This is a genomic window from Brucella pecoris, from assembly GCF_006376675.1.
In the GTDB taxonomy this organism is placed as follows: Bacteria; Pseudomonadota; Alphaproteobacteria; order Rhizobiales; family Rhizobiaceae; genus Brucella; species Brucella pecoris.
Window position 1 is genome coordinate 1 of sequence record NZ_VEWK01000001.1, and the last position, 57192, is coordinate 57192.

Genomic DNA, 57192 nt, shown 5'->3' on the forward strand with positions numbered 1-57192 from the left:
TGATAAAGCTATGATGAGCCGAAAATCCTCTCTTCTTAATTAAACCAGTTTTGTCTCAAAGGCCCTGATGTCGGACACCGTAATGAAGCCCCGCAGCGTTTTCACGATGTTGCCAAGCAGGAATGGGGAAACACGCCTGAAAGCGTTCGGGCCGAAGTGCATCGCAGCATTTCAGAGCTTGAGAACGGCCTGACCAAATACCGGCAGAGCCATGAGAAATATGAAGCCATTCGCGAATATGACGACATGGCTACGCAGTATGGCACAACGGTCAAGGATGCTCTGGCAAACTATACCGGTATCGAGCGCATGCTGCATCAGGACCCCTACGCGGCCCTTGAGCAGATCGTGGCGAATGTTGCAGCGCATAAGCGATGGACCAATCAGGACGGATCGCCGGTCACGTTCCGCGATCTGGCTGCGCATTACGTCAATATGCCTGCTGATCGTGTTGCATCCCGTCAGGATAGCGTCATTCGCCAGATGAGCGAGCAGATTGCGGCTTTGACCAACCGGTCAGCGGCTTTCGAGCAGTCGATGCAGGAAAACCGGCTGCGCGAAACACATGCGCTTATTCAGGAATTCGCCAAGGATCACCCCCGAGTGGGCGAACTGGCCGACGATATTGCGCTTCTCCTTGAGAGCAAGCGCGTTGCGACCCTGCATGAAGCTTACGAGCTCGCAGACCGCATGAACCCTTCTTCGACGCCTCTCACACAGGCAACGGAAACCCCAGCGGCTCAAACCCGCGCAGAACCAAGCCCAGCCAACCCGGCAGGGCAAAAATCCATATCAGGCGCACCAACGGCAGGCTCAGACCCTCGCACGGCAGGAAAGCCCTCAAACTCACCGCGTGAGGCGCTTCAAAAAGCGCTGCGCAAAGTCAAATAAAGGAAAAACCTACCATGGCTCCGGTTACACAAATCGACCATTACCGTCAGGTTCTTTCGATGGCTCTTGAGGACCGCTCGCAGGGCTATCAGGACCTCGTTTCGAACAGCAACGCATTCTTTGCCGTGCTCAAGCGCAAAGGCCTCTGGAAGCCGTATTCCGGCCCGCGCATCCGCGAACGCCTTCAAATCGATAAGATGGATGGCCAGTGGTACAACGGCTTTGATATCTTGGCGAACAAGCCCATTGAACTTTTCAATGATGCTTACTTCACGCCGAAGATGGCTGCTGTGCCGATCACCCTTTCCAGTGAGGAAATCCTGAATAACGAGGGTGAAAACCAGCTTCTCGATACGATGGAAAGCTATCTGGAGGTGGCTGAAGGCTCCATGACCGACATGATGGACGCCGCGCTGCATGGCGACGGCTCCGCGAATGGCGGCAAGGCGGTTACTGGCCTGAATGCGGCTATTCCGATCCTGCCGGATCAGGGCACGTATGGCGGTATCAACCGTGCAGAGGTCGCCAAGTGGCGTACCAGTGCGTTCGATGCCCAGACGGCATTCACTGATATCGGTACGCAAGTGGACAAGGATACCATTCGTCCTTTCCTCAATCGCATCATGACGCAGCGCTCTCGCGGCAAGCGCCATGCTGATCTGCTCCTCATGTCACCAGAGCATTACGAGGCATACGACGCCGCAACCACGGCTATCCAGCGTATTGCCAAGGAAGGCGGGCTTGCAAAGCTTGGCTTCTCGTCTCTGGAATATATCGGCGGCGGCAAGCGTGCTGAAATCGTCCTTGATGGTGGTATCGGCTCCAACATGCCAGCCAATACCACCTATGGACTTGATACCGATAGCATGCGCTTCCGGTACAACCCGAACCGCAACTTCGACAAGCTGTTTCCAGGTGACGGCCTTATGCCGATCAATCAGGACGCAATTGCGCAGTTCATCGGCTTCATGGGCGAGCTCACGAACAACAATCCGTTGTTCTCGTGGCGTCTGTTCGACAGCAACCCGGCAAACTAAGGGCGGTTCTCTCCGCCCTTTTTCTTTTCGAGAAAGGTCAAGGCAATGTCCTACCGGATTACTCCGACACTCGGCCCTGATGTCGAGCAGCATGCAACCAAATACTATTGGGATCTGAATTCGTCCGGAACGCCAAGCTATGCGCTTGGCACGAAGGTCGTGGGCTCCGATGGTCATGATTACATCCATGTAAAGGCGGGTGCTGACCTCGCTAAGGATGCCGAAGTGCAGATCAATGGAACAACCTTCGTCGCCACGGCTGGCGAGGGCGGTTTCACTGTTCCGGTCGCCGTCAAGAGCGGCGAAGCCTTCCACGCCAAGCGGTCGGCACTCTGATTACTGAGAGGGCGGGGAAACCCGCCCTTTTCATTTCCGATCTCTCAGACAGAAAGAACAGTCATGTCACTGAAAGAAACACCAGTTTTCAAGAGCATCGCGCAGCTTGATCCGGCAGCTTCAAAAAAGGCGGGCCGACCGATCTACAGCGATATCGAAGTTTGCGAGCTCCATTTCCCGGGCGACAAGCAGCACAAGCCGGTTTTCCCCGCGCACTCGTTCGCTGGATGGGGTGAAGATGAGTACGGCAATCAGCAGAAGCTCACCTATGCGCTGAAATACAATGACCAGTATCTGCGCTTCAAGGAAGGTCGCGCTCAGGTCGCTGACGGCACGCCACTTTCCGAACTGCCGTTCCTGACCGAAGCAAAGCGTATGGAACTGAAGGCGCTCAAAATCTACACCGCTGAACAGCTGGCGGGCCTTGATGGTCAGAACCTCAAGAACCTCGGCCACGGGGGCCGTGCTCTTAAGGATCAGGCTCAGGCGTTTATCGAAACAGCGACGAAAAGCGCCGGCTCGGTTGCTCTGGCTGAAGAAAACGCATTTCTCCGGCAGCAGATTGCCGAACTGAAGGCGGATCGCGCTGGAGTTGCAGCTGTAGAACCTGACGACACCACTGAACCCGAACAGGAAAAGCCAGCGCCCGACGACACAGAGGACGAAGAAGACATTTTCGACCTCATGCCGGATGAAGAACTGAAAGCCTACATTAAGGATAAGTCCGGCGAAGGTGTGCGCGGCACTCCGAAGCGCGAAACCCTGCTCGCCATGGCTCGCGAGCTCGATCTGGCCGACGAGGGTTAATCAATGACCGTCAAGGACGCGCTGACAAGCGCTGCATCCCGCATCATGGGTGTGCGCCCGACTGTCTTTTTTTCCTCAACCAAACCACTTGAGGGCGATCTGACAGAACTCGTTAATGCTGTGGCAAAGGATATTATTAAATCCCACGATTGGCGCGTCCTGACGAAACTATGCACGTTGACTGGTGACGGCACTAGTGAGGGCTATAGCCTTCCAACCGACTACGACAGAATGCAGAAAGGCTCTAGCCTGCGATCTGCAACCGCTCCCCTCTACGGTTATCAACCTTGTGTTGATCCCGATGAATGGCTGATGCTGCAAATGCCTTATGGCGTCTGTTCTCTTGGGCGCTGGATCACGTTCGGCGGACAGATCCATATCATGCCAAAGCCTTCCCTCGGGCAAGAGATTAAGTTTTTCTACCAAGGAAATCAGTTTGCAACTGATGAGAACGGCGTTCCAAAGGGAAGCTTTGAAAAGGATAACGATAGCTTCCTGCTGGATGAGGAACTGCTTACGCTCGGACTTGTTTGGCGCTATCGCCAGCAAAAGCGCATCGACTATACCGACGATCAGGCTTTGTTTGAAAAGCGCTTCAATGAACTCGCAGGCGAAGACAAGGGGGCGCGGGTTTTCGTAGAGGGCGGTTCGCGCAGGCGCGGTAATGCGTCATTGCCATATTGGGGTGAGCTCGGATGAGGTGGCCTCGTTCTCCGCGCAAGCCGCGCATGTCTCAGCCGAAGCGCTACACTTCCCCAATCGGCGGATGGGTGGCTAATAGAAACGTTGCCCAGGCTCAAGCACCGGGATTGCCGCAAGCTGCGGCTATTCTCGACAATTTCTTTCCCTATGCCAGCACCGTCATCATGCGGCGTGGGAGTGAATTGCATGCCACTCTTGGAGATGGATCGCAGTCCGTCCGGTCTCTTTTCAAATACGTGAGTGGAGGAAATCAGCGCCTATTTGGTGCAACAGACACTCAGGTTTTCGATATCACGCTTGTGCAAAGCCCTTACAGTTGGCGTATCGGCACCAGCACCGATGACGATATCAAAACCGATCAAAACGACCTTTTGGGAGAGCTTTCGACTAAAGGTCTGGATGTTCTAAACAATCAGAAGAATGGTGACTGGTCAGTCGTGCAGTTTGCTACCGCAGGCGGCGGCATATTCCTTCGCGGGGTAAATGGCGAAGATAAGCCATTCGTCTATGACGGGAATGCTTTTTCCTCCGATCCGGCGCTCACCATGCCAGCAACAGAAACCGTTGTGACACCTGAGGACATGTCTTTCGTCTGGGCTTACAAGAACCGCCTGTTCTTTGTTGAGGGCGATAGTCTGAATGCCTGGTATCTGCCGGTTGATCAAATCGGCGGTGAACTGAAGAAATTCCCGCTCGGTGGTATCTTCAACGAAGGCGGCTCGCTATTGTTTGGAGCCTTCTGGTCTCTTGACAGTGGCTCGTCTGGCGGACTTTCGGAACAATGCGTTTTTGTCAGCACAGAGGGCGAAGTTGCGGTCTTTCAAGGTGCTAACCCGAGCGATGCGAATGACTGGAGCAAGGTAGGCGTTTATCGGATCGGCAAGCCTCTGGGAAAGAATGCGTGTATCCGGGCGGGTGGTGACATCATTATCGCTACGACAACCGGCTTTGTGCCTTTGTCACAGGCTATTCAGCGTGACGTTGCCGCATTATCCCCTGCAACGGTCTCCTATCCAATTGAAGACGCATGGAATGAAGCATGTCTGCTTCGCGGTAATGCTGGATGGCATGCAATGCTCTGGGCTGAGCGCCAAATGGTAATTGTCACCCCGCCCCATTTGAACGGTTCATCCCCTGTCATGTTTGTTGCCAATGCATTGACGGGCAAGTGGTGCCGCTTCACCGGTTGGACTTCGAACTGCATGGAAGTGTTTCAAGGCCAGCTATATTTCGGCTCTTTGGAAGGTGAAGTCATCAAGGCGAATATTGGCGGGAGTGACAAGGGCAATACCTACACGGCGGCTTATCTGCCTCTTTTTGAGGACTATGGACAGCCTGCACTCATGAAGCTTGCAAAGCTTGTCCGGTTTACAATCCGGGCCTCCGCTCAACTCAACATGGAGGTTAAGCTGCACGCTGAATACGACAAGGAACTTCCACCTGCACCCAACTCTACTGCAGTCACATCTACTCAGGAATGGGGAACGGCCATCTGGGGTGCCAGCACATGGGGAGCGGCATCACAAGCCATCCTGAACAACGAATGGCAGGCGATAGGCGGCGGCGGATATGTCTTAGGACCATCTTGTCAGGTCACAAGCGGATATATCGTTCCGCTTGATGCTGAAATCATGAGCACCGATCTAACTTTCGAAATGACGGACGTGCCAGCATGATTGAAACTGCGCTTTTTGGCTGGCAGCCGGTACGCGGTTCACATTCAATAATTGGAGAATTTGTCTGCAAGATCGTTTTCGACGATCCCTATGCTCTCGATAAATACGCGGCCATGGGGTTCTTCGAAGACGGTGAGCTCATCGCGGGAGTTCTCTTTCACAACTGGCATCCGGAAAGCGGCGTCATGGAAATGACGGCGGGCTCAAGTTCGAAACGATGGCTTAACCGGCGCACACTTCAGCAGATCATGTCTCTCGTCTTTGACGGCTTTAAAAATCAGCTTGTCGTCATGCGGGTATCAGATCGCAATCAAAACATGATCCGTATCGCCAGAGCCTACGGATTTTCCGAGACCTTCATTCCCCGCCTTCGCGGTCGCGATGAGGGCGAGTTCATTTTCACTTTGACCGATGACGATTGGCGCAACGGTCGCTTTTTCAAAGCATCAATCGACAGGTAGATAAAATGGGCAAGAAACAGCCAGAGGCACCAGATCCGAAGGAAACAGCAAGCGCACAGGCAGCTGCCAACCGCTCGACTGCGATCACGCAGCAAGAGCTGAACATGGTGAACCAGAACAACCCATGGGGCAGCATCAGCTATGACCAGACCGGAACACGGAAGCATTTCGATGAAATGAGCGGCAAGTGGGTTGAAACTCCGACCTTTACCCAGACTACGACCCTCAGTCCTGAACAGCAGTCTATTTTCAATCAGACGCAGGCAGCGCAGGGAAATCTTGCTGGGATAGCCGTCGATCAGTCATCGAAAATCCGTGACCTGCTCAACAAGCCATTTGAGTTCAACAATCAGGATGCTGCCAATTGGGCCTATGACCTTGGGGCGCAGCGCCTTGATCCTCGTTTTGCACAGGACGAAGAAAAACTGCGCACTACGCTCAAAAACAAAGGCATTCAGGAAGGTTCTGACGCTTGGAACTCCGAAATGTCACGCATGACGCAGTCTAAGAACGATGCATACAACCAGCTTATGTTGAACGGGCGTCAGTCGGCTTTCAGCGAAGCATTAGCGCAGCGAAACCAGCCTCTAAACGAAATCATTGGACTGATGAGCGGTTCGCAAATCCAGAACCCTGCACAAATGTCAGGCGCAACACCACAATCAAGCGTCGGCGGCGTCGATTACACGGGTCTGGTCAACCAGAAGTATCAGGCCGACATGGCGAACTATCAATCGAAGATGGGTGGTTTGTTCGGGCTGGGTTCAGCCGCAATGGGAATGTTCAGCTTCTCTGACAAGCGTCTGAAAACCGATATCGAGCGTGTGGGTAAAACGGACGAAGGCACGCCAATTTATACCTATCGGTATAAGGACGGCGGCCCTACTCAGATGGGTGTCATGGCTCAGGACGTTGAGAAAAAGCAGCCAGAGGCGGTTGCTAAGCACCCGAGCGGCTTCCGCATGGTTGATTATGGAAAGGTGAGGTAATGATTTTTACCAATCCGCAGCCTTTCTCTCGACTGCGCGAGGCGCCACAGCCTCAACAGGTTATCGGCACCGTCGCCGCGCCAACTCAGCAGCCAATCCGTGACCCCATGCAAGGGTTTTCAATGATGGCAAACGAAGCAGTAAACAACACCACACAGGCCAGCAAGATCAAGCTCGCCAGCTTATTCGGTCTGGGTCCAAGGGGGCTATACTAATGGCTTTGCAGGATTTCTTTGTCTGGGGCGATGGCGGAACCAAAAAGACGCCTGAGCAGTTGGAACGCGAACGCAAGCTTGCACAGGCAATGATTGCATCCGGTGTTGATACATCGCCGGTGGGTCATTGGACACAAGGCGCTGCCCGTATGGCTAATGCACTTGTTGGCAATATTCGTAAGGGTCGAGCTGACGCATCTGAGAAAGCAGGAATAGAGGGCGCGGCAAAGAAATTTGCTAATCTCGACCTAGCAAGCTTGATGGGCGGTGCTGCATATCCTTCGGCTGTAGCAGCTGGATCATCGCCAACGAGCAGCAGCGCTACAGGTACCGCAGCATATTCTCCTAGCAACAACTCATACTCGCCCAATGGGAACGCTTTGCGCGACGGGATTATTGAGACTGCGCATGCGATTGGTGCCGATCCGGTGGATCTTGCAACGGCTATTTCTTATGAAACCGGTGGCACGTTTGATCCCCTTAAGAAGGGTCCGACAACACAGCATGGTCAGCACCGTGGATTGATCCAGTTTGGCGAACCGCAGGCGCAGAAATTCGGCGTTGACTGGAATAATCCGCTTGCTTCCCAGCTTGGCGCGAATGGTGCTGTGGCAAACTATTTCCGTGCATCCGGCTATAAGCCAGGTATGAGCGGCCTTGACCTTTATTCGACCATCAATGCGGGTTCCCCGGGCCGGTATTCTGCATCTGACGCAAACAATGGCGGCGCTCCCGGTGATGTGCGGGACAAATGGGAAAACCAGATGGCCGGGCATCGTCAGAAGGCGCTTGCTTTGCTCGGTGGCGGCACTGAAGCCATTGACCCGACCACGACAGCTGCAACACGCCCAAACACGCCACAGCAGGCCATTCAAGCGGTTTCTCCTAGCGTCGATCCTGACGGCCTGTTTGCTCCCGGTGCAGACGTGTCGCCCGCTGACCTTGCATTCGCACGTCAGGCGACCGGCCCAGAGGTTACGCCGTCTGCTGGTGCAACATTTGGCGGACCTGAACTGACCTATGATGGCAAAGGTATGCGTTATGTTGACGAAGGTGCGCAACGAGCCGGTAATCCGCCAATGCCTTACAATGGCGTAGGTGCGTCATTGAACAACACTTCGCCAGTGCAGAGTAACTTTAATGATCGGTGGAATGCGGGAGCGGTTGATCAGACGCCGACAGGAGCAATTGAAGCCATACAGGGCCAGCCGTCTGCGCAGCCATTGCAAAGCGGTCCGTCGCAAGAATTGCTGCGCCAGAATGATGCAATGTTCGGCGGTGCACTCGCACCAAATGGACAAGCCCCGCAACAGTCCGCGAATGTGTCGGGATACTTCCCTCCTGCGCCTCAGGCAAGCGTTCCCACGATGGGAAGTTTTGCTGCTACAGGAAATCAGCCTCAGCGAAGCGCCAACATGCAGCAACTTCTAGAGGCGGCTTCTGATCCTTGGCTCAACGACACGCAGCGCAGTGTGATCGGTATGGCAATCCGAAACCAGATGGACCAGAGCAAGGAAGCCAGAACAACGCAGGCGGCTCGGGATAACTGGCTCTTTCAGCAGCAGTACGAGGAACAGGCGCAGGCACGCGACCCGCTCCGACAAGCTCAAATTGCAAAGTTGAACCGTGAGACTGATAATCCTTCCGATAACTTCAAAGTCGTAGGCAACCAGCTTGTTCGGATCGGGAAGGACGGCGTTATCACTAATGCCACTCCTGCAGTAACCGCGACGGTTGGAAATGCGTCTGTAAATTTGGATAGCCTTCCACCAGTGTCGATGACTGAAACGGGTGTTCCCGATGCGAGCACCCAAGAAGCTTTCCTGAAACAGTTGCCATCGGCTCTTGCTGCTCAGGTGAAGGGTATTTCGGACGGGCGCATTGATATTGGTCGTGTCACATCACTGCGCGGTGGCGAACGTCAGGAGCTCGCTAAGCTTGTATCGCTCTATGATCCCACGTGGGACATGGCTCAGACTGGTGCGCGTGTTGCTACCAGAAAAGACTACGCCACCGGCGAGATGGCTAAAATGGCGTCTTCAACTAACCTCGCCATTCAACATATGGCGGGCATGGTTGAAGAACACGGGAAATTAAGCAACAGCAATTATCCGCTCTGGAATACCGTCAAGAATGCGGCTTCTACTCAGACCGGCGATGCAGCACAGCGCAGCTTTGAAACCTATCGTCTAGGCGTGGCTGACGAACTTGCAAAGGCTTTCAAAGGCGTTGGCGCCCTCAATCAGAAGGAAGTCGAAGAATGGCAGCATGCAATTAGCACATCCAGCTCGCCAGAACAGTTGAGAGGCGCGGTGGTTTCCGCCCTTCACATGCTAGCTGCACGTACAGATACTTACGATCAGCGGTATCGGAACGTGATGGGGCAGCAGGCTCCTATGTTCCTCACGCCAAGTTCTCTTTCTGCTCTGAAAAAGATGGGCATCGATCCTTCGGAGGTAGATCCTCGCTATAGTGCCGACACTTCCGATAAGGGAGCGACAAAGGGCTCCAACGGCGACGGTTCGATTGATGATTTGCTAAAAAAGTATGGTGGATGACATGGCATCAATTGATCAACTTGAGCGGGCATTGAGGAATGCTGATGCTGCTGGCGACACCAATGCAGCAAAGGCATTTGCCAATGAAATCCGCCGCATCAGATCGGAGCAAGCACCCACGAATGACGGGACAGTTGGCCCGACTTTGGCACGCGGTGGAACAGCATTGCCGGACCCTCGTAACGACGATGGTACCTATGGCAAACCTCCTGAAGGTATGGTTTTCAATCCAAAGACCGGCCAGATGGAAGACCTTGGCAGCCCCATCAATCTCAACATTCCCACCGGGCGCGCTGCTGCTATTGGTATAGGTGCTGGTCAAGGTGCTGGGTTCGGTTTGCTGGATGAGGCAACCGCAGCGCTGAGCGTGCCGTTTGGCGGTGATTACGACTATAATCTTGGCGTTATGCGAGAGGCTGAAAAGCGTGCGGCGTCTGATCATCCTGGCGCTTACTATAGTGGTATGATCGGCGGCGGCATTGGTACCGGTGTGGGGTTGGCTAAGGGCGGCGTATCTCTAACTGCCAACGCAATGAATGCGGGCAAGGGCCTAAACCGGGTTGCTGGAGCGTCCGCACTTGAAGGCGCTCTGCTCGGCGCTGCTCAGGGTTTCGGCAACGGAGAAGGTAATTTTGATGATCGAGCAGTGAGTGCTTTAAAGTCAGGAGGGTTAGGGTTAGCTTTAGGCGGAGCCGCACCATATGCAATCGCCGGTGTATCGGCAGCTTCTAAGCCAATCGTTGCTCCCCTGATGGCGCGTCTACGCCCTCAGAAGTATGCGGATGCGGCCTTGAATACCGCCCTTTCCCGCTCTGGAACGTCATCTGATCGGATTGCTAGGGCGTTGGATAGCGCTCGCGCTGACGGTCAGGACATGTTCAACGTGGCAGATGCCATGGGACATCAGGGGCGTAGAATGCTTTCGACCGTTGTGCGCACACCGAATGATGCGCGACAGGAAGTGTTCGAGCAGCTGGTTAGCCGCCAGACCGGTCAGGGTGACCGCTTGGTTAATGCGCTCTCGGAGGGCTTTGGAGCCGCAGACACGGCAGCTCAGCGCACAGCAGGCTTAACGGCGGCACGCGATACTCTTGCAGACGCTAATTATGCTGCTGCTCGGGCTAGCGCTGGTCCGGTAAATGTTTCGCCAGTTATCCAACATATTGATGACACCATTCGCCCGGGCGTTCAGCAGATTGTATCACCTGTTGATGATATCGCTGGCGACAGTATTGAGCGGGCGCTGACTGGATACCGCGCTCGCATGACAGACGACACGTCAAATCTGACGGACTTCAATCGAGTTCTTACACTCAAGAAGGACGTTAGTGATGCTGTTAAGGTCGCTGAGCGTGCAGGACAGGGAAATCGGGCTCGGGCATTGGGTCAGTTGAATAATCAACTCGATAGGGCGCTTGAACAAGCTTCCCCGGGATATCGGGCCGCAAATGACACGTTTAAAAGCCAGAGCAAAATTATTGATGCTGTCGAAACAGGCCAGAACGCTGCATCAGCTCGCATGCGGGCAATGGATAACATTGATACCTTTTCGGCAATGCATCCGGGAGAGCGTATAGCGTTCCGATCCGGTTATGCTGATCCTTGGATTGCACGTGTTGAAGCGGCTTCTTCATCCCCGACGACAAACAAAGCTCGAATGCTGATCACAGATAAAACGGCTAAGGAATTTCCAGCTTTCGCCGTTCCAAGTAAAGCCGATCAAATGGCTCGACGCATAGGCCGCGAACAAAAGATGTTTGCCACTGCAAACGAGGCTATGGGCGGATCGAAGACCGCTGACAATCTCGCTGATATGGCAGACATGGCGAATTTTGATCCGTCAATCTTTTCTGGCCTTATGCGTGGAAGCATTAAAGATACCGCTGTTGCGGCTTTCACGAAACTTCTCACAGAAGCCAAAGGAACTCCGAAGCCGGTAATTCAGAGATTGGCAAAAGTGCTTATGGAGACTGATCCCGTCGCTGCAAAAGCAGCTCTGGATGGTGCCGTAGCGCAAGGAAAAGCAACATCGGGACGCAGAGCCCTGATTAACGCCATTATCAACGCTGAAGGATCTATTGCTACACCGCGAGTGCTAGGACAGGAAAAGCGACCGCCGCTTGAACTGACGGTGCGGCCAAGCCATTAACGCTTGCCGCGCCAACTCTCCGGAATGCGGTTGCCGGTTTTATCAATGGCCCAGCCTGCTAACAGCGTACCGGTTCCGAGGCCCAGTGCTGCTGAATACCACTCGATCAGACCGTAATGCCAAAATCCGAACCAACCGACACAAACGACGATCCAGGCCAGCCACCAAGGAAAGCTGTCACGGTCTATCTTCGGTTCGTTCGGATCGTGGTCGATTTCGTGCATTTATGGACCGCAGGTTAAACTCAGGGTGACCGTTAGATTTTAGTGCAATACCCGCCAGTCATTGAAGGAGTATTACCGCCTGCATCTTCTCCGTCAACAAATCCGAAGGAATATGCAGCAAGAAATCGATTGTCTTTAACATTAAAGACGTAGTCCGTGAGCATAGAATTGCATCGTATCATTCCTCGCGGCCAAAGTTGCATTTCGTAATTACCATCTTGCACACAGGGGGCACCGTTCGAGCTTCCTGATGGCGTTACTGAAACCGATATCAGTTTATGGCCGTCCGCTTGAACGGCAGAGCGATCCGTCACCTTAAGTAAGAATTTGTCCCTTGGTACGAATTCAGTTGATCCCCATCGCTTCGCAGCTTCATCGAACCGTAAGCCGCCAGCAAACTCGGCGGCGCAGTAATAGCTCACAGACGTTGGCTCATCCGCCAAAGCCAAAGAAGCTAAAAAACAAAGAGATATTGTCGACAAAACACGCATGAAATCCCCCATTAGACAGGCTCAAACATGCCTCAACATTTCAGAAAAGGGAAGTCAGATGGATGCTTTGCACACTGATGATCGCTTCAATGCAGGTCGCGCATTCCGTAATGGAGCTCAGCATATATATCCGGGTTCTCACGAACTTCGATTAGAGGCGCTAATTCCGATGGAACGAAACCTTGCTCCAGAAGACTTTCTGGCACTTGCATCGTTTGAAAAAACTGGAGAACTGACGGCCCCGGTATCGGCTCGAACCCCGGCGCAAACCGAGGAGCTATTATGCGAAGTGGTCTTTGCGATTTGCCGTCAGATGCAACAATCCAGAGATCTGCTATCCATGCTCGGCCATCATATTCCAGCCAATCTACGAGCCGAAGCCCTTTGTCTGTTAGTACAGGGACATTCCCTTCAATCGTGATCAGCGTTGGCATTTATCCCTCCCTTTATCCCGAGGCCATCTGATCCGAGTCGCAATTTAAAGTCGAGATGCGCAAGCCGTCCAATTTGGGCGGCTTTTTTATTGGAGAAACGCATGCCATTCGATAGCAACGGCAAATACAGCCTGCCGCCGATTTACCAGGCGACTACAGGCGAAAAGGTGCTGGCCGAACAGCACAACATACCCTTCGAAGACGTTGCGCAGGCGCTTTCTCAGTGCTTGAAGCGTGATGGCTCGACACCTGCCATTCGTAACCTTTCAATGAGCGGCTTTCTCGTCACTGATCTGGGCGATGCGAAGAACCCCGGCGACGCTGTGAGCAAAAAGCTGCTCGATGCAGCCGTACCGATTGGTGAAGTGAAAACCTTCGCAGGCGATGCGCCACCACAAGGTTGGCTGCTCTGCTTCGGGCAATCAGTTTCACGAACCACCTATGCTGCACTGTTTGCAGCGATTGGCGTCAAATATGGTGCGGGCGATGGAGGTTCGACCTTTAGCCTACCAGATTTGCGCGGTCGTGTTCCGGTTGGTCGTGACGATATGGGCGGTCCAGCTGCGAACCGTATTACGCCCAGTGGTTCTGGGATTAACGGAAATGTTCTCGGATCAGCAGGGGGCGCACAAGGAATTGTGCTAACCGAGGCGCAAATTCCTGCGCATAGGCACGATGGCTCTGCCTTGGCGGCTGGACGCCACAAACACTCCCGGTTTTTTACAAAAGTTGGTGGCTCGAGCCTTGGCTTCGGTGTCGCCCATACCGGCAACAACGTGGATGGATATGTTGAGGGTGAAACGGGTGAAGCTCCTGACCATACGCACCCGATTCTCACCAACTACACAGGCGGTAGCGGAGCTCACCTGAATGTGCAGCCATCCATAATCATGAACTTTATCATCAGGACGGGCGTGTAATGGCTGATCTTCGTCTCAGAATTAATGAACTGCCGGAAGAACTCACCCCGGCTCCTATTGACAATATCGCAATTGATGGCCCATCGACGCGGCGCACATCTTTGCAAAATGCTGCAAACGCGGTACGCCCTTATTCGACTGAGGCACAGGCCCGCGAGGGCCTGAATAATGCATCTGCAATGACGCCTTTGAGCACTTCACAGGCCATCGAGACGCTTGGCGGGCAGCGCTTTGCAACCACTCAGCAGGGAAACAAGGCCGATACGGCAGTGCAGCCAACACGAGCAATTTCAGCCGGTGACGGTCTTACAGGCGGAGGCACGCTCGCGAACAATGTCACACTGGCTCTGAGTTCTACTTCGCTTGCTTCATTGGGACTGGCGAACACTGCAGTTCAACCCGCTAGGCAGATTATCGCCGGAACAGGGATCACGGGCGGAGGCACGCTCGCCGCTGATCGCACGCTTTCCCTTGATGCAATGACATTGGCAAGCCTAGGCAAAGCCGACAGTGCGGTACAGCCAGCACGTACAGTGTCAGCAGGTACGGGCTTATCGGGTGGTGGTGATTTATCCGCGAACCGATCTTTTGCGTTGAATGCTGCTTCAATTGCTTCTCTCGCGAAAGCTGACAGCGCCGTACAACCGACGCGCTCTGTCAACGCTGGCACTGGTCTTTCAGGCGGTGGCGATCTGTCGGCAAATCGCACGGTCTCTCTTTCAACTGCAACTCAAGCCTCATTGAGCAAAGCGGACACCGCAATTCAGGCACCGGGTGGATCATCCGGTCAGGTTCTTACAAAGAACAGCGCAACGGACGGTGATGTCGCTTGGCAAACGGTGGCAGGAGCGACAGCGGTATCATACGGGCCACAGTCCCTTACTGGTCCCCAGCAGGCTCAGGCCCGATCAAACATAAGCGCGTTTGGTATGGACGGCGGTACGCTTAACGGCGACGTTATTATTCGTAAGGATTTACCCGGAATACAGCTGTCGTCACCTTCTTACGCAAACGTCTATCGGCTATTCGCAAATGTATCTGACACGGTTGACGGCGGCGTACTTTTGAGACGCGTAGCTGGAAACGCGCCTATTGTTGACTTGGGATTGGGAGGCTTTGCCCTTGATGGTTACGGGCATATCCGTGCACGTGCAGGTTCCGTTGTCTACAGTGGCGCGGCTTTTCTCTCCAACGATGGCAACATAAACGGTAGCGTCTGGTCGCCTTGGGGGTCTTCGACTGCCTTTCAAGCTATATCTTTACGCATCGAAAGCAGAGCGCAAGCTTGGGCCATTCAAGAAGGAATAGCTCAAACTCAGACTTATCTCATGGGAACGACCTACCCTATTGGAACATATCTTTTCGGCATAAAATCAACAGCTGGAACAGTAAGCACATACGGTACGGTTGCAGGAACAGACGTTGATTTTTCAAACGCGGCTAGTGCCAAAGCTGGCGGTATCGGTGTTGGAACATGGATGGTTGTGGGGGCGGCAATGAGCGGCACTGTGGCCTCTTTGCTTAAAAGGGTTGGATAATGAAACTTCTTGATATTCAGAACGTGTCATGGGCTGATCGTGACAAGAAATTACTGCATGGCTCGGCAATCATAGAAGATATGTCGGAGACATGGCCTTTTGCTGTTTCAGACGGATACGATACGCCTTTAGGCCAAGAAATTTGGGACCGCGTTAATTCTGGCGAGTTTGGCCCAATTGGTGAGTTCATTGAACCTGTACGGGAACCCATGGTGACTGTTCTTCCCGCAGTAACCCTTTGGGAACGAATGACGGAAGCGGAAGCCGATCAGGTGGCAGAAGCAATGACTACGCAACCTTTTCGCACGCGAAAGATATTTGAAACGGCTGCAACATTTCGTTCAGATCACGAGCTTTGGCCGCTCCTGGAAGGCATGGCGAAGCAGCTATTCGGTGAAGCGAGAGCCGCCGAGCTTTTGGCTCCGTAAGCGAACACACCAACCTGACCAACAGCACCGCCCTTGAGGCGGTTTTTTTGTGTCCAGAGGAAGCACAATGAAAGCCAATTTCGCAAACTGTCTCGCCTTTACCCTCAAGTATGAGGGCGGATATTCCAGCAATCGAAAAGACCCGGGAAACTGGACTGGCGGCAAAGTCGGTGTAGGTACGCTAAAAGGTACGAAATACGGCATTGCAGCGCATTCGTATCCCAATCTTGATATCAAGAACCTTACGCTTGATGATGTGAAGCCGATCTACGAGAAAAACTACTGGCGACCGATCCAAGGCGACAGTTTGCCTCTCGGCGTCGATCTTGCCACGTTCGATAGCGGCGTCATGTCGGGGCCGGCGCGTGGCGCGAAATGGCTTCAGGCTGCACTCGGCGTCAAACAGGATGGTGTAGTCGGTGCGAACACCCTGGCGAAAGCTCGTGTGTCGGATGCCAGAGACATTGTGAAGAAGATTTGCGCCAAGCGCACCGGTTTTGTGCAGTCTCTCAAGACGTTCGTCACCTTCGGCAAAGGCTGGACATCGCGCATTGCGGCCTGTGAGGCTCAAGCGCTCAAAATGGTTGTTGCTACGGCATCAACAGCGGCAGCAGCGTCAACCGTCCTTAAATCCGAAGCAAAGGCAGCAGCAACCAAGGCAAAACAGCAGGCGACTGGCGCAGCAGCAACCGGCGCAAGCGGTACTGGCTCATATGCAGTTTCTGATCAGCTGGCACATTGGATCACAGCTGGCGTCGTTCTCGGTGCTGTTGCTCTGGTCGTTTATCTTGTCTGGCGCTCGCATGTGAACAAAACACGCGCTGACGCTTTCACCGCAGAGGCAGCAGCATGAGTAACGCAATCCTTGATACAATCCTATCCTCTGCCGTCCGTACTGGATCGGGCATTGTGAAAGATATCGTATCGGCTCAGCTCGGGCCGACGATTGGCGGCCTCGCTGGTACAGTCGTGGACACCATAGCTGAAAGCCTTGGCGTTGATCCTGTCGTCATTCCGACACTGCCAGCTGATCGGATCGACGCGGCTGTGATGGCCGCAGAAGATAATCCAGAAATTCTTCGTCTTTATGTCGAGCAGCAGCGCCTAACCAACGAGCTTTTCAAAGCTGAGATGGACAAGTCAGAAGCTCTTTGGACATGGGCATGGCGCCCGGCATGGATGTGGTTTCTCATGCTGGCTTGGTTTTATGCCTTGCTGGCTGCTCCCATCGTCAGCGGAATGACCGGCGTTGCCTTCTCGATCCCTGATCTTAGCGTGCTTGTCAGCCTAACGATCACATTTCTAGCGCTCTACATGGGCGGTCATACAGTGAAAGACATCTGGGGGAAGAAGTGACCGAACTTAAACAGGTTAACGGGGTGCGCCAGGTAGCAGGCGTTTGGCGGGAGTTCGGCTCTCTCATAAACACAACGCTCATCATTTTCGGCGCTCTAGCGATGATATGGAAAGGCGGTGGATATGCGGAAAAAATACAGACCGATATTCGCGCAAATGCTGCCGAAATAAGCCGCGTCGAGCGCGATCAGACAGCAAGATGGACTTCGCACGACGAGCTGCACAAAAACCGTCTTGCCGATGTGAAAGCGAATGACGCCAGATATGACGAACGCCTTAAAAGCGTAGAAAGCGATGTCCGCAAGTTGGCAGCGTCTAACGACAATCTGTCATATCGGATCGCCACAAACGAACAAGCGACACTCAACGCCAGTCAAGCGATCAAAGAATTTCAAGGAACTCTCGTTCAACTCGGCGGTGACATGCGTGTCGTGAAAGAGATTTTGCAGCGCATCGAAGCGGGGCAGAAGCGGGTTCCATAATTATTTCTCATTGCTCGTACTGAAGACAAATCAGAAAAATCAATGGAGGACAAATGACTGTGGAGATGTCAGCATCAATCTGGCATCTCCATTGCACACTCTGAGTGAGTTCAGTTTGGCTTGATAGCGTACATAAGCTCATTGTGAATGGAGATGATTTCTTTGGCTACATCATACATTTCTTCATCGCTCATGGTATTAAGTGTCGCTTGAAGTGTGCCTTGCCCTTCAAATTCTTCGGGCGCTGAGTTAACGCGAGTAAGCAGTTCCCTGTATCGCCTTCCTAATTCAGGATCTGTGAATTGCTCGGGGTCAACTGTAATCATGGACAAAAACGCTGTGAAAAGCCTTCTGTTCAGGCTTTCAGGCGATGCCAAGCAGTAGATCGCACTATTGAATTTTTCACGGTGATAGCTGTCAATCGACATTTTTGATGACCTACATGTTTAAACTATCTTTGCTTCCGCCACTCTGAGAAAGAAAATTGTGCAGCCTCTCCCGGTGTTGCGCTCTCGATGATTATCGAACGGACCTCCGCGCCAAGTCGAAGCCCGACATTGTTGGAGCTGAAGGCATCCATTAACACTTCGGGCTCCATCCAAAGTTGTCCACGACCAGTGTCGTTGTATTTATATTCGGCCTGACCCGCTTCTGAGCCGTCGATAATAATAACACATGTACCGCTTTTCATCCCGCACTCCCCATGTTGCACCAATGCTGGCAGGACACGACCGAGTCGTCAACCAGCCGCTATTCTTCACAAAGAAACAGGTGTCACGACCGGCTCAAACTATAGTGACACTATGGTGACACCGATAAGCCTGATTGATGATTGATGGCGCTAAGTGCTTGATTTTATGGTGCCGCTTAGCAGACTCGAACTGCTGACCCCATCATTACGAATGATGTGCTCTACCAACTGAGCTAAAGCGGCCCGGAACATTGCGTTCCAATTTCCCGAAGGAAGCCAACCATTTCCGGCTGGACGGTGCGCTGATAACCAAAAGCATGGAGGAAAGCAAGGCCCAAATCAAACAATATGTATGTTTGTTCAAAAGGTTTCACGCCAAGCTTGTCGCGAGAGCCTGACAGTGCGGAAGTGAGTCGGTTTTACGAGATGGAAGTTATGGTAATCTCGTTGGGCATATGAGCGCCGACACCGCGCCAGCCGTCGAAGCCGGCGCGGTGTCGTGGAAATCAGAGAATCAGGCGCCCGCGCAAAGGTGCTGGCGAGCCTCCTTGTATTCACGCTCGAGTCGGTCGATCAGTTGTCCGGCAGGAGCCACCTCGCGGATAGCGCCGATGCCCTGACCGCAGCCCCATATATCCTTCCAGGCCTTGGCGCCGTCCTGCTGCGCCTTGTCGAAGTCCATCTTGGAAGGATCAGCCTCCGGCAGGTTGTCCGGGTCGAGGCCCGAATTAGCGATGGACGGCTTCAGGTAGTTGCCTCCAATGCCCGTGAAATAGTTGGAGTAGACGATGTCGGATGAATTCGAGTCGACGATCATCTGTTTATAGGCATCTGTCGCACGTGCTTCTGTCGTGGCGATGAAGGGCGAGCCGATATAGGCAAGATCGGCGCCCATGGCCTGCGCCGCAAGGATGGAGCCACCGTTGGCGATGGCGCCGGAAAGCAGCAGGGGACCATCGAACCAGGAGCGGATTTCTTGTACGAGCGCGAAAGGCGATAGCGCGCCCGCATGGCCGCCCGCACCGGCAGCAACTGCGATGAGGCCGTCCGCACCCTTGCGGATTGCTGAATTGGCGTGGCGGTTGTTGATGACGTCGTGAAGGACGATGCCGCCATAGGAATGGATCGCGGCATTCACCTCCGGCACGGCGCCGAGCGAGGAGATGACGATCGGCACCTTGTACTTCACACAAAGGCCGAGATCGTGCTCAAGCCGCTTGTTGGAACGGTGCACGATCTGGTTGACCGCGAATGGCGCGGATGGCCGATCGGGATTGGCCTTGTCGTAAGCGGAAAGGCCTTCCGTAATCTCTGCCAGCCATTCATCAAGCTGCGCTTCGGGGCGGGCATTGAGTGCAGGAAAAGAACCGACGACACCTGCCTTGCACTGCGCCATCACCAGAGCCGGATGGGAAATGATGAATAGGGGAGCACCAACCACCGGGATGCGCAGTCTGCTTTTCAGAATATCCGGCAAGGCCATCTTCAACCGTCCTCCTTGATTGACGTTTGCGTAAACGTAATATTTCTAGCAGCTCTTTGTCCAACGGCAATATCAAAAGCGCGCGAGCCAGCCTGTCGATAGGGTCTGCCCCGCTGTCGTTGAAAACCTTGACACGGCGTCTCGAAAGCCAGCTGATTTGCATGTTTTGGAAGCATAGGCGCGCTGCTTCTGCCGAAAATGCCCATTGGGAGGGAATCGCCAGCACACTTCAGGATGTCTTGCTCACCCGCAATGGGTGCAGTTTGACCCTGTAAGGCTATACGGATGGGGGAAAACCGCATTCAGAGTTAATATTAGGTGTCTCCGACATGCTTATCAGCTAGTCAAAGCGGGTGATGAACAGGTAAATGCCTTGATTCAGACGTTAATTTCGCTGAGGCTTATGAAATCGTCTGTATCGGGGACCGCTTGCTCCTGTTGGGGGCATGACGAAATGGCGGGAAGAACGAACAAGGGAAGAGCAGCCTTTGGAAAGTATTGAGCGCGCGATCAGGAATGCATTTGCCAAGGCGGATGCGCATAATCCGGCGACCCGCCAGCGAATTTATGAATCTGCCTGGGGTGCGCATGAGCGCGCTCTTGCGACGAACACCGCGCTCAGCGATGCGCAAAAGGAAGAGCGTCGTCAGAAACTGAAGGATGCAATCTCTCGTATTGAACAGGAATTCAAGACAGGCAGCAGCACGGAAGATCGTCGCGAGCCGTCGCTCGGCGCTTCGTTCAGAGAAGACCCGGTTCTTGGCGGCAGGGCGGAAGAAGTATCGCCCGCACTCGATACCGGCGATGTCCGTTCTACCTCGCGGCAGAAGAAGCGCAGCAATGCCGATCTCGGCTACGAGGGCGGCGTCTCGCGCAAGGACCGCAGACAAAAGAAACGCCATTCGCCTTTCTACAGTTATGGCATTCCGGCGCTTGTGCTCGCGGTTGCCGTTTTCATCGGCTATTCGCTCTATAACAGCTTTATTGATCTGAGCCGTGGACCGGCGAACAACCCACTGCATAGCGATGGCAGTCTTGCGCCTTTGAAAGAAGGTGAGGAGCCTGGCGGGCTCAAATGGATCACGATCTTCCAGCCGTCCGAGGCAACGCGCATGTCTGTGAAAGGACGTGCGACAGTCGATATCAGGCAGGAAGGCACGCGCAGTTTCGCGCGCATTCAGTCTTCAGGGGCTGAGGATACGGTTACATTCGATGTCGGTGAAGGCATATTGAATCAGTTGGAAGGCAAGAAGGCGACCTTCGACATCGTGGCACGCGCCGACGATGGCAAGACGACCCAGATGTCAGTCAATTGTGATTTCGGCAGTCTTGGCGACTGCGGACGCAGGCGCTATGACGTGCGCGATTCCATTAGCGACTTCCTTTTTGACATGACTGTTCCGTCCGGTCAGAAGGCGGGTCGCGCGGGCACAATCACCGTCAACTCTGATCTCAGCGGTTCCGGCAAGCCGGTCAACATCTATGAGATCCGCGTTTCGACGGCGGCTGATTAAAGCGCATCCCGAAAAGTGTGAAACGCCTACGCAGGGAAATCAGTTCACTGGACTGATTTCTGATCCTGCTTCGATCAGATAAGATGCGCGTAAAAACAAAAGCTTAGAGCGCCTTTCGATCTGCTTCAATCAGATCGGCGCTCTCGTCAGGTCAGCAGCTTTTCCAACGTTTCAAGCCGATCCGCTTCGCGGGGCGGTTTGTCCCACCGAAGCCGCGAGAAACGCGGAAAGCGCATGGCGACACCTGATTTGTGGCGCGTGGACCGGTTGAGGCCTTCGAAAGCGACTTCTACCACAAGCCCATGATCGGGTTCGGCGCGGACAGACCGGACCGGCCCGAAGCGCTCGGTGGTATTTTCGCGCACAAACTTGTCCAGCAATTTCAGTTCTTCGTCCGTAAAGCCGAAATAGGCTTTGCCAACCGGAACGAGCACCGGCTCATCCTCCGGTCCCGTCCAGACGGCAAAGGTGAAGTCGGAATAATAGCTGGAGCGCTTGCCGTGCCCGCGCTGGGCATAGACGATCACAGCATCGACGGTGAAGGGATCGCGCTTCCACTTGAACCATGGCCCCTTGGGGCGGCCGGGCAGGTAGGCGCTGTCGTGGCGTTTCAGCATCACGCCTTCGATGACGGGATGGGGTGGATTGGAGCGAAACTCCGCCAGTTCCTGAAAGTCGCCAAAGGGCAGGACGGGTGAGAGATCAAAGCGGCGCGGATCGAGCCTACCGACGAAATCTTGCAGACGGGCGCGGCGTTCGGAAAAAGGCCGGGCGCGCAAATCGGCGCCGGTCTGCTGGTTCCCTTCCTGCAACAGATCATAGGCCCGCACGAAAGCCGGATAGTCGCGCAACTGCTTTACGCTGACGGTCTTGCGGTTCAGCCTTTGCTGGAGATCGGAAAAAGTGGCTGTTTCTATGCCAGTTTCGCCGTGATGACCGACGAGCAGTTCGCCGTCGATTGCGCCTTCGAAATCCATAGCTTCCAGAATATCCGGAAATGCACCGGAAATATCGTCACCGGTGCGTGAATAGAGGCGGCGCACGCCACCTTCCGAAACCGCCTGCACGCGAATGCCGTCCCATTTCCACTCTGCACTGTAGGCAGACGCATCGAGCGAGGAGAGGTCAGCTTCATCGAGGGCTGTTGCCAGCATGACCGGGCGGAAGGGTGCGGCTGCGGTGGCGGCAGGCTTTTCACCACGGCCTTCCAGCCAGGCGAAAAGCGCCTCATAGGGGGATAACTGGCCGTGCCAGAGTTCCTCGATTTCTATGATGTCGACGCCACCAAAATCAGCAAGTGCCTGTTTGGCCAGACGGGCTGAGACGCCTACGCGTAAACCACCGGTGACGAGCTTCAACAGTGCATAACGTTCAGAAATACCGAGCAGATCGAGCCATCCTGCCACGAGCATGGGGCCTTCGCGGCGTGAAGCATTTTGCAATTCGTGCACGACGATACCAAGCGGCAGATTTGCCCCCGGGGCGGTTTCGCTCGGGCCGGGCCAGATGAGCGAAATCGTTTCGGCAAGATCACCGACATAGTCGTAGGAATAGGCAAAGAGTGTCGGATCGGTCCGCTCGGCAATGAGCGCCCGCAGCATGGCCGGTTTCACACTTTGCAGTTCCAGATCGCGTGTGATTGCCGCGAGTGCCAGCCCACGGTCGGGATCTGGCGTGGTGCGGAAATAGTCGACAAGCAGCCGAAGCTTGCCGTTGCGCTGCGGTGTCAGAACCAGCCGGTCAAGAAGTTCGGCGAAAGCACGCATCAATCACCCTCATCTTCGTAGCCGACGAGATGGAGCGGCTTTGCCGATATGTTCTGCAGCTCGCACCAGCGAACGAGCGCTTCTTCGCGCCCATGGGTGACCCACACTTCGGCGGGTGCGATTTCCGTTATTGTCGCCGTCAGTTCATCCCAATCGCAATGGTCGGAAATAATGAGCGGCAGCTCCACGCCCTGTTGTTTGGCGCGCTGGCGGATGCGCATCCAGCCGGAGGCGAAAGCCGAAATGGGGTCGGGGAAACGCCGTGCCCAACGGTCGGAAAAAGCCGATGGCGGGCCGACGATGATCTTGCCTGCAAAATCTGGCTGTGCTTCGTCACGTTCCAGAGTGGCTGGTTCAAGGGGGCCGAGATCGATCCCTTGCGACTGGTAATAACCGCAGATCTTTTCCAGCGCACCATGAATGTAGATCGGTTCTGAATAGCCTGCATTGCGTATGAGTTTGATGACCCGCTGTGCCTTGCCCAGTGAATAGGCACCGACAAGGTGCGCGCGTTCAGGAAATTGCCGGATTGATTTGAGAAGCGTCGCGATCTCGTGTGACGCATCCGGGTGACGAAATACCGGCAGTGCAAAAGTTGCTTCGGTGATGAAGACATCACAGGCGACAGGTTCAAAAGGCGCGCAGGTCGGATCGGTCATGCGCTTGTAATCACCGGAAGCGACAATGCGGGTTCCGTCCTTCTCCACTGCGATCTGGGCAGAGCCGAGCACGTGGCCTGCGCCATGAAAACTCACCCGGACACCGTTGATCGTAAGGGTTTCACCGAGACTTATCGGTTGGGTCGTTTCCGCGAAATTTACACCGTAGCGCAACGCCATGATGTCGAGCGTTTCGGGCGTTGCCAGTACATGGGTGTGGCCCGAGCGGGCATGATCGGAGTGTCCATGGGTGATGAGCGCGCGTTCCACCGGGCGCACGGGGTCGATGTAGAAATCGCCGGGTGGGCAATAAAGACCTTTGGGAGAGGAACAGAGAAGCTGGTTGAAACGCATGGTTTCAAGATAGGTCATGAAGTTTGCGCCGAAAAGGGAGGGAGCCCCTTGCTACTGACAAAATGAGAACAAAAGTGAACAAATGCCTTGGCGACCCGCTTTGCTGCGATTAGATTGACGGCGTGACACTGAACCTGAAGCCCGCCGCCGCATCTGCCGCTTTCCCCTTGCCGGACCGTTTTCTCGAATGGTTTGCGGCCAAGGGCTGGTCGCCTCGCGCGCATCAGCTTGAGCTTCTGGCGCGTGCCGAACAAGGGCAATCCACGCTTCTGATTGCGCCGACCGGGGCTGGCAAGACGCTGGCCGGGTTTTTGCCAGCGCTGGTCGATCTGGAAAAGCGGCAAAGCAAAGCAATTCCAGGAAAAGTGGGAACCGATTTTCCGTCCGGAATTGCGTCAAAATCCAAAAGAGGTGTTCACACGCTTTATATCTCGCCGTTGAAGGCTCTGGCCGTCGATATTCATCGCAATCTGACGGTGCCGGTCGAGGAAATGGGTCTCGTCATCTCAATCGAGACCCGGACCGGCGATACGCCTGCGCACAAACGCCAGCGGCAGAAGCTGGCGCCGCCGGATATTCTGCTGACCACGCCAGAGCAGCTTGCGCTGTTGATCGCTTCCAAAGGCGCGGAACAGTTCTTCAAGGGTTTGCGCTACGTGGTGCTGGACGAATTGCACTCGCTGGTGATTTCCAAGCGCGGGCACCTCCTCGCGCTGGGGCTGGCGCGGCTGCGCCGCCTGCAACCGCAATTACAGACCATCGGCCTTTCCGCCACGGTGGCGGAGCCCGATGAACTGCGCCGCTGGTTGGTGGAACAGGACGGCACCGGGCCCATGGCCGGCCTTGTGACGGTCGATGGCGGTGCCAAGCCGGAAATCACCATTCTCGATTCCGATGAGCGGGTGCCATGGTCTGGCCATTCCTCGCGCTATGCGATTCCCGATATCTATGAGGCGATCCGCCAGCACCGCACGACGCTTCTGTTCGTCAATACGCGCAGTCAGGCGGAAATGCTGTTTCAGGAGCTCTGGCGGGTCAATGAAGACACGCTGCCGATTGCTCTGCATCATGGTTCGCTCGACGCAAGCCAGCGTCGCAAGGTAGAGCAAGCCATGGCTGCCAACACTTTACGGGCTGTGGTCGCGACCTCGACACTCGATCTCGGGATCGACTGGGGCGATGTCGATCTGGTCATTCACGTCGGCGCACCGAAGGGGGCGAGCCGCCTTGCGCAGCGCATCGGCCGCGCCAATCACCGCATGGACGAGCCAAGCCGGGCCATTCTCGTGCCCGCCAATCGCTTCGAGGTGATGGAGTGCCGTGCCGCACTCGACGCCAATTATCTGGGCGCGCAGGATACGCCACCCCTGATCGACGGGGCGCTGGATGTGCTGGCGCAACACGTGCTTGGCATGGCCTGTGCCGAGCCTTTCAACGCCGATCAGCTTTATCATGAGGTGCAGAGTGCTGCACCTTATTCGAACCTTCCGCGAGATACATTCGACCGCATTCTGGATTTCGTGGCGACCGGTGGCTACGCGCTCAAGACCTATGAGCGGTTTGCGAAAATTCGCAAGACCGTAGACGGCACGTGGCGGGTGTCCAATCCACGCATCGCGCAGCAATATCGGCTCAACATCGGCACGATTGTCGAGGCACCGGAATTAAACGTCCGGCTGACACGCGGCGGTAAGAAGGCCAGCGCTTATGGCGGACGTGTTCTTGGTCGCATCGAGGAATATTTCCTTGAGACGCTAACGGCTGGCGACACGTTCCTGTTTGCCGGAAAGGTACTGCGGTTCGAAGGCATTCGTGAGAACGAATGCATTGCCTCCAACGCCGCCGGGCAGGATGCCAAGATTCCTGTCTATGCAGGCGGCAAGTTTCCACTTTCCACCTATCTCGCCGCGCAGGTGCGGGCCATGCTCGCTGACCGCACACGCTGGCAGTTTTTGCCTGAACAGGTGCGGGAATGGCTGGAAGTGCAGCAGTGGAAATCCGTGCTGCCTGCAACGGACGAGCTGTTGATCGAAACCTTCCCGCGCGGCAATCGCTTCTACATGGTCGCCTATCCGTTTGAAGGCAGGCTGGCGCACCAGACGCTCGGCATGTTGCTGACACGTCGGCTGGAACGCATGGGCGCGCATCCGCTTGGCTTTGTCGCTACCGATTATTCGCTGGGTCTCTGGGGTCTCAAAGATATGGGCGCGCTGATCGGCACCGGAAAGCTCAGCCTCACACGGCTGTTCGACGAGGATATGCTGGGGGACGATCTCGAAGCCTGGCTTGATGAAAGCTACCTTTTGAAACGCACTTTCCGCAATTGCGCCGTGATTTCAGGGCTTATCGAGCGCCGTCATCCGGGACAGGAGAAAACAGGCCGTCAGGTTACGGTTTCCACCGATCTGATCTATGACGTGCTGCGGACCCACGAGCCGGACCACATATTGCTGCAGGCGACGCGCGCGGATGCCGCGACCGGGCTTCTGGACATCAAGCGCCTTGGCGACATGCTGGCGCGCGTGAAAGGTCATCTGCTGCACAAGCCCCTGGACAGAATTTCGCCGCTGGCGCTGCCTGTGATGCTCGAAATCGGACGTGAGCGTGTGGCAGGTGAGGGCGATGAAATGCTGCTTGAAGAGGCCGCAGACGACCTGATCAGAGAGGCGATGCAATGAAGACTGCAGTGTGGGGAAATGGAGAGGCTTACAGTCTGGCCCATGCACAAGTGCGTGGTGTCGCGGCTGTGTGCGATCCATCCGGCGCGCTGTTCCTGCCCGACCTGCATATGCTTATCGTTTCCGACCTGCATCTGGAAAAAGGCTCATCCTTTGCCCGACGTGGCCAGCTCATCCCGCCCTATGACACCGCAGCGACGCTCGACATGCTGGCGCTGGCAATCGCGCGCTATCAGCCGCGAACGGTCATCAGCCTCGGTGACAGTTTTCACGATGCGACGGCTAGCGAGCGCCTGCCGTCGCTTTATGCCATCCGTCTGAAATCGCTGATGGAGCATCGCGACTGGTTCTGGATCACCGGCAATCATGATCCGAATCGCCCGGCCGATCTGCCGGGCGATTGCGTGGAGGAACTGGCGGTCGGGCCGCTTGTTTTCAGGCATGAACCATCGCGCAAGGCCGGGCAGGGCGAGATTGCAGGCCACCTTCACCCGGCGGCCCGCATCGTGCGGCGTGGACGGTCGGTGCGTCGCCCTTGTTTTGTAAGCGACGGGGAAAGGCTCATCATGCCGGCTTTTGGAGCCTATACGGGTGCGCTGAATATTCTGGATCGCGCTTTTCGGGGCCTGTTCGCCGACGAGACCCTGCGCGCCTATATGCTCGGTCAGGGCAAGGTTTACCCGATTGCGCGCGGTGCACTTTATGGGGGTTAGAGCGGTTCCGGTTAAACGGAATCAGTAGAACCGGAACCGCTCTAACTGTCTGTTTTGGCGCGCATCTTATCCGAAAACCGTTTTACACTTTTCGGGATGCGCTCTAATCCCTCCGGAACAGAATGCGCCCGAACCAGCCGGTGAAAACGGCAAGGAAAACGGCAAACAGGCCATAAAGGAAGCTGTTCTGATGGGCGGCGTTGTAGATGCTCTGTTCAAAACCTGCCTTGACGATTTCCAGACTGGCATTGGCTTCACGCAGAAAAACACCGTTGCGAAACAGAAGCGCCCTGGCCTTGTGGCGTCCGACCGGAACATTGGCGGGCAGGTTCAATGTGGCGCGAAACAGGGTGCGGGAAATGAACTCCACGCCACCGATGCGCTGTGTATAGAGGCCCTGCCGGATTTTCATCTCGCGCAGTTCGTTGCCGAATGTCGGGATATTGCCTGACAGGCTGCCCGCATCTTCCGGGACGAGATAGAAGTTGCGCACGCCAACCGAAAGCTGCCGATAGATTTTCTCTTCGGTAATGTCCTGCAGATTGCGGGTGGAGGCCAGCGAATAGGAGAGTGGCACGCCAATAAAGGTTTGCGAATCCGCATTGACCCAGACACCGAGATAACGGTCCTTCTTGCGCACCACGAGGTCGCGCGAAGGGCCTTGCAGCACGACGATGATGTCGTAACGGCCCTGCCGCTGGATCATCGGGTCAGCATTGTCGAGCGCGCCAAATATGGTGAGATCGGTGCCGCCAAAATTCGATGTGATGGCGATGGTTTCGGTTGAGAGCCCGATTTCGATGGTTTCATCGGCGGGGTTCTGCAATTGCGGAACCGTGTTGCCGTTACCGCTGGAATCGACCTGCGCCGTGGCAGTTCCCGCCAACAGGAGCATGAACAATGCGGAGAACAGCGTAAGGCTCCGCATGTCAGATATCCGCAATCGAGATGGAAAACAGATTGTCGGGTCGTACAAACAGGCCAAAGGCGAGGCGCAGGCCAACGGCAAGCACCAGAAGCGCCAGCAGAAGGCGCAATTGTTCGCCGCGCAGCTTTTGTCCTGCGCGTGCGCCATATTGTGCGCCGATAACGCCGCCAACCATCAGTAGGAAAGCAAGCACGATGTCGATGGACTGGTTGGTCGTTGCCTGCAGGACGGTTGTGAATGCAGTGACAAAGGTGATCTGAAACAACGAGGTTCCCACGACCACATTGGTTGGAACATGAAGCAGATAGATGAGGGCCGGCACCATGATGAAGCCGCCGCCGACACCCATCACGGAGGAGAGAAGGCCGATGAAGAAGCCGATGCCGAGAACCGGAATGATGCTGACATAGATGGTGGATGCCCGGAACCGCATCTTGAATGGCAGACGATGTATCCACGTATGCTGGCCGGAGCGCCGCACGGCACCAGCCTGTCCCTTTTTTACGCGGCGCAATGCACGCACGCTTTCCACCAGCATCAATCCGCCGACAGTGCCGAGAAAAAAGACGTAGAGGATGGAAACGATCAGGTCCAACTGGCCGAGATCGCGCAGCCACGAGAATACGAAGATACCGACGAGGGAGCCCAATATGCCGCCCGCCACGAGAAACAGGCCCAGCTTGATATCGAGTGTTCGACGTTTGAAATGCGCCAGCGCCCCCGAAACCGACGAAGCGATAACCTGATTGGCGCCAGTGGCGACCGCGATTGCAGGTGGAATGTTATAAAAGATCAGAAGCGGCGTGATGAGAAAACCACCGCCAACGCCGAACAATCCGGACAGAAAACCCACGGCAGCGCCCATGCCGAGGAGAACCAGCATGTTCACCGATAATTCCGCAATGGGAAGGTAAATACCCAATTCCGAACCCGGCTTTCACGAACGCATGACATACACTTGCTTGCGGTTGCGCTTCTCCGCAAGATGTCTCACCCTACAAAAACATCTCCGGCAAAATTATGAAACGGTTCTGAGCGCGGAAATGCATGAAAACAAGTAGTTAGGCTTAACTCGAACTTTGAGTTTCAACCGGACCACTTCTCACAATGTCTTGCTCTGTCGCCGTCGCGGAGTCAAACGCCGATTGCCGATAAAGTCATATCGCGGAACTCTATTTGAGGAAAAATGCAGGGTGTTGTTTAAGAACAACAAAAAGAGCCGTGAAGAGTGTTGAAAGCAGTCGCTGCCTGTATAATCCTACAGAATATATAGGAAATACATGAGCGCAACTTGGCTGCGATGCACTGTTAATCAATCGGTCGCGTTTTGGCGGTTGCTGATGACGATATTGATATCTTCTTTCGGCGTAATGACGGAATGTCCCGACGATGGGTAGAACTGCGCACGAATTGAGATGTTGTCGGACATTTTACTGTCGGTCAGGCTGCCGTTTTTGATGACATAAAAATAGGGATTGGTCAGGTTCACACTGAAGTTTCCGGCAAAGCGGCTGCTGGATTTGAAGCCGAAGCAGTTCATGCTTTCGGCATAGTAATTGCCATTCATCACATTCCATTCCTCCATGGGGCTGGAACGCATCAAGCAGGTCTTCTTGCCATCGGGGGTGGTGAAGTTCGCGTTGAACGACACAGCAATGAATATATTCTTCAGCTCGAAACTGCCGGATAGAACCTTGAAAATGGATTTGTAGGGATGAATATCCTCCGCGGGGACAAGCTGCTTGTCGCCGGAGGAAATCTCAAAATCGATAGCATCCCCCTGGAAACCCTTGATATCCTTATCCAGCGCGAGGGGAATTTTCGCGATGATACCGTTTTCCATGTCGTTGTTTACGTGCAAGAGCATCGTTCATCCCCTCGTTGATAGGGCATAGATAATAAGGCTCAACGAGTCGATTCAACCTGTTACTTCTTTCAGACCTTTATGTTCGAAAAGCAAAAAGGGTGGCGTAGGCCACCCTTTTGGAAGTCTTTTAGTTTCAGTATTTTACTTGTTCTTCTCAAGCAGAAGCTGAACCAGTTTCTGGTCAACCTCGCCGGTAGGCGTCTGGCCATTTGCCTTCTGGAATGCAGCAATTGCGGTGCGGGTCTTGCCGCCCATCAGACCATCGGCTGAGCCAACGTCATAGCCGTTTTTCTGAAGAATGAGCTGGATGTTGCGAACCGCCTTCTTCATATCCACCGAGCCGGTGGTAAGCGGTTTGCTCTCGGCCCATGCATCCGGGACGTCAATGGAATTGGTCGCCTGATCGAGCGGTTTGGCCTTCCAGAGCTTGACCGTGTCCTGGGCGTGTTCGAGCTGTTCCGGCTTCAGGGCCTTGGCAATCTGGTCACGCTTGTCGGCGGCATCCTTGTCGCCAGCATTGGCGGCGAGCGAGAACCACTTGTAGCTCTCTTCCAGATTGGCTGGCATTCCCAGTCCCTTGGCAGCAAGGATGCCGAGGTTGAACTGGCTGTCCTTCACACCGAGTTCTGCAGCGTCGGTGAACCAGCGCACTGCGGAAGTATTGTCTGGGTTGCCATTGGCACCGGTTGCGAAAAGGACGGCAAGATTATGCATCGCGCTTGCGTTGCCCTGCTGCGCCGAGAGCTGATACCAGGTCTTGGCCTTGTCGAGGTCGCGGGGCATGCCAAGGCCCTTCTCATTGAAGTTGCCGAGGCGATATTGCGCCGGTGCGAAGCCCTGACTTGCGGAAATCTCGTACCATTTTGCCGCCTTGGCAAAGTCGGCGGCAACGCCGCGGCCTTCCATGTAGCGGTTACCGACTTCGAAGAGCGCCCGAGCGTCACCCTTGGCCGCAGCTTCGCGAAGTGCTGCCGGTCCAGCTTCTTCCGGTACAGGCGGAATAGCCGCCTGAGGCCGTGCAGCAGGTTCAGTCGATGCCGCCGTTTCAACGGATTTCACCGGACTGGCGACTGTTGCGGCAGGCTGTTCAACCTGTGTCGGGACTTCCACCGCTGCCTGTTGCTCATCTGCTGGTGCCGGGGTTTCTTCCTGCGCAACTTTCTCTGAGTGCGGCTCCGTAACCGGAGGCACTGTTGCGGGGGCGGATTGCTCGAGCGCAGGTGTCGTGTCTGATGCGATCTTCGCGGCGATTTCGTCGGCTGGTGTAGCCGGGTTATCGGTGACGGTTGTGTCGATTTGTGGTGGGACTGTATCGACTGCCGTGTCCACCGGTTCGTCGCGGTTGAGGAAGGCAGAGCCGATCTGCAGACCGGCCATAGCGATCATCACGGCGCCGATTGCCATCAGAATGGGTTTGCGCTGGCGCTGGATCATGTCGCCGACCGACGACTTCTTCTTGCCGGAGCGCTTGGTTGCGCCCTTCTGAAGCTGTTCGGCTTCGGCGGCGGCAAGCTGGGCGGCCCGCCGTGCCGCCGTTATGAAGTCCACCTTGCCGTTGGCGGCAAGTGCCGCATCGGCAGCATCTTCGCGCTGGCGGCGTTCTTCGCGCACCCGCTTCATGATCGAATTAAGATCTGGCATGCCTTCGCCTTTAGGGCGAGGAGATGGAGTTCTTTCAAGCTCAGGTTCTTCGCGCGTGATCGGCTCGATGGCAGCAAGATCGTTTTCGAAGGCTGGCGCGTCGAGTGTCGCATCAAATACGCTTGCTTCGAGCGTTTCGTCGTTCTTTCCAGCGGACGTATCGGCCCGACGACCGCGTATTGCCTTGGCAAAACCACCGAAAATCGATGACTTTCCAGCCATGTCGCCCGCCTGCATATTGACAGGACCGGCTTCGCTCTGAACGGTCGCGAATGCCGCTTCCGCAGCCGCCGCAGCCGGTGAACGCGGTGCCGATGGGCGCGGTGATCCAGCGTTGGGGCTGGTGAAGACCGGATTTTCGGTTTCCGGTGTGTCTGATTTACCCGCCACGTCCTGCTCAAGCCTGGCCAGACGGTCGACGATCTTGACGAGTGTGTCATGCACGGTCTCGAATGTCTTGCCGTTGCGCTCGTCGGAATTACGCGCAAGGGCTTCGAGCGATTTCATGTCGTCGGCGAGTTGCCGGGCGATCACGCTGTCACCATGCGAACCGTGCTGCAGAACCCGCGCGACCGCACTTTCGGCGGCTTCACGCGCAGCATCCAGCACAGTTTCGCGATTGGAGGCGATGGAACGTTCGATGGAATCGAGACGCGGCTTCAGCTCTGCGATTTCGGCGACGGGCTGCGCCAGATGATGCGCGATATTTGCAATCTGATCTTCAAGGCTGCGGATAGCCTTCATGTCCAGTCCCGGACCTTCATAGGTCGGCGCCTGAAGGAGACCCAGTGAAATCTGCTGTGAAAGATCGTCGAGGCGGCCTTCCAGCGTGTGGATCGCGCTGTTGTCGACATGCTGCGTGGCATATTGCGTGTCGAGACGCTCAGTCAGTTCCGCGAAGCGGCGGTCGATCTTGTCCAGAACGGCAGGATGCGGCTCTTCGGCTCTGCGCTCGGCGGCTTCGAGTTTTTCGCCGATGGCTTCAAGGCGTGCCTCAACAGCCTGATAGTCGGACTGGCTGAGATTCTCCATGACCTTGCCAACCTGATTGGCAAGCAGGTTGATCTGGTGTGCGAGCTGGTCGATGACGCCATCCGGTAGTGCCGAGCCGGTTGAAAGTCCGTCGATACGCGAGGAAAGTTCACCGAGCTTGCGATAGAGCGTGTCGGAATTCTGCTGTGTCGCCGAAGCGGCAAGCTGTTCTGCAAGTTCCGCCAGCCGGTTTTCAATGCGCTCGAGACGGCGCACGCCATCCTGATCCGGGCGCTGGGCGCGGCTTGTGGCGATGATGGCTCGACTGATTTCGTCCAGCCGTTCGTCTATTTGTTGCAGGCGGCTCTGTTCCAGCGACGATGCATGTTGCGGGCTGAGCGATTCCTCGATGGAGTTTGCAAGCTGGCCGATGCGGTCTTCGATCGCACTCAAGCGGTTCGACTGCGGCAAGGTGCCGATAGCGTCACGCACCTGCTCAAGCCGCGAGCCGATTGCATTCAATGCCGGATCGACGGTGTTGTGGCGCTGCTCGAACGCCTCGAAACGGGCGTCGAATCGGTCCCAGCGATTATTGAGGCGATGCAGCGTTTCTTCGCGGGCAAGGCTCTGGACCGTACGGTTGAGCTCTTCGAGCTGGCGGCGGAGGGCTTGAGCATTGGCCTCGCTGCTGCGGTCTGCGAGAAGGCGAACACTGTCGCTGATGCGTTCGAAGTCATCGCTCATCCGCTGCGAAAAGCCTTCTTCGCTCGCTGCGCGCTGAAGGCGGGTCATCTCGCGGCTGGCATGGCTGACCTCGGCGCTGGATGCATAATGTTGCTGCGGTTCTTCGTGGCTCGCGCGCATCCGACGCAGATTTTCGGCAATTTCGGCAAGGCCAGTCACAGTCTCGTCCGGATGGCGAACTGGCTGACGTTCCGAGCGCAGAATGTTGCGTACGTCTGGGGTGTCATCCTGTTCCAGATCCATCAGGCGCTTTTCGAGGCTTGCCAAAATCCGATTAAGTTCTTCCATGGCGGGCGAAGGCGCTCGGCGCTCGCGACGGGCATTCAATTCGTCAATAATGGATCGTGAACCTGACGCCAGATCTGGGTTTGCCATGAGAAATTCACTTTTTCCAATGATAGAGACCGCCGAGAGCAAATTTCACCAGCGCAACAAGCGAGAATTTGCTCTGCTTACATTTGTACAAACGTGGTAAATAACTCGTTAATTTATGTGACTAAGTGAGTGCTTTAGTGGGCGCGGAAAGCATCCCACGGTTGAACGGGCTGAATTCGGCGTATCAAAGCAGCCCGACATGGAAAGCGGATCTATCGAGCATGGAAGACGAGTGAATTGCGGCGGCGAGTGTAAATCGAAGCTGCGGCACTGACAGCAATGTCAATGTGAGCTGTCATCAACAGTGGTTCCATCGCGCAATCGTGCGGTGACCGGGCGTTTCCGGGGGCGGAAACAGGTAGAACATGAGTAAACAGACAAAGGCGCACAAGCTGGCTGCAGATGTAGCGGTTGCGGATCTGCTAACCGGCGCAAGCGGGCATGTGCAAAAGGAAAATCCGTCAGGTGGTCAACTATACCGGATTGGTGATTTGGCCGAGGAATTCGACCTGACGTTGCGGGCCTTGCGTTTCTACGAAGGCAAGGGATTGCTTAATCCGCGCCGTGCAGGCGTGACGCGGCTTTACGATTACAACGACCACACACGATTGCGTCTCATCCTGTTTGGACGTCGCATTGGCTTCACGCTGAGCGAGATGGGGCAGCTTATCAGCGTGTGGGAAAACGGTGCGGGCGACTCCGCCGAGATTGGGAAGCTGCGCAAGCGCTTCAAGGAAAAACTGGTCGAGCTTGAGAAGAAAAAGGACGAGGTTGACCGGTCCGTCGACGAGCTTCGGGCCATTCTGGCGCGGATGGGAAAAGCGCCACGCTGATTGCGGGCAATATGGCACAATTAAATGTGGCTGCCTTTGTCTGGATGATGGGACAGACAAGGGCAGCCTATTTATTCGTAATAAAAAATATAGTTAAAAATCAACGCATTCTAGAATGCAATCCAGACCTTGACGCCATACGGGGGAATGACGGAATGGCCTACCCTGTATCGGTATTATACAAGCCGTTTTTGCATTCTTCGTTTTACTCTGCAGGCTGTGCTTTGGTCTAATTCCCCAACACAGATATTGCTTGCAGAGCGAGAACGGGTTGCGCCTGGCAATATGAAAAAGTGTTAAAACCTTCTGTTCATTGAAAACAAGGTCATCTTACCTAAACTTAGATCGATCTTAAAATAGCAACTTGCTGGGTAAAATTCGTCAATCGTTATCGACTAATTTAGCTGTTTCTGAAAATTGAAATGTAATTTCCTGATAACTGATTTATCCGAAAGGCAATCTCCCGAAGTCCTGGTCCTAGGAGTTCTGAAAAATATGTATTAACTCGTGCCTCGCTGATTGCACTCCGGGGTGTCCTGGAACGATCCAGTTACTGTTCACAATTATTGCCGCCATCTTTTTAATTTGGGTATATTTGGGCATCTCCGAATGCGTGACCTCGGTCAATACAGGTCAAAGCAAGCTCTGTCTGCAAGGGGCGGAATGTTTCAGCCTGTCGCACGAAGTGTGCTGTCTGGCGGGAACTTCGACGCGGTAGTCAGGTTATCCCAGCCTTGCGACTTAACGCGAAAGTGAGGCTGAAAATGAAAAAAGCTCTTGTTCTGACCGCAGCGGCGTTTCTCGCCAGCTCCGGTTTTGCGCTCGCGCAGGATCGAGTGCTTATCGAAGTGCCTCAGGCAGCGCGCGACTATGTCATAGCAAATCCATCGGATCCTGTCGTTGTTGAGGGGGAAATCAGTGACGGTTACGTCCTTCCCGATGCGGTGGCGGTTCATCCGATCCCGGAAAATCCGGATTTCGGTTATATCTATGTCAATGGCGAGCCGGTGATTGTTTCCATGCAGAACCGTCAGGTCGTCTATTACGTCGATGAGCCGAATGCCGGCCCGCTCGTGCCGAGGGAAATCGTGACCTATATCGAAACCAACCCGGTTGACCCGGTCATGATTGAAGGAGATCTGGCGGAAGGTTCGGTCATCCCGGAAGATGTGCCGCTTGTGGCCGTTCCCGACCAGCCAACTTACTCCTACGTCTATGTGGAAGATCGCCCGGCTTTGATCGATACGCAGACCCGCCGTGTCGTTTGGGTCAAGTAAGCACGATAGAGGGGATCAAATAGGGCAGAGAAAGGCGGCAGAGTTGCCGCCTTTCTCACGTGTTACATGTGGTGCATCTGGGATGCCGGGCCGACATAGTCGGCATGGTCGTCACCGTTCAGATTACTTTGCCAATCGACGATAACCTTTTCGCCGGGCCGTACATTTGGATGATAGGGCGGATAGAGTTCGAAGCTCTGACCGTCGGCCAGGGTAATTACGTGGCTCGCCTGATCGTAAGACTTCAGTGTACCCATGGTGAAATCTTCCGCATGGGCGGCAAACGAAAACAGCGAAACACCTGCCGCAATGGCAGCCATAAGGTGGTACCGCATTTCAATCTTCTCCCGAATGGCGCAAACTGGATTGCGCTCCTCCGAAGGATCGTCAACTCGCATATTCATTCAACTATGCCGGGCCGATCCCATCTATTGAAGTAGCAATTAATTTGTCGGGTTCCATGGCAAAGCCGATCAACAGAATTCACGCCCGATCACAGCTCTGCGACTGGGATTCAAGGGCGAAAATCTCCATCTCTTCGTTACAGTAAAGCTGGAATTGAGGGCTCATGCTGACGAAATTGCCCAATAATTTTCGGTAAGCTTTGCTTTTATGCACCGTTGTTTCAACCATTCAAAAAGTTCTATGGTGAAATCGAATTGACGCTGAAAAATAAAATTGGTCTGCTACCCTTGTAGGCAGTGACATAAGGGTATATCTATTACAAATCGATTTTGTCATCGAACGACAAGGCGCGTATTGCGTCCTGACTTTTCTTTCAATTTCGTAAAATACGCAGCGAAATTTATTTCGTTATTCTTCAACCATGCGAATTGAAAGGAATTCTCTATGGCAAACGGAACAGTAAAATTCTTTAACGGCGGCAAAGGCTTCGGATTTATTCAGCCTGATGATGGTTCGCCAGATGTGTTTGTTCACATCTCTGCTGTTGAGCGTGCAGGTATGCATACGCTCAATGAAGGTCAGAAGGTGAGCTTCGAGCTGGTGGCTGATCGCCGTTCCGGCAAGAAGGCCGCTGATAATCTTCAGGCGCTGTAACTCGGCGTAAAGACATTGTCTCCGATCTTTGACCACGGATGTACTGGCATTGATTGTTGAGGCGATTGAAAGGTCGGGTTTCTCCCGGCCTTTTTTATTTTGGAGTGCATCCTGAAAGGTGTGAAACGGCTTTTCACCGGGAGTAGGTAGAATGCTCGAAGAAAAATCGGCGGGACTGACCAAGGATACGCTCTTCAAGAAACCGCTTTCGCGCATGGAGGCAAAGAGCGCCGTAACCGACCAGACGGCTAGAGCCATCCTTCAGCACGAAAAAGCTGTGGTGGATGCCAAGACCGAACGGTTGAAAGCTGCGCGCCTTGAGCGCGACAGGCGTGATCCGTAGCATACTCGGGCGCGACAGGCGCGATCCATAGAATGATCGTGCGTTCGTGCAAAATGAATGAATGGAGACCGGTCGCAGCGGCGCGATGAAACGATGGCGTTTTGTCGGTTAGTTCGCTGGACCATGAAAGGAGTTAATTTGCAAGTCGTTGTACGAGATAATAACGTCGATCAGGCGCTGCGTGTGCTCAAGAAGAAGATGCAGCGCGAGGGAATTCTGCGTGAATTGAAAGAACGCCGGGCTTATGAAAAGCCTTCGGAAAAGCGTGCGCGGGAGAAGGGCGAAGCCATTCGCCGTGCGCGCAAGGATGCGAAAAAGAGGGCTCAGCGCGAAGGCCTTCTGCCAAAGCCGAAGAAGAAGGTTGCTCCCACACGGTCGAGAACCCCGGTCGCTCCTGCAGCGACGACCTCTTCTGCTGCCTAGTGGATTGAATTTGACGTTTGATACCCGTCTGACATAGATCTCGTTTCAAACGTCAAGTTCGAAAAATCTACTAGAAATATAAATTTGCTAGTGGTCTTTTCGATTCCGACATTGGCGCGGCATCCATATCCGATGGATGCAAATGTCGGAATCGGGCCACTAGCCGGTTTTCCGAAAACTTCTAATCTGACACTTCAAGACAGGCCGCCGGAACGAAAGCGTTCCGGCGGTTTTTTGCTGGCACGGGCAGTCGTGACTAGCGCGCATCCCGAAAAGTGTGAAACAGTTTTCGGATCAGATGCGCGTCAAAACAAACAGTTGAGACGCGCCGATCTGATTCAATCTGATCGAGACACGCTCTAAAGCGCGTCGCGCTTTATCATATTCAAACGACACGCTTTAAGCTTTTGTTTTTACGTATGTCTTTATCCCAAAACCGGTTCCCACTTTGGGGAGGCATGCTTTAGCCGCGTCATACTCTGGGTCTGTTTCGCGCATGTTTCCTTATGCTCCAGATCTGGTCGATTGATGTAATTGCTGCCTTGGTTTGTCTTTTTTCAGCTTCTATCCATTGTTTTTATTATGTTTTTTCAATCACCTTCGGAAAGGTAAGGCCATTTCGCTTTGTTTGATTTGTCTCTTTTAAAGGGAAGATACAAAAAAAAGCCCGCTAAGCGGGCTTCGTAAGTTTCGGAATTGATTTTCTCACCGTCCCAAAGCGAAGGCTCCTCGCTTTTCAAGATCGGACAAATTGTAATAACTAGCCACGAATTTATTATCGTCGAAAAGTGGCGAGATGCCGATATCTGCCAATCGCTTCTTCATCCCAACTCGGTTCACACCGACCTTCTGACAGAAATCTACAAGAGAAATGAACTTGGATTTGAATTCTTGAAGCGAGTCTTCGTTAATCAATCGAGCCATTTTTGATGACCGCTTGTAATCCTTCTCCTTGATATAACCTCGCCTGAGAAGCTGCGATAGCGTGACATCCGATGTACCGAGTAAGTCGAGAGCCTGCTCGAAAGTTACGAAATTTTCTTGCATGTCAGACAGGCTCTGGAGTCGAACACGTTGAACTTCGAGCTTACTCACCCGTAGCCTTGTAAGCAGGCCGCCTTGGCCAGTAACGACACGAGCGTCTACAGAACCCTCGATAATCAGTTGGAGAATGTTTTCAAAAGCCATCGTAAAAGCGTGGGCGAGTTCCATTAGCGAACCCCACTCGTCTTCGTCATGTTCGACCGATTCCGCGTTTGCGAGCAACGCGGATTGAAAGCTGTCCAATTCCGCTTGAGGAATACGCAAATATCCCCTTTCGTTCTCTCGTTCTTCAACCTGGCCTACAAACCCGACTTTCACCAGCGTCCGGAACTGTTCTTCATCCACGCCGAGAATTTCTGCGGCAGCCGTAGATGTAAGGGTTTCGCGAGCGGCTTCTAAAATTGGACGGGCCCTCTCAGCATCAAAATAGATAGCCGAGTCATGCTGGTTGATGCGGTCGGTTAGTCCATGCGAGACAAGCAGGGTCTTAATGCGCTTTTTATGAATACCGAAGTCTGTGTGAGCAGAGTTCACGCAATAGACATAGCGGTGATCGACGGGATTGATAAAGGTCATGCCTGGACCAAATGGCATGTTCTTTTCGGCAATGTCTTGGAACAACGACACGAGAGGCGTGTATGCTGGCTTCAGCTTGTTGCGGCGAAGCCAATCGACAAGCTGACCGAAGAACTGCTCGACGAAACGAACCATCGGCCTTTTCTGCTCGATGGTTTCAATAATAATGCGCTCCAGTTCAGCCTGCCCTTCGCAGATAAGCCTAAATCCCCATTCACGCTGGTCCGTCGCCTCGTCCTGAAAGTGGGTGAGCTTATGAATCGCAATGAACTTTCCCATATAACCAGAAAGCTCAGCAACGATATGTGCGTCCAATGTGTCGACCAAATCGTCGGCTTCGGCGCGTTTGAAAATGCGGTCACGCAGAAACCTGTCCAGCATTGGAGCCGAGCTCCGCACATCATCGTGCGCCTGATCGCGGATTGTCTGGACATTTTGCTCGACGAACGTAGCAAAGTCGTCGCGCTGGTCAAAAGAGGTTACAAAGTGCTCGACCAACTTACGCCCATGCTTTGGACATCCTTCGATACCCCGACAGCTCCACCACGAGCGTGCATAAGGTCGCGAGATTGCCCGACCGATGCCTGTTTCCATGTCATTGAGAACGCAATGCGGACAGTAGCGAAGCATCTTTCCCGGACGCATTTCTTTATTGAAAATAGCGTGGCCAAGCTTCCAGTTGGAACCCGGATGTTGATGGACGATGCTTGCATTCGCTAAGCGTTCAATGGAAATCCCTGAAAGCTCCGAGATTTCCGCAAGCGCGTCATGATCTCCACGAACAATAGCTTCTCGGCTCGTGTGTGTGAAACCGAGCAATGATTGCAAGGAATCATAGCTATTCGCGCGCGCCAGGCGCGACACGAGGCTGATCGGACTTTCGTCTTCATGGAAGGGCAGGGTAACCGGCAATGTCATTTCTTGGTCCTTCCTTTTTTCTTGGGCTCGTTAGACGCAGACAGATCGGCGAGCACATGTTCAGGCGAGATTTCTGACCAACGTGCGGCTGAGAAGATATTGTGTTCGGGTAGGCAACCGCTCGATTCTTGATAGACGAATGCGAATGCACGATTTTCGAGCACCGTCCTGTCGTTTTTAACGGTCAGGATGCAAGCGGCACGGATAGTTTCAACAATCTTGCCTAGCCCGCCTTGAGCCGAGTGACACAGTCGTCCCACAAAGTCTGCTTCTCGCAGTTCATCCGCGATCTTCAGGCCACACATCTGTTCGGCAATTTTTGTCATGGCATCGTTGATGAATTGCTGATCATCAGTAGGGCTCTGCTCAACATAGCGGATGACCTTGCTACGGTTCGCGAGCTGGAGATCATTTGTCAGCAATTTGGCAAGATCCGGCACACCCGAAAAGATCGTATGCAAAGGCCAGTCAGGAATCTGCATAAGGCTCTTCAGCCCGTCCTGGACTTCGGTAATCACCTTCTGACTATCGTGACGAATGAGGTGTTGAGCCTCATCGACGTGCAGATAGAGAATACCTCTCGCTTTCAACTGAGTTTTCACAGCCGAAAACAGCTGGGTCTCAGTCTGCTTGGAGTTTGCTGGAAGCCCCATCGCAGACAACAGCGTGATCGCAAACCCCTTCATGGTTGATGAGCTTGATGCCTCGATACTGAGAAAAGGCGTGATGGTTTCGCCAAACTCATTTTCTCGCGGCTGAAACTCTGCGATGCGACCACAGTGGTGTTTCAATGAATGGGATTTGCCGCTCCCGGATTCACCAATTACAAATAATGCAGTCTGCCGAGAACCGCCGCCACCGTTCAGGTGATCATCAACGTTATCAACCATTCCTTGCAGCATATTGTGCAATTTTCTGTCGCGCGGACTTTCGAGATATGTGCTGTAGATATGTCTTTTGAGTTCTTTCAATTCGTCAGTGTTCATTGGTCCCGCCCTTCTTAAAATTCGTCGTAATAGCCGCTCCTTGAAACAGGAGGTTCTGTTTGAAGGTCGGTATCTGTATTGTTCGCCCTGGTTTCCAGCCGCTCGCTTTTCGCAGCCCGTTTTGCAGCTGCGATCTCCTTCTTCTGGACCGTTTGGTACTCGACAAAGGCCGATTCATCGGAGAGCTTCAGATCCCCTGGAAGAGAAGCGAGCGCTTCTAGTCCCTGCATCTGGTCATCCGGCTTTGCGATCCAACTGCCACACAATTCGGCTTCGAGCCTTGCCAGTGCATTGCTATCTAATGACCGCGCACCCAGCTTTGCCCTGATCATCGCGGCGTCACCGGAGGTCCGCAATTTATTGATCGCCCGGTACATAGCGGCGAGACCAGACTCGCTTTCCTTGGCATTAGCCAGACGAAGCTGCTGCCGTGCTACGATCCATTCCTCAAGCGAAACGTTATCGTCCAGTCCGATTTGGTTTTCGACTGAGAACCAGCCCTTATCCTTGCCTGCATAGACGGCAATGGAACGCAGATTCGCTGGATCGCACTTGATCTCAAAATCCGTCTGACCATGTTTCAGGCGAAGGCGCGTTAGCTCATCGTTCGAATAAGGAATGCCCATGAAAGACACGCCATAGGACGAAATCCGTCGCGAAACCTTCTCCCCAAAGATGTGAAGCATTTCTTCTTCGTCAGGCGCGACGTCGATTGGATATCGGGATGTCGCCTTCACCCAAGCATTGTGTGGTGTACCATCCGCGAGCCCTGCATGCTTCTTGTTGTGATAGATATCGCAGATCGCGTAGAGGAAGAACTTGATCAGCTCATCACTCTGCAGGCTTAGGCGTTCCTCCGGATTGTAGTCTCCTTTCTCGTGAATAGAACCGAAGGTTCGGCCATCAAAATGGTGGGCCACCATCGGACCAATGGTCTTGAAAAGCCGTTCGATAAATGGTCTGGCTTGTGGTTCACCCGCTGGTGGTCGGGTAAACGCAATGCGCGCATTCCTCAAAACTTCCTGCGTCCGCTGGCTGACGAACTCCTTGCCGTTATCGCAATAGATCTGGCGAGGACGAAGGCGTCCAATCCAGGGCGTTTCGCAACCCAACGCAGTGGAAATATGCGTTTTGTCGGACATGATCATTCTGATTGCTTCGACGGCATTGGCCGCATTCGGATTGGTGCTCGCCTTAAAAGCCAACACATAGCGAGTGGACACGTCGATGGCGGCAACGAACCAAATGCGAGTGCTTCCGATCTGATTACGATAGCTTTCTGGTAACAGGGACCACATCCCCGTTTCTACGAACAAGGACATCAATTCCACATTCCAGAAATCCATCTCGATCCGGTCACCCGGCACCTCGAAGTGGAAGCTCCGCTTTACGGAAGAAAGTCGTCTCTTGGCGTACGCCTCCCCATGTCGTCCAGCGACCTTCGCGTACTCATCAAAACCATCAATGATGCTCTCGAATTTTGTGCGCGAAACTTTTTTGATCTGAGAATCCGGTGATGAGTTCATCTCAAAAAGCTTGGCCAGATAATCCTGATAAACCTGTGCCTTCGATTTCTTCCTGTTATCCATGTACCGAAGAGCTTCGCTATGAGCGAATGCAATCGATTCCGGATCAGCGGAACGATAATAGATTCCAGGACCATGGTGACGTTGAACTAATCCGAGGACGTCGCCTCCGCATCCGTGGTACTTGGTGTAATCTCTCCAGAAAGTCTTGACCGATGGGGCGCGATAGAACGTGAGTTCCATCGGCCTGTCTGCGCGACTGGCGCTTGGGAGAAGGTTTGACTGGATCTCGGCGTGCCAAGTATTCAGAAGACGCTGGAGCTTCTCATTATTCCAACGTTTCCGCCCATATTCCGGGAATTCCGCGTCATAACGGTTGATCAGCTTTTCACGAACGAGAGCCAGCTTCTGAACCTTCTCAGGGAAATCAGAGAACTTTTTATCGCCGAAGATAATGCGTAGCTTCTGTTGCTCTGGTTCCTGATATCCATACCGAACCGAGGCGCGACCAGCAGAAATTTCATTATAGAGCTCCTGATGGCCGACAACGACTTCGTGGCTGTCGTCTTCCCTCTTGATGTGCCATCCCTCGTCGCCTCTGCAGACTGGAATCCAATGGGCGTTCTTATAGCTAAGCCTGTCGACCTTGCGCATGTTCACCAAAGAGCGCTGAAATGTGGCTGGCTGTGCAAAATAGCTGTTCATGTTAACCTCCTTTTTGAACGTAGCTGTATTGGTCGTCGTCTAGCGAACCACAGTCATCCAACTGAGTTCGTTGATCTGTCCCGGATTCACGGGCCTGATAATTTCGTGGTCGATAAGCGACCAAGCCGCAGTCCAGCGGCTTGAACGGCTCGTGCAGTTCTTGAACAATTGCCCAAACCGGAAGTGGCCCGGCCAATCCTTGATCGCTTTGACCAGCGCCAGATACTCGCTCTCATTGTAATGAGAACGGGCGCGTAGGATGTTCATGGCGTTCAAAAATGCATCGATGTTAGCCTCGACTTCGGTGAGAAGGCTTAGCTTGATGTCGGGGTGTAGAGCTTCAATCTCACCCAGTGTCCCGACGCATTCCATGCCTGCCTGTTGAATGCGGTCCAGCACATCTTGCATGGCCGCCTTTTTCTTGAACGGCTTAACTGCAATGGCCAGTTGCACTCCGCTTTTCAGCACCACGTAATAGTCAAAGATATGCTTTCGTCGGACGCCAAAAGCGTCGACGTAGCCCATTACCGGGTACTGTGAATGAAGTTCCTGAACGTCTCGTCGCGCCTGAATTAATGTCGAAACCCGGTGCTCAAGTTCACTTTCATGGAAGACAACTGTAACTTCATGAACGGTGGAACCACGAGCGGTTTTGGCATTCTTCTGCTGAGGTTCACGTGTTGCAAATCCAGGGCAGGGTTCTTTCCAAAACTTGATGGAAGAGCCGCCACTTTCGGATGAGGTTGCCTTATATTTCCAAGCCCCCGACCTTGGTCAGGCCGTGACAATCTTGGTCAATGAGCTGCTGCAGATCACGTGAAGCATCAGCTTCGGCGATGAAACCGAGACCAGCACGTTGAAGACTGACATTTCGAGATACTTGACGAGAAAAATTCATAGCTGTCCCCTGAAAGCTTCTGGTGGCCAGGATGGCCGAAAGTCTGTCAAATGGGGAACACAAGGATAAGCCGATGCAATTGCGCAACGGGTATTAAACCGACGCCAATACTAGGCCTTGCTTGTGCTCCACTGGGTAGTCGGTTTGCGTATCATGGTGATATTATCCTTTTGCTTGAGCGTTTAAGCTCAGGGCGCTGCATATGGCAGCATTTCAATTTGATTGCAATATCTAAATTTGAGTTAACCATATAATAATTTTATCGGCTCTATTGGGATGAGTATCAGACTTTTCGTTGTGAGGTGCACCTTAACGGTTCGGTATCAGCGATGGGAAACAACTTTTCCAATGGAGGTTATATGGCTGGTCGGATCATGGAAGCGGATGTATTCGGTACGCTGGTGCACGCTACCGCATACAACGGAGGACCTGCTCATTGTCCGTATTGCGGCATTCGCCTTGTTCATATGCCCCCTTATCAAAGGCACAATGCTGCGGTTGGCGCTTTCTACCGGCGTCGGGCGGGAGTTTCGCATGGCGTTTGCAAATACAATGAGAGCCAGCGAGTTAACCGCATCGTTCGATTTTCCACTGAATTCTCCAACCAGCAACCTATCGCGTTGGGTAATGACGGAAAGGCTAAATTTCTTCTGCAGGTAATCGGAGGAATCCTGCGATTAGAGAAATCTGGCTTACTCCCAGAAGCTGTACGTGACGCTGAAGGAAACGTAGTGATCAGTCCACAGAGAGTGAGATCGCAGTCGTTACGCACAGCGAAAGCCATTCTGGGGCTAGTTAGCAGAATTGAGAATACTGCGGAGCTTAGCGAATTGATCAATTTGGACCATAAAGGAAGGACAATTCCGTGGCGAGATTTCTATTTTCCATCTGACAGAAATCTGCGGCTTTATCGTCAGGCAAATAGAGGAATTGAATTTCCAATTGCGATGGAGATAACCGTCAAAAAAGTTTTTCCAAAGGAAAAAAAAGCGAACTATCTTATTAATTGTCATGGAGAACATATCGACGAAAATGGAAGTATGGTCTATTTCGCCCCCACGATCTGGGTAAGCGATCCGGTCCTAGCGGCGCTATTCGTAGAAAGCGGAACATACCTAATTTTTGCAGCGGTAAACAATATTTCGTCAAATGGGGCTTTCAGAAATTTAAATATAACAGTTAATTCTAGGCATCAAGTATGTCGCGTTCGAACAGAACACTGACCGGTGTAACTATCGGTTTAGAAATCATCGTGAACGATAAATTATTATCTATTAGTGACTCTAAGCCGCCGGGAAGATTAACGCCATAGTCAATATCTCCGTTATCAAAAACTCTTATTATATGAACATTCCTGTGATCTACATTTAAAATTTCGCCATCGGTAAGTTCAACTACTGCTCTATCGCAGTAGGTGCTTAATAGATTAACTTTTTCGGCGATCTGGGCAGCAAGATGTGCGTCCCTATAGGGACCAATATCGAAATAACACTCGAATTGTCCTTTTTTCCAACGTGTATCTATGCTATATGCTAAAAACATTACCAAAACCAATTTTTCTAATAGTAAATATTAATAAATGAAATTCCCATCGGCGGAAATGTGAAATTCATTTATTTATTGAATAATTAGATGTCAGAAGTTTAGTGATCCGATTTATTGCAGGATTGTAAAATCTATCTTTCAGGAAGTTTGTCATGGTTTTTGCATTTTACACTGACGTCGTCTCGACAAACCCCATGTAAATAAGAAGTGATATAACGTCGTAATTACTGAAGTCTGTCAATTGATCGTATTTCCTGGAATTTGACGCCATTCTCGTACAGATATGCAGCAAATACTTGGGCTGTATCGTGATTCAATTAGCAGGTTATTCTGCGGTTCAATAGATACCTATTCGCGCAGGAATATCCTTTTCAGTTGCCTTTCGTTGAGTGCCGAATAACGTTCAAGCTTCGCGGCAATTGCGGAAACGGCTTTTGCTTTTTTCTCGATGATGTCGACCGCTCTGTCAAACTGAGTTTGAAGGATTTCATTCACACGCTGTTCGAGGTGGGAATTTTGACGTAACAGGTTGTCGTCGCACAAATTCATTGTAGCTAATAAAGCTAGACCTTTGCCAAAGCCGAACGAGGCTTCCATTCGAATTGCAATTCGGGTCGCTTCTGCTAGATCAGAATGAGATCCGCCGCCGCTGCCATCACTGATCTCCCCAAACACAACCTTCTCGGCGGCTAACCCACCCAAAAGTGTGCAAATCTGAGCATCGTACGCGGTTCTGGTTGTGAGAATTCTATCTGCACGAATTTGCATCAATGTGCCACCAAGGTTGCGATCACTGTCTCGGAAGGTTCGCCTCAGATGAACCGAAACTGGTTTGATGCCTGTCACATCAAACAATTCATCTGCAACGACAGCGTGCCCGGCTTCGTGAATGGCTGTTCGACGGATGTCTTGAATACATACCGGGCGCGGAGAAGGAATATTGATGGCAAGGTCTGACGCACTTAGAGGGGCTTTCCTCGCTCGTGCACGGCTCCGTGCTTCTCGCACCAGTCGGGCAATGTCTGCACCAGACGCACCTTCAAGCCTAACCGCGATTTCAGAAATGTCTTCCCCTGGCAATGCGTCTCGCAAATGGTATTTGAGGATTTGCTCCCTTCCGACTGCATCGGGGAGGGGGATGTGGACATGCCGTTCAATTCTTCCAGAACGAATGATCGCCGGGTCAATTGCATTAATATCGTTGGTCGCTGCAACTACGACGACACCTTCTCTACCATCCAGCCCATCCAGGCACTGCAAAAATCCATTGATAACCTGCCGCGCGTAATTGGAGTTTCTTCCAGAAAGCTGGGATCGTGTTCCGAAACTGTCAACTTCGTCGACAAACAAGATGCATGGCGCTTGCCGTTTCGCCTGCTCAAATGCACGAAGCATCGCTTTGAGGAGGTCGTCTAAGCTACCTTTGGCCTGCCATTGGGCTAGAGAGTGCGCAAACAAGGGGACTCGGCACGTTCCAGCTAATGCGCGAGCAAAAAGCGTTTTGCCTACACCTGGAGGGCCACAGAGTAACACGCCGCGATCAATATCCTCCCAGTCCAATTCTCGCTTGGCGAAAAGAGCAAGATCTTCTGCGAGCATTTTTCCCCAAGACGCTGCTTCCCCATAGCCTGCGATATTGTCGAGGTTGATCTCGCTTTTTGTGCAGATCGCTTTTGATCCTCTGGTCACGCGATCAAGCTTGCGTTGAACGTCCTGATCGCTCCATGATTGACAGATCATCGAAGCCAGGATGCGTAACGAGAATGGGGCAGGGACAGGCAGATCGGAAAATCGAGGCGGAGTTCGAAGACTTTCTTTCGCAATCGATTCACACAGGGAGCCATCGAGTTTCATTTCGATGATATCGTCAGCGGAGTCCAATACTTGTTGTGGTAAGGAAGTTACGTGCGGTGCGAAATAGACCGTCTGCTTGTATGTGACATGGTCATCACCGAAATCAAAATGATCTCGCTTTTGGGCGGTTAACTGGATGACGCTTCGCTGTGATGGCCGTTTCGAATTGTAATAGTCCAACCGACCAAGGGCCTTCTCAAAGAGCTCCAAGTCATCTGGATGTTCACATGTGATAACTAGGTCGAACACTCGGCCCGCGAGCAAATCATGAAGACCGCGCCTTCGGATTTGCCGAGTAATGTGCGCCACCGCAAGGCGCAAAGCCAGGCCTTCTGGCGTCTGTTGAAAATTCTGCATTCTGTTTTCTCACAAGGTTTCACAGTATTGAAAGATGGAGATCGGCAGTTGCAGTGCGATATTCGAAACATTGTCATGGGCGTTGCCTCTAAAAATTATCGCAGGCCTCTGACTTTGGCGGGCTTACCAAGTCGATAAAATCGCGAATACGTACGCGCAAAGTGCAGTTGCGGATCGACATAAAACAGTTCGCTGGTCGTAATCAGCCTGCGGCTACCCAGTTTCGGATGCTCTAGAACCATTCCCTCCAGGCAAGGCAAGGCGCGGGTCGTTCGAACCCAATCGTTAAGAAGCGGGCTGTTATCCAGAAGATTAAGGTCAGGTTGTTTCCCCTCACGTAAAAGCTTGAGATCGTTGACCAATTTGTCGAGCGTACTGATCGTTTCAGTTAAATAATTCAGATTGTTCATAGGTAAGATTCCTCATTATCGGGCGCGAAAACGCCGATTTGCATCATTCAGGTTCGTGCAGGTGAATTAGGCTCGGGAAACTCGGGTTTCTGGGCTTATTCTCTCAGTGAGATCGAAGCTGATCTCGCCGGAAAAATACAGGGTCGCAATGGTCGACATCGGATCGGCGGTTCCGCGTACCAATTGGATACAATATTTGAGCGGAAGTGAGCCGTCCTCATCGAGGGCAGTCAGTAAGCGTAGGCGATCAGCAAGTGAAACCGTCGATCTGAGCGCATAGGGCAACAGATCGACCGCATTCGCAATGACTTCAGCTTTATCGTCGTGCTTGTAACTGACGCAGTCGTAGTGCCAGCCATCAGTCTCGGCGGCTTTGATTACCCAATCTGGCAGTGATGTCGCGTCCACGAGATAATCACCGTCATTTCGTTGAATTGCGAAATCAGGAACATGATAACCGTCGCCAAATCGCAGCAATACAGGCAAACAGGCCCAGGCATGCACATTGGGATCTAGGTCAAATAGGCATGCCAGATTGCGTGCTTGTTGCGAACGGAAAAGGGGTTCGCCATGGCACTTCAGAACCTGCGACGGTGGGAATTTATAAGCAGACGCGTTTAGTCGGACGTCTGCGAGAATACGGTCGGTAATGGATTGGAACATTGAAAAGAGTTCCTCTGATCGCGACGGCTAAATGTCAGCCGTCAATGAACAACTGGTTCGGCAATCAGATGAAACGTATTCGAAGCACGCAGCTAACATCGCGCTCTGCAGAGCGCGATGTTAGCTTCGGGGAGGGGTTGAGCGCGTGTTTCATACGAAGAACATAACAGGAACAAACTGCGAGAGTCAAGCCTTCACGTTTGGATTAAAATGGCCCACATGCCACGTATCCGTTATCGGATTGCATAAGCCAGGAAGTTTGAACCATTCGTGGATTTGCAAGAAATCGCTAACATTCGCCGTCGCGATGGGAATTCCATACCGTATGGAAGCTGCTGCGATCTGAAGGTCTTGTCCCAGCTTGGGTTTCTTTGAGTTGGGGTCAGGGATCCACAGCGATTTCAAGGCAGGGACAGAAAGCATTCGACCAATTATCCGGGCAGTCTTAGCATCGTGATCCAAACACATAAGGTCACTAGCGAGCAGTTGCTCAAGCCATTCCTCAAGTGCATTTGCGCGAGAGGAGCCGCAAGACCGCAGATTTTCAATGCCTTTCTGGATTTCGATGACCGTTGAAATCGAAATGGCGAAATAAATATCCGGAAATGTCTTTACCCATGTGATAAGTTCGGTTGGCGGATTCTTGTAAGCAAATTGACTTAGGATACATGTATCTAGAAGCAGTCGCTCATGCGTGTTCATACTGCACTCGCAAGCTTGATTAGCTGGATATTTTCGTCGAAGCAATTGACAAGAATTTGGTAAAATAAGGATTAGTAAACCGAACGGTGGCTCGTACAGCTGCCGTTATCAAACATTGGATAGCGTCTAGATGAAGACTGGAAAGATTTGGACGATTGATGAGTTTATTTCAGATACGAGCAATGTTTTGTCTTCTGCGGCTGTAAATGGGCCGCAGTTTTTAGTGGCGAATGGTAAAACTTATAGAATAGAAGCCGTCGAAGACGCTGAAGCTGATAAGGTCAGAGATATACTGAGCGACGGTGGTCCTTTGGAGGACGGCGACAGACTGGATTGAGCGGGTTTTCGATTGCCTTGGCTCTCCGTGTTTTTACGTTGCCCGAAGATGGGGCTTGAGTTCTTAACTTTGCTCTGACAAGAGGCTGTTAAATGGATCAAATTTCTATTTGACGGTCTCATCAAGCGGGTGATTTTTTTCTTGCACTAACCATCAGAGTCCATCCGCAGTCATTTTTCTCAAGATAATCGCGCAGGGAATGTCCTACCAAAGGCCGAATTGCTGCGTTTAGTTTTTTGGACGTTAGTACACGGCGGAAACCTTTATGTGCAATCGGCGTAACGGATCGCAGCTCGCAAATTGAATACCGCGCTTCGACGAGTTTGGTAAGTTCTTGGCGGTCGACCCATCGTCTGATCTGTCCCTCTCCCGGTGGTGGGAGGCTGCAATATTCTTCCAATACCAGACGGTTTTGAGTTGCCAGGAACAATGAGCCATCTGTTTTTAAAAGCTCCGATATTCTGCTCAGGAATAATTGTTGATCTGCGACGTGGGAGAGGACCTCCAAGGTTACGATGACGTCAAAGGAATTCATTTCAAAGGGGAGTTCGAAAAAATCTCCCGCCGTAAATTTCACATGTGGCCATTTTTGTTGTGATCTCTGAAGAACGGTTTCGGCAAGATCCGTCCCATGAACATTTCCAAATTGCGAAAGTTCGTTGCAGAGCCAACCTGTACCGCACCCGACCTCCAATATATTCAGGTCCTTGCGGTTGAGCGATTTAAGCCAACTCAACACAACTTCGGCTTGGCGATTTGAAATTTCCGTGAGCTCGTGTTCGCGAGTACGCGCGTTCCAGTCATCCCAAAATCGTTGCTGTCTTGCTATGCTTGTCATGCTGTCAGTTTGAGGTGTGATCTGTAAAAGGAACAGTGCTCAGAAGCGTTAGGTTCTTACTGCTTTCGACTATGTAAATAGATACCAACACATTCCAGCGAACGAACTGAGCAACAGCAAAGGGATCATTTTCATCCGGAATACGAATGCTGATATGAGACTTGCAACGGTCAGCAGGAGGGCTGGTACATTTAGCGTCTGCCAAACCGGAACCCATGCACCGATCCAACCGTAATGGTGTTCCACGACCTCCTGAAACAGCACATGGATGGCGAACCAGATAGCAAGGTTCATTATTACGCCGACGACGGATGCGGTTATGGCTGTGAGCGCCGCCGAAATTGCCTTGTTCCCGCGTAATGTTTCGATGAATGGTGCACCGAGGAATATCCAGAGAAAGCAGGGCAGAAACGTCACCCATGTGGTCAGAACAGCCGCCAATGTTGCCGCCATGTATGGATTCAGGTCGCCTGGAGAACGATAAGCGCCGAGAAATCCGACGAACTGAACGACCTGGATCAACGGTCCAGGCGTCGTTTCCGCCATGCCGAGACCATCGAGCATCTGGCCTGCTGTGACCCAGCCAAAACGTTGGACGGCTTCCTGAGCAACGTAAGAGAGAACAGCATAGGCTCCTCCGAACGTGACCATCGCCATTTTGCTGAAGAAAATTGCGATCTGGGAAAAGACGTTTTGCGGGCCCAGACCGATGTATAAGGCGAGCACCGGGCCGACCCACAAAGACAAAAACACCAGAGAAATGCTGATCGACCATCGCAAATTGGGTGCCGCGTGGTCCGGAGTGTTTTCTCCAATGACCGAATCCTTGTCTGCAAGCGCGTTGACCGCACGCTTATGACCACCGCCCGTTTGAAAGCTCCTCGATCCAAAATGTGCCGCGATCAAGCCGATTGTTCCCGCCATAGCTACGATCAACGGGAAAGGAAAACTGAACAGAAATATCGCCAGAAACGCAGAGACCGCGATGGCAATCAGCGCATTATTTCTGAGGGCTCTTTGACCTATACGCAGGACAGCCTGGATCACGACTGTCAGCACGGCTGCTTTCAATCCAAAAAGGAAACCTGCAATCGCTGTGATATGGCCGAACGCCACATAGGTCAGGCTCAAAATCAGGATGGACAGGAATCCTGGCAGGACAAAGAGAATTCCAGCGACCAGACCACCTCTGGTTTTATGAAGAAGCCAGCCAATATAGATGGCAAGCTGATGCGCTTCGGGCCCAGGTAAAAGCATGCAGTAATTGAGCGCGTGCAGAAATCGGTCTTCGCCGATCCACCGCTTTTCCTCGACGATAACCCGATGCATTACGGCAATTTGGCCTGCAGGTCCGCCGAAGCTCAGTGCCGCTACTCGCGCCCATACACCCAATGCCTCGCCGAACGGAATTCCATGGTCAGGAGTAGATGGTGGCGTTTGGATACGGGATTGGTTCACAGACACGTTCATTATTGACCTCCCGGCTTGCCAGAGGGCCAATTATGGGTTTCGTCAACAGCATCACGCGCCCATCGATAAAATGCGTCATAGAGCAACAATCCTGCGTTCAATTGCTCCAGATCATCCTTGAACATGCGAGACAGACCAAGAGAGGCCGCAAGAAGACCTGAACACTGGGGGGCCAGATCAAGCCGCGCTGTGTCTGCACCTCGTACAATTGTCGCCAGTCTGTCCAATGAAGGTGTTTTCAGCCCGAATTCTTCGATCATAACGTCGAAAGTGCACAAATCCCCGCGATGGCTCCAGAAAACCCCTTCGATATCAAAAGGGGTCGCGTCAAACTTGTCTGCTACCTCAAGGACTTCCTGCGCACCAACAAACAGGAATACCGCGTCGGGATCGATGAAGCGCTTTATCAGCCATGGACAGGCAATACGGTCAATCTTTGGGCGTGCGCGTGTTACCCATACGGTTCTGTTCTGATGATCGCGGTTTGGCAACCGTTCAAGGTTGACCACAAAAGCATTTGACGCGATCCAGGCCTCATAGCCGCCTTCGAGCGTCTCTGCTTCGATTGCTTTGTGCCTGAGCCAGGAAGCAGCTCCCTGACAGAGCTTTTGGCCTTTCTGACAATATATGATGACCTGTTTGTCCTGAAACTCATCAGCCCAGTTTTCGACCGCAAGAGCGTCTCGATTGACTGCGCCTGGAATGACACGTGGGTCTCGCCTCAGATCGTCGTCGTTGCGAACGTCGACTATCCTCGGTGCGTCAGGCATCCCGATCAGACGGATTAATTGCGATGTGGTAATTTCTGTATTTGACGGCATAAACGTCCACTCCCTCAAAAGGGTCAGAGGACGCGATATTTGGGCTGCCGCCTCACGGGGTAACCGCGATCAACCCCTTGGATGAAATTTTAGCACCATTGCGGATCCACTGGCAATAGTACTGCAGCGGCAAATGATTCATCAGATCAACGAGAGAATTTGCTAAATTTACCCGCCCGGATGTGTGTCGCTGGATGATGGTCCGTGCATAATGCCGAGCGGGTAAATAAGATCACCACGTTTTTGAAGAGTAATGGCTTACTTGCGCCCGATAAATCGGTCGAAGTAGCTCATGCATTATTTTCTGGGGTATCGTCTTCTTACGCTGAATCGTTGATCCGCCAAGTTCCTTGGAACGCTCAATTATGCCAGCCGGAACGACAGAAAGGATATCAATATGAGTAATCCATCGCATTTGTAGAAACGTATCGACGGGACGATCAAAGCGTTCTGTGGCGGCGAGAAGCTTGACCGCTGCTTTATTACTAATTAGCTGCGCCATCATTCGAAGCCCAACTACACGTGGTCGAATTAGCTTCACGTCATCGTCGTGAAACAGGACGTCGCCGTGTTCTCGATCTGCGCGTACAGGAAAGCGGATCATCGTTCCTGGTCGACAGTGAGTGATTGCTACTTTCAAAGCGTGGTTGAACTGGTCTGTGACACCAATATCGTCTTCAAATATAAGAGCAGCGTCCAGCCCACGATCAACGATAGCTTGCCAAGCCTTTCGATGTGAAAGAAAGCAAGCAATTTCGTTGTTGTTTAACTTGAACGGATAATGAGGTTTGTGAAGTCTCTCGCTATACGAATGGCGAAGCGTGGACGAACCGATCTCTCGTCCATCACATGCCGGAATTATCTCTGTTTTGAAAGAAAGCGCATCTATCAGCGCTTCGACCTGAGATTTTCGTTCGATTGCTCTCGATAAATGAATAATAAAGGCTTCAATGTTCTTCATGGGGGAAATCTTTATCTACGAATTCTCGCCCAGAATGAGATGTCATCTGGATGTACATCAGCGAGAAATTCAGTCAGCTTTGCCTCGTAATTCGTTTCCCATGGAAAGACTGGCGTCTTGGAAACGGAACTACGTGATTAAAAATTGCTCAAGGCAGGACGCTGGGGGGTCTGTCGATGTCAGCCAGGAGTTCAAACTCCGAAAAATCAACGTACTGTCCAGGAAAATGGCAAGAGCGGCCTATGGAGTATTCGCCCAGCGGGTATCGTTGCTGTTCGTGATCGCCATCATGATGGTGCACTTTAACAGTAGGTGCCGGGTTGAGGGTTCTTTCTGAAATTAACTGCTCGACGCTATAGATTTCGGTCGCGGCGCGGTGTTCGATATCCATACTATGGTTTTGTGCAATGACCTGTGGCGCATGAAAAAAGATTGAGAGCAGTGTCGCCCATAGAAACAGGTAGTGTGAGAACCGGGCCATTTTTAGCTCGCGATCTCACGAACTGCGACGAGAACAAGTATTAAGCCGACCAGAATCTCAATGGCGCGCGATAATCTTTCCAGTAGATGGGATTTGTTCTCCACGAGATGGGCGACGCCGTGCCTGAATAGCACCGTTATCAAGGCGAGCAGTGATAGTACGATGCAAATTCCGATCATCATCGCGAAAGCAAAGGCTATTCCCGCCTCGGGGACGCCACGCGTGATCGAATAGGTCATTATGAAAAGCGTCAGGGGACAGGGGATCAGGCCTGCGAAAAACCCAAATGCCAATCCTTCACCCTGATCGTGCTTATGGGGGCGTCCTCTCAACGCGCGGAATATCATCCACGCGCCAATAAGACCCATCAGGCTTCGGCTTACTCCTTCCAGAAGTGGTGCGCGTCCTACGCTCCCCAGCGTGACCGAAATGAGCGGCAATGACAAAAGCGCAATTACGACGGAAAGTCCCACATGCGTAACCGACAATGCGGCAGAAACTGCCAGCGCCCTCAAGGCACTCAACGGAGACGCGGTCAGATAAGTGGCCAGAAGAGTTTTGCTGTGACCAGGCGTCAGCGCATGGGCCGCGCCAAACAAGATGCCCATGGGCAGATAAACTATGAACGATGCCCAGTCGCGCGCATCGGCAAACGTCTGGATGTGTCTGGCGAACGCGAAATAAATCTCGCGCTGAAAACTGACCAGATCCTGGAACAGGCCCATCATATCAGCTTCAAGGTCGCCACGCTCAGAGCGACATAACGACCAACCTTTCCTATAGCCACAAGAATAATGAAAGAAGGCAACGGTTCACGCATTACGCCTGCAACTACAGTCAGAGGATCGCCAACAACCGGGAGCCAACTGAAGAGCAATGACCATTTCCCGTATCGACCGTACCAGCCTTGTGCCCGAGCCAGCGAGTTCTCACTCGCTGGAAACCAGGAACGATCCTTGTAATGCTCAATACCTCGACCAAGCATCCAGTTAATCAGTGCGCCAAGTATATTTCCAAGGCTCGCGACCGCCACCAACAGAATCGGCGAAAGCTTTTCGCTGGCAAGCAAGCCCACCAGAACTGCTTCAGACTGCATCGGCAGAATAGTTGCGGCAACAAGCGCACTGAAGAACAGCCCGGCATAGGATAGCAGCTCTGTCATCCGACTGCGTCATCTCTCATTGGGGAGCTTGGCCACTGAGGATGATGGCTGTCAATCACATAAGTATGTGAGTGCTTGTGACCCTGACCCACTGGTGTTGCATCGGTGAGATGAGGATGATCATCATCAAGCCCGGTGTGGGTGTGCTCGACCTCGTCAGGATCGGAGGCTGGCCAGACAATGGTCGCGATTGCCAGCGCGACAGCGGCGACGCTTGCAAGGATGGCAAATGTAACTGGCATACCAGCTTTCGCACCAAACCAACCGGCAACAGGATAGGTGATAAGCCAGCAAGCATGTGAAAGAGCAAACTGCGCTGCAAATATGGCTGGACGATCCTCAGGGTGGGCAGATCGGCGCAACAATCGCCCGGATGGCGTCTGGGTCAGGGAATAGCCTAGCCCAAGGATAAACCAGAGTGGTAACAGGTACCAATAATTGGAAACGAAGGTTCCAACGAACAGTCCTGCTATGAGAATTGTTGCCCCTGCAAACATAGCACGACGATCAGCAACATCTTCGAGCAGTCGAGGAAGAACGAGCGCCGCGATCATCGAACCGCCTCCGAAGGCGGCGAGTGCAACTGCCATGGATCTTTGATCGAGACCAAAGATGCCCTGGACAAGAACAACTGTATTGACGATCACCATAGCACTCGCTGCGGCAACCGCCAGATTAAGCGCGAGAAGACCTCTCAGGCGTGGAGTGGCGAGATAAATTCGCATCCCCCGCGTGGTGCGGTCATAGATACCGCGTTTTTCTGTTGGTTTGGGACTTGGAAGAACAACGGAAACAACCAGGGCGGCTGACGCCAGAAATCCGACGACAGTCCCTGCAAACAGGCTGTGAAAGCTAATGACTGTCAATAGAGCGGCGGCCAGCATTGGGCTGGCGACACTTTCCATATCATAGGCCAGTCGCGAC

Annotated in this window: 57 protein-coding genes and 1 tRNA gene (1 of these 58 only partly in view); 28 read left to right on the forward strand and 30 right to left on the reverse strand. The window is 53.1% G+C overall.

Translation table 11 applies throughout. From position 1 onward, the window contains the following. Positions 1-156: 156 nt before the first annotated feature. The 11 genes from FIB18_RS00005 to FIB18_RS00055 all read left to right on the forward strand — a co-directional run bounded on the left by FIB18_RS00005 (position 157) and on the right by FIB18_RS00055 (position 11821). Positions 157-891: a hypothetical protein gene (locus FIB18_RS00005; RefSeq protein ID WP_140018825.1), complete on the forward strand. Its 735-nt coding sequence runs from the start codon at positions 157-159 to the stop codon at positions 889-891. A gap of 14 nt (positions 892-905) precedes the next feature. Beyond that, positions 906-1928 (forward strand): phage major capsid protein, encoded by a 1023-nt coding sequence (locus tag FIB18_RS00010; RefSeq protein WP_140018826.1) that lies wholly within the window; start codon positions 906-908, stop codon positions 1926-1928. 45 nt (positions 1929-1973) lie between these two features. Further along, complete coding sequence (locus FIB18_RS00015) at positions 1974-2264, forward strand: hypothetical protein (RefSeq protein WP_140018827.1); 291 nt, start codon at positions 1974-1976, stop codon at positions 2262-2264. Between the two features lie 63 nt (positions 2265-2327). Further along, the gene (locus tag FIB18_RS00020; RefSeq protein WP_140018828.1) at positions 2328-3071 is read left to right on the forward strand and encodes a hypothetical protein; all 744 of its coding nucleotides are present in this window, start codon (positions 2328-2330) and stop codon (positions 3069-3071) included. 3 nt (positions 3072-3074) lie between these two features. Then, positions 3075-3770 (forward strand): phage adaptor protein, encoded by a 696-nt coding sequence (locus FIB18_RS00025; protein ID WP_140018829.1) that lies wholly within the window; start codon positions 3075-3077, stop codon positions 3768-3770. After that, on the forward strand, positions 3767-5449 hold the full coding sequence (locus FIB18_RS00030; protein ID WP_158295672.1) for a hypothetical protein: 1683 nt from the start codon (positions 3767-3769) through the stop codon (positions 5447-5449). The genes FIB18_RS00025 and FIB18_RS00030 overlap by 4 nt, the downstream gene beginning before the upstream one ends. Then, positions 5446-5910: a GNAT family N-acetyltransferase gene (locus FIB18_RS00035; RefSeq protein WP_140018831.1), complete on the forward strand. Its 465-nt coding sequence runs from the start codon at positions 5446-5448 to the stop codon at positions 5908-5910. Before FIB18_RS00030 ends, FIB18_RS00035 begins: the two co-directional genes overlap by 4 nt. A 5-nt stretch (positions 5911-5915) precedes the next feature. Next, positions 5916-6899, forward strand: coding sequence for a tail fiber domain-containing protein (locus FIB18_RS00040; RefSeq protein ID WP_140018832.1), 984 nt, complete (start codon positions 5916-5918; stop codon positions 6897-6899). Then, positions 6899-7114, forward strand: coding sequence for a hypothetical protein (locus tag FIB18_RS00045; protein WP_140018833.1), 216 nt, complete (start codon positions 6899-6901; stop codon positions 7112-7114). The genes FIB18_RS00040 and FIB18_RS00045 overlap by 1 nt, the downstream gene beginning before the upstream one ends. After that, positions 7114-9672, forward strand: a complete 2559-nt coding sequence (locus tag FIB18_RS25090; protein ID WP_235894799.1) for a hypothetical protein — start codon at positions 7114-7116, stop codon at positions 9670-9672. Before FIB18_RS00045 ends, FIB18_RS25090 begins: the two co-directional genes overlap by 1 nt. Before the next feature lies 1 nt (position 9673). Then, a complete protein-coding gene (locus tag FIB18_RS00055) occupies positions 9674-11821 on the forward strand; it encodes a hypothetical protein (RefSeq protein WP_174977370.1) in 2148 nt (715 codons plus the stop codon). Here the strand turns inward: FIB18_RS00055 and FIB18_RS00060 are convergent. Together FIB18_RS00060 and FIB18_RS00065 are read right to left on the reverse strand one after the other, a co-directional pair. Beyond that, the gene (locus FIB18_RS00060; RefSeq protein ID WP_140018834.1) at positions 11818-12045 is read right to left on the reverse strand and encodes a hypothetical protein; all 228 of its coding nucleotides are present in this window, start codon (positions 12043-12045) and stop codon (positions 11818-11820) included. The two genes, FIB18_RS00055 and FIB18_RS00060, sit on opposite strands and share 4 nt — an antisense overlap. 32 nt (positions 12046-12077) lie before the next feature. After that, positions 12078-12536 (reverse strand): hypothetical protein, encoded by a 459-nt coding sequence (locus FIB18_RS00065; RefSeq protein WP_140018835.1) that lies wholly within the window; start codon positions 12534-12536, stop codon positions 12078-12080. Between the two features lie 58 nt (positions 12537-12594). Between FIB18_RS00065 and FIB18_RS00070 the strand changes: the two genes are divergently transcribed. The 7 genes from FIB18_RS00070 to FIB18_RS00100 all read left to right on the forward strand — a co-directional run bounded on the left by FIB18_RS00070 (position 12595) and on the right by FIB18_RS00100 (position 17694). Continuing rightward, a complete protein-coding gene (locus FIB18_RS00070; protein WP_140018836.1) occupies positions 12595-12957 on the forward strand; it encodes a hypothetical protein in 363 nt (120 codons plus the stop codon). A gap of 114 nt (positions 12958-13071) precedes the next feature. Continuing rightward, a complete protein-coding gene (locus FIB18_RS00075; RefSeq protein ID WP_140018837.1) occupies positions 13072-13890 on the forward strand; it encodes a phage tail protein in 819 nt (272 codons plus the stop codon). Continuing rightward, positions 13890-15428 carry a hypothetical protein gene (locus FIB18_RS00080; RefSeq protein ID WP_140018838.1) on the forward strand — a complete coding sequence of 513 codons (1539 nt, stop codon included), beginning with the start codon at positions 13890-13892 and terminating at the stop codon, positions 15426-15428. The genes FIB18_RS00075 and FIB18_RS00080 overlap by 1 nt, the downstream gene beginning before the upstream one ends. Next, complete coding sequence (locus FIB18_RS25095) at positions 15428-15856, forward strand: hypothetical protein (protein ID WP_235894800.1); 429 nt, start codon at positions 15428-15430, stop codon at positions 15854-15856. Before FIB18_RS00080 ends, FIB18_RS25095 begins: the two co-directional genes overlap by 1 nt. A gap of 67 nt (positions 15857-15923) precedes the next feature. Further along, positions 15924-16709, forward strand: a complete 786-nt coding sequence (locus FIB18_RS00090) for a glycoside hydrolase family 108 protein (protein WP_140018839.1) — start codon at positions 15924-15926, stop codon at positions 16707-16709. Further along, positions 16706-17212, forward strand: a complete 507-nt coding sequence (locus tag FIB18_RS00095) for a hypothetical protein (RefSeq protein WP_140018840.1) — start codon at positions 16706-16708, stop codon at positions 17210-17212. The genes FIB18_RS00090 and FIB18_RS00095 overlap by 4 nt, the downstream gene beginning before the upstream one ends. Beyond that, entirely contained in the window at positions 17209-17694 is a 486-nt protein-coding gene (locus FIB18_RS00100; RefSeq protein WP_140018841.1) for a hypothetical protein, read from the forward strand. Before FIB18_RS00095 ends, FIB18_RS00100 begins: the two co-directional genes overlap by 4 nt. A gap of 110 nt (positions 17695-17804) precedes the next feature. Here FIB18_RS00100 and FIB18_RS00105 read toward each other — a convergent pair whose 3' ends face one another. From FIB18_RS00105 to FIB18_RS00120, 4 genes are all read right to left on the reverse strand, one after another. Then, entirely contained in the window at positions 17805-18122 is a 318-nt protein-coding gene (locus FIB18_RS00105) for a hypothetical protein (protein WP_140018842.1), read from the reverse strand. Between the two features lie 23 nt (positions 18123-18145). Then, positions 18146-18385: a hypothetical protein gene (locus FIB18_RS00110; protein ID WP_140018843.1), complete on the reverse strand. Its 240-nt coding sequence runs from the start codon at positions 18383-18385 to the stop codon at positions 18146-18148. Positions 18386-18552: 167 nt separating this feature from the next. Then, a tRNA-Thr gene (locus FIB18_RS00115) sits at positions 18553-18628 on the reverse strand. A gap of 271 nt (positions 18629-18899) precedes the next feature. Then, positions 18900-19868: an NAD(P)H-dependent flavin oxidoreductase gene (locus tag FIB18_RS00120; protein WP_140019372.1), complete on the reverse strand. Its 969-nt coding sequence runs from the start codon at positions 19866-19868 to the stop codon at positions 18900-18902. A 488-nt stretch (positions 19869-20356) separates the two neighbouring features. Between FIB18_RS00120 and FIB18_RS00125 the strand changes: the two genes are divergently transcribed. Continuing rightward, positions 20357-21382, forward strand: coding sequence for a hypothetical protein (locus FIB18_RS00125; RefSeq protein ID WP_140018844.1), 1026 nt, complete (start codon positions 20357-20359; stop codon positions 21380-21382). A gap of 146 nt (positions 21383-21528) precedes the next feature. Here the strand turns inward: FIB18_RS00125 and FIB18_RS00130 are convergent, their stop codons facing one another. Next, complete coding sequence (locus FIB18_RS00130; protein WP_140018845.1) at positions 21529-23148, reverse strand: cisplatin damage response ATP-dependent DNA ligase; 1620 nt, start codon at positions 23146-23148, stop codon at positions 21529-21531. Then, positions 23148-24161: a ligase-associated DNA damage response exonuclease gene (locus FIB18_RS00135; protein WP_140019373.1), complete on the reverse strand. Its 1014-nt coding sequence runs from the start codon at positions 24159-24161 to the stop codon at positions 23148-23150. The genes FIB18_RS00130 and FIB18_RS00135 overlap by 1 nt, the downstream gene beginning before the upstream one ends. Positions 24162-24283: 122 nt before the next feature. Here FIB18_RS00135 and FIB18_RS00140 point away from each other — a divergent pair, with 122 nt between their 5' ends. Together FIB18_RS00140 and pdeM are read left to right on the forward strand one after the other, a co-directional pair. Further along, positions 24284-26839: a ligase-associated DNA damage response DEXH box helicase gene (locus tag FIB18_RS00140; protein ID WP_140018846.1), complete on the forward strand. Its 2556-nt coding sequence runs from the start codon at positions 24284-24286 to the stop codon at positions 26837-26839. Next, positions 26836-27552, forward strand: coding sequence for a ligase-associated DNA damage response endonuclease PdeM (pdeM, locus tag FIB18_RS00145; RefSeq protein ID WP_140018847.1), 717 nt, complete (start codon positions 26836-26838; stop codon positions 27550-27552). Before FIB18_RS00140 ends, pdeM begins: the two co-directional genes overlap by 4 nt. Positions 27553-27655: 103 nt before the next feature. Here the strand turns inward: pdeM and FIB18_RS00150 are convergent, their stop codons facing one another. From FIB18_RS00150 to FIB18_RS00165, 4 genes are all read right to left on the reverse strand, one after another. After that, on the reverse strand, positions 27656-28480 hold the full coding sequence (locus FIB18_RS00150; protein WP_140018848.1) for a TIGR02186 family protein: 825 nt from the start codon (positions 28478-28480) through the stop codon (positions 27656-27658). A gap of 1 nt (position 28481) precedes the next feature. After that, entirely contained in the window at positions 28482-29363 is an 882-nt protein-coding gene (locus FIB18_RS00155) for a sulfite exporter TauE/SafE family protein (RefSeq protein ID WP_407921838.1), read from the reverse strand. 429 nt (positions 29364-29792) lie between these two features. Continuing rightward, complete coding sequence (locus FIB18_RS00160) at positions 29793-30347, reverse strand: hypothetical protein (protein WP_140018849.1); 555 nt, start codon at positions 30345-30347, stop codon at positions 29793-29795. Positions 30348-30488: 141 nt separating this feature from the next. Continuing rightward, positions 30489-34079, reverse strand: coding sequence for a peptidoglycan-binding protein (locus FIB18_RS00165; protein WP_140018850.1), 3591 nt, complete (start codon positions 34077-34079; stop codon positions 30489-30491). A 365-nt stretch (positions 34080-34444) separates the two neighbouring features. Here FIB18_RS00165 and FIB18_RS00170 point away from each other — a divergent pair, with 365 nt between their 5' ends. After that, positions 34445-34912, forward strand: coding sequence for a MerR family transcriptional regulator (locus FIB18_RS00170; protein WP_140018851.1), 468 nt, complete (start codon positions 34445-34447; stop codon positions 34910-34912). 764 nt (positions 34913-35676) lie between these two features. After that, positions 35677-36189 (forward strand): DUF1236 domain-containing protein, encoded by a 513-nt coding sequence (locus FIB18_RS00175; protein ID WP_140018852.1) that lies wholly within the window; start codon positions 35677-35679, stop codon positions 36187-36189. A 62-nt stretch (positions 36190-36251) separates the two neighbouring features. Here FIB18_RS00175 and FIB18_RS00180 read toward each other — a convergent pair whose 3' ends face one another. Further along, a complete protein-coding gene (locus FIB18_RS00180; protein ID WP_140018853.1) occupies positions 36252-36524 on the reverse strand; it encodes a hypothetical protein in 273 nt (90 codons plus the stop codon). Positions 36525-37038: 514 nt separating this feature from the next. Here FIB18_RS00180 and FIB18_RS00185 point away from each other — a divergent pair. From FIB18_RS00185 to rpsU, 3 genes are all read left to right on the forward strand, one after another. Further along, complete coding sequence (locus FIB18_RS00185; protein ID WP_105543986.1) at positions 37039-37248, forward strand: cold-shock protein; 210 nt, start codon at positions 37039-37041, stop codon at positions 37246-37248. Positions 37249-37399: 151 nt separating this feature from the next. Beyond that, positions 37400-37591, forward strand: a complete 192-nt coding sequence (locus FIB18_RS00190) for a hypothetical protein (protein WP_140018854.1) — start codon at positions 37400-37402, stop codon at positions 37589-37591. A 138-nt stretch (positions 37592-37729) separates the two neighbouring features. Further along, entirely contained in the window at positions 37730-38014 is a 285-nt protein-coding gene (rpsU, locus tag FIB18_RS00195; protein ID WP_140018855.1) for a 30S ribosomal protein S21, read from the forward strand. Between the two features lie 705 nt (positions 38015-38719). Here rpsU and FIB18_RS00200 read toward each other — a convergent pair. From FIB18_RS00200 to FIB18_RS24715, 5 genes are all read right to left on the reverse strand, one after another. Further along, positions 38720-40552, reverse strand: a complete 1833-nt coding sequence (locus FIB18_RS00200) for a TniQ family protein (RefSeq protein ID WP_123218524.1) — start codon at positions 40550-40552, stop codon at positions 38720-38722. Continuing rightward, the gene (locus tag FIB18_RS00205) at positions 40549-41538 is read right to left on the reverse strand and encodes an ATP-binding protein (RefSeq protein WP_123218523.1); all 990 of its coding nucleotides are present in this window, start codon (positions 41536-41538) and stop codon (positions 40549-40551) included. Before FIB18_RS00205 ends, FIB18_RS00200 begins: the two co-directional genes overlap by 4 nt. A gap of 14 nt (positions 41539-41552) precedes the next feature. After that, positions 41553-43769, reverse strand: coding sequence for a DDE-type integrase/transposase/recombinase (locus FIB18_RS00210; RefSeq protein ID WP_123218522.1), 2217 nt, complete (start codon positions 43767-43769; stop codon positions 41553-41555). A 39-nt stretch (positions 43770-43808) separates the two neighbouring features. Next, positions 43809-44294, reverse strand: a complete 486-nt coding sequence (locus FIB18_RS00215) for a hypothetical protein (RefSeq protein WP_123218521.1) — start codon at positions 44292-44294, stop codon at positions 43809-43811. A 223-nt stretch (positions 44295-44517) separates the two neighbouring features. Further along, positions 44518-44667, reverse strand: coding sequence for a hypothetical protein (locus FIB18_RS24715; RefSeq protein WP_158295673.1), 150 nt, complete (start codon positions 44665-44667; stop codon positions 44518-44520). Between the two features lie 359 nt (positions 44668-45026). Here FIB18_RS24715 and FIB18_RS00220 point away from each other — a divergent pair, with 359 nt between their 5' ends. Next, a complete protein-coding gene (locus FIB18_RS00220; protein ID WP_140018857.1) occupies positions 45027-45890 on the forward strand; it encodes a hypothetical protein in 864 nt (287 codons plus the stop codon). Positions 45891-46560: 670 nt separating this feature from the next. Here FIB18_RS00220 and FIB18_RS00225 read toward each other — a convergent pair. The 4 genes from FIB18_RS00225 to FIB18_RS00240 all read right to left on the reverse strand — a co-directional run bounded on the left by FIB18_RS00225 (position 46561) and on the right by FIB18_RS00240 (position 50198). Further along, positions 46561-48423 carry an AAA family ATPase gene (locus tag FIB18_RS00225; RefSeq protein WP_123218518.1) on the reverse strand — a complete coding sequence of 621 codons (1863 nt, stop codon included), beginning with the start codon at positions 48421-48423 and terminating at the stop codon, positions 46561-46563. A gap of 95 nt (positions 48424-48518) precedes the next feature. Next, the gene (locus FIB18_RS00230) at positions 48519-48833 is read right to left on the reverse strand and encodes a DUF6634 family protein (RefSeq protein WP_123218517.1); all 315 of its coding nucleotides are present in this window, start codon (positions 48831-48833) and stop codon (positions 48519-48521) included. 66 nt (positions 48834-48899) lie between these two features. Continuing rightward, positions 48900-49496 carry a hypothetical protein gene (locus FIB18_RS00235; protein ID WP_123218516.1) on the reverse strand — a complete coding sequence of 199 codons (597 nt, stop codon included), beginning with the start codon at positions 49494-49496 and terminating at the stop codon, positions 48900-48902. Positions 49497-49682: 186 nt separating this feature from the next. Beyond that, positions 49683-50198, reverse strand: coding sequence for a PIN domain-containing protein (locus tag FIB18_RS00240; RefSeq protein ID WP_123218515.1), 516 nt, complete (start codon positions 50196-50198; stop codon positions 49683-49685). 130 nt (positions 50199-50328) lie between these two features. Here FIB18_RS00240 and FIB18_RS00245 point away from each other — a divergent pair, with 130 nt between their 5' ends. After that, a complete protein-coding gene (locus tag FIB18_RS00245) occupies positions 50329-50535 on the forward strand; it encodes a hypothetical protein (protein ID WP_123218514.1) in 207 nt (68 codons plus the stop codon). Between the two features lie 121 nt (positions 50536-50656). Here FIB18_RS00245 and FIB18_RS00250 read toward each other — a convergent pair whose 3' ends face one another. From FIB18_RS00250 to FIB18_RS00285, 8 genes are all read right to left on the reverse strand, one after another. Next, complete coding sequence (locus tag FIB18_RS00250) at positions 50657-51373, reverse strand: class I SAM-dependent methyltransferase (protein ID WP_123218513.1); 717 nt, start codon at positions 51371-51373, stop codon at positions 50657-50659. Between the two features lie 69 nt (positions 51374-51442). Then, on the reverse strand, positions 51443-52843 hold the full coding sequence (gene chrA, locus FIB18_RS00255) for a chromate efflux transporter (RefSeq protein WP_123218512.1): 1401 nt from the start codon (positions 52841-52843) through the stop codon (positions 51443-51445). Beyond that, positions 52843-53664: a chromate resistance protein ChrB domain-containing protein gene (locus tag FIB18_RS00260; protein WP_123218511.1), complete on the reverse strand. Its 822-nt coding sequence runs from the start codon at positions 53662-53664 to the stop codon at positions 52843-52845. The genes chrA and FIB18_RS00260 overlap by 1 nt, the downstream gene beginning before the upstream one ends. Before the next feature lie 232 nt (positions 53665-53896). Beyond that, complete coding sequence (locus FIB18_RS00265; RefSeq protein WP_123218510.1) at positions 53897-54625, reverse strand: glycosyltransferase family 25 protein; 729 nt, start codon at positions 54623-54625, stop codon at positions 53897-53899. A 148-nt stretch (positions 54626-54773) separates the two neighbouring features. Beyond that, on the reverse strand, positions 54774-55106 hold the full coding sequence (locus FIB18_RS00270) for a hypothetical protein (protein ID WP_140018858.1): 333 nt from the start codon (positions 55104-55106) through the stop codon (positions 54774-54776). A gap of 2 nt (positions 55107-55108) precedes the next feature. Continuing rightward, positions 55109-55825 carry a sulfite exporter TauE/SafE family protein gene (locus FIB18_RS00275; RefSeq protein ID WP_123218528.1) on the reverse strand — a complete coding sequence of 239 codons (717 nt, stop codon included), beginning with the start codon at positions 55823-55825 and terminating at the stop codon, positions 55109-55111. A gap of 5 nt (positions 55826-55830) precedes the next feature. Then, a complete protein-coding gene (locus FIB18_RS00280) occupies positions 55831-56268 on the reverse strand; it encodes a YqaA family protein (RefSeq protein WP_123218508.1) in 438 nt (145 codons plus the stop codon). Further along, positions 56265-57192, reverse strand: the 3' portion of a protein-coding gene (locus FIB18_RS00285) for an MFS transporter (RefSeq protein WP_140018859.1). 416 nt of this gene lie beyond the right edge of the window; 928 of the gene's 1344 nt are visible here — the last part of the coding sequence; its start codon lies off the right edge, out of view; its stop codon occupies positions 56265-56267. The genes FIB18_RS00280 and FIB18_RS00285 overlap by 4 nt, the downstream gene beginning before the upstream one ends.

Coding starts and splice junctions, on each gene's coding strand:
- FIB18_RS00055 (WP_174977370.1), top strand. CDS start 9,674: ATGGCATCAATTGATCAACTTGAGCGGGCATTGAGGAATGCTGATGCT.
- FIB18_RS00135 (WP_140019373.1), bottom strand. CDS start 24,161: ATGCGTTTCAACCAGCTTCTCTGTTCCTCTCCCAAAGGTCTTTATTGC.
- FIB18_RS00220 (WP_140018857.1), top strand. CDS start 45,027: ATGGCTGGTCGGATCATGGAAGCGGATGTATTCGGTACGCTGGTGCAC.
- FIB18_RS00280 (WP_123218508.1), bottom strand. CDS start 56,268: ATGACAGAGCTGCTATCCTATGCCGGGCTGTTCTTCAGTGCGCTTGTT.
- FIB18_RS00245 (WP_123218514.1), top strand. CDS start 50,329: ATGAAGACTGGAAAGATTTGGACGATTGATGAGTTTATTTCAGATACG.
- FIB18_RS00110 (WP_140018843.1), bottom strand. CDS start 18,385: ATGAAAAGCGGTACATGTGTTATTATTATCGACGGCTCAGAAGCGGGT.
- FIB18_RS00205 (WP_123218523.1), bottom strand. CDS start 41,538: ATGAACACTGACGAATTGAAAGAACTCAAAAGACATATCTACAGCACA.
- FIB18_RS00200 (WP_123218524.1), bottom strand. CDS start 40,552: ATGACATTGCCGGTTACCCTGCCCTTCCATGAAGACGAAAGTCCGATC.
- FIB18_RS00265 (WP_123218510.1), bottom strand. CDS start 54,625: ATGAAGAACATTGAAGCCTTTATTATTCATTTATCGAGAGCAATCGAA.
- FIB18_RS00105 (WP_140018842.1), bottom strand. CDS start 18,122: ATGTCGATTGACAGCTATCACCGTGAAAAATTCAATAGTGCGATCTAC.
- FIB18_RS00270 (WP_140018858.1), bottom strand. CDS start 55,106: ATGGCCCGGTTCTCACACTACCTGTTTCTATGGGCGACACTGCTCTCA.
- FIB18_RS00170 (WP_140018851.1), top strand. CDS start 34,445: ATGAGTAAACAGACAAAGGCGCACAAGCTGGCTGCAGATGTAGCGGTT.
- FIB18_RS00130 (WP_140018845.1), bottom strand. CDS start 23,148: ATGCGTGCTTTCGCCGAACTTCTTGACCGGCTGGTTCTGACACCGCAG.
- FIB18_RS00175 (WP_140018852.1), top strand. CDS start 35,677: ATGAAAAAAGCTCTTGTTCTGACCGCAGCGGCGTTTCTCGCCAGCTCC.
- FIB18_RS00015 (WP_140018827.1), top strand. CDS start 1,974: ATGTCCTACCGGATTACTCCGACACTCGGCCCTGATGTCGAGCAGCAT.
- chrA (WP_123218512.1), bottom strand. CDS start 52,843: ATGAACGTGTCTGTGAACCAATCCCGTATCCAAACGCCACCATCTACT.
- FIB18_RS00070 (WP_140018836.1), top strand. CDS start 12,595: ATGGATGCTTTGCACACTGATGATCGCTTCAATGCAGGTCGCGCATTC.
- FIB18_RS00060 (WP_140018834.1), bottom strand. CDS start 12,045: ATGCACGAAATCGACCACGATCCGAACGAACCGAAGATAGACCGTGAC.
- FIB18_RS24715 (WP_158295673.1), bottom strand. CDS start 44,667: ATGAATTTTTCTCGTCAAGTATCTCGAAATGTCAGTCTTCAACGTGCT.
- FIB18_RS00040 (WP_140018832.1), top strand. CDS start 5,916: ATGGGCAAGAAACAGCCAGAGGCACCAGATCCGAAGGAAACAGCAAGC.
- FIB18_RS00095 (WP_140018840.1), top strand. CDS start 16,706: ATGAGTAACGCAATCCTTGATACAATCCTATCCTCTGCCGTCCGTACT.
- FIB18_RS00020 (WP_140018828.1), top strand. CDS start 2,328: ATGTCACTGAAAGAAACACCAGTTTTCAAGAGCATCGCGCAGCTTGAT.
- FIB18_RS00230 (WP_123218517.1), bottom strand. CDS start 48,833: ATGAACAATCTGAATTATTTAACTGAAACGATCAGTACGCTCGACAAA.
- FIB18_RS00030 (WP_158295672.1), top strand. CDS start 3,767: ATGAGGTGGCCTCGTTCTCCGCGCAAGCCGCGCATGTCTCAGCCGAAG.
- FIB18_RS00210 (WP_123218522.1), bottom strand. CDS start 43,769: ATGAACAGCTATTTTGCACAGCCAGCCACATTTCAGCGCTCTTTGGTG.
- FIB18_RS00260 (WP_123218511.1), bottom strand. CDS start 53,664: ATGCCGTCAAATACAGAAATTACCACATCGCAATTAATCCGTCTGATC.
- FIB18_RS00090 (WP_140018839.1), top strand. CDS start 15,924: ATGAAAGCCAATTTCGCAAACTGTCTCGCCTTTACCCTCAAGTATGAG.
- FIB18_RS00010 (WP_140018826.1), top strand. CDS start 906: ATGGCTCCGGTTACACAAATCGACCATTACCGTCAGGTTCTTTCGATG.
- FIB18_RS00045 (WP_140018833.1), top strand. CDS start 6,899: ATGATTTTTACCAATCCGCAGCCTTTCTCTCGACTGCGCGAGGCGCCA.
- FIB18_RS00165 (WP_140018850.1), bottom strand. CDS start 34,079: ATGGCAAACCCAGATCTGGCGTCAGGTTCACGATCCATTATTGACGAA.
- FIB18_RS00240 (WP_123218515.1), bottom strand. CDS start 50,198: ATGAACACGCATGAGCGACTGCTTCTAGATACATGTATCCTAAGTCAA.
- FIB18_RS00155 (WP_407921838.1), bottom strand. CDS start 29,363: ATGCTGGTTCTCCTCGGCATGGGCGCTGCCGTGGGTTTTCTGTCCGGA.
- FIB18_RS25095 (WP_235894800.1), top strand. CDS start 15,428: ATGAAACTTCTTGATATTCAGAACGTGTCATGGGCTGATCGTGACAAG.
- pdeM (WP_140018847.1), top strand. CDS start 26,836: ATGAAGACTGCAGTGTGGGGAAATGGAGAGGCTTACAGTCTGGCCCAT.
- FIB18_RS00150 (WP_140018848.1), bottom strand. CDS start 28,480: ATGCGGAGCCTTACGCTGTTCTCCGCATTGTTCATGCTCCTGTTGGCG.
- FIB18_RS00080 (WP_140018838.1), top strand. CDS start 13,890: ATGGCTGATCTTCGTCTCAGAATTAATGAACTGCCGGAAGAACTCACC.
- FIB18_RS00120 (WP_140019372.1), bottom strand. CDS start 19,868: ATGGCCTTGCCGGATATTCTGAAAAGCAGACTGCGCATCCCGGTGGTT.
- FIB18_RS00190 (WP_140018854.1), top strand. CDS start 37,400: ATGCTCGAAGAAAAATCGGCGGGACTGACCAAGGATACGCTCTTCAAG.
- FIB18_RS00160 (WP_140018849.1), bottom strand. CDS start 30,347: ATGCTCTTGCACGTAAACAACGACATGGAAAACGGTATCATCGCGAAA.
- FIB18_RS00185 (WP_105543986.1), top strand. CDS start 37,039: ATGGCAAACGGAACAGTAAAATTCTTTAACGGCGGCAAAGGCTTCGGA.
- FIB18_RS00075 (WP_140018837.1), top strand. CDS start 13,072: ATGCCATTCGATAGCAACGGCAAATACAGCCTGCCGCCGATTTACCAG.
- FIB18_RS00235 (WP_123218516.1), bottom strand. CDS start 49,496: ATGTTCCAATCCATTACCGACCGTATTCTCGCAGACGTCCGACTAAAC.
- FIB18_RS00025 (WP_140018829.1), top strand. CDS start 3,075: ATGACCGTCAAGGACGCGCTGACAAGCGCTGCATCCCGCATCATGGGT.
- FIB18_RS00035 (WP_140018831.1), top strand. CDS start 5,446: ATGATTGAAACTGCGCTTTTTGGCTGGCAGCCGGTACGCGGTTCACAT.
- FIB18_RS00215 (WP_123218521.1), bottom strand. CDS start 44,294: ATGGGCTACGTCGACGCTTTTGGCGTCCGACGAAAGCATATCTTTGAC.
- FIB18_RS25090 (WP_235894799.1), top strand. CDS start 7,114: ATGGCTTTGCAGGATTTCTTTGTCTGGGGCGATGGCGGAACCAAAAAG.
- FIB18_RS00225 (WP_123218518.1), bottom strand. CDS start 48,423: ATGCAGAATTTTCAACAGACGCCAGAAGGCCTGGCTTTGCGCCTTGCG.
- FIB18_RS00180 (WP_140018853.1), bottom strand. CDS start 36,524: ATGCGGTACCACCTTATGGCTGCCATTGCGGCAGGTGTTTCGCTGTTT.
- FIB18_RS00250 (WP_123218513.1), bottom strand. CDS start 51,373: ATGACAAGCATAGCAAGACAGCAACGATTTTGGGATGACTGGAACGCG.
- FIB18_RS00065 (WP_140018835.1), bottom strand. CDS start 12,536: ATGCGTGTTTTGTCGACAATATCTCTTTGTTTTTTAGCTTCTTTGGCT.